This is a genomic window from Kushneria indalinina DSM 14324 (assembly GCF_003385845.1).
In the GTDB taxonomy this organism is placed as follows: domain Bacteria; phylum Pseudomonadota; class Gammaproteobacteria; order Pseudomonadales; family Halomonadaceae; genus Kushneria; species Kushneria indalinina.
In genome coordinates this window covers 230,686-275,280 of the sequence record NZ_QRDJ01000007.1, presented here as the reverse complement: position 1 = coordinate 275,280, position 44,595 = coordinate 230,686, and the positions used below count along the sequence as shown (strand labels likewise).

Below are 44,595 nucleotides of genomic sequence, written 5' to 3'. Positions count from 1 at the left end.
ATCGGCTCCACCGCCGGCAAGTGGCCCTACAAGGGCAGCCACGTGTACGGAGCGACCAAGGCGTTTGTCGAGCAGTTCAGCTACAACCTGCGCTGTGACCTGCACGGCACCGGCGTGCGCGTCACCGATATCGCCCCCGGCATGGCCGAGACCGAGTTCACCCTGGTGCGTACCAAAGGTGATCAGGCCGCCTCCGATCAGCTTTACGGCAACACCACGCCGATGTCGGCCGAGGACATCGCCGAGCAGATGTTTTACGTCGCCACGCTCCCGGCGCATCTCAACATCAACTTCCTCGAGATCCAGCCCGTGCGCCAGGTCTGGGCCGGCATGGCCGTGGATCGCGACGAGTAAGCGCTTTCGATTGTGTAACAACAACGCCGGCCCCTGGGCCGGCGTTGTTGTTGTCGCACGCGTGTCTCGAAAGAGCTTCAGGGGCGGCTGGAAGCAGGCTCGTAGCGGTCATCGATGATCTGGCCGTCCGAGAGCGTGGGCAGCGCGTCCTCGCGAGCGGGCGCCTCATCGTCGCTCATGCGCGTGACGCGAAAGCCGATCAGCGCGTAGAGGATGGCAATGCCCAAATTGATCAGGTTGAAAAAGGCAAAGGGCGCATAGCTCAGCGTCGCCACGCCCAGGGTTGCCGCCATGTAGGCGCCACAGCTGTTCCACGGAATCAGCGGTGAAGTGATCGTGCCGGAATCTTCCAGCGCCCGCGACAAATTGACCGGCTTGAGCCGGCGGCGCTGAAACTCAGCCTTGTAGATGCGCCCGGGCAGCACCACGGAAAGATACTGATCGCCGGTGACCACGTTGGTGGCAAGGCCGGTGGCCAGCGTCGAGAGAATCAGTGATGAGGTGCTGCGCGCCACGCGCAGCAGCCCGCTGACGGCGCGCTCCAGTAGCCCCAGGCGCTCGATGACCCCGCCAAAGGTCATGGCCGATAAAATCAGCCAGACCGTGGTCAACATGCTCGCCATGCCGCCGTTGGTTAAAAGCGCATCGATCGCCTCGTTGCCGGTGTGGGCGCTGTAGCCGTCATAAAGCGCAATCCAGCTGCCCTTTAAAAGCGCCATGGCATAACCCAGCGAGGGTGTGTCGGCCAGGCCCACCACCGCCTCGCGCTGAAAGATCAGCGCAAACACCACGCCCAGCAGGGCGCCGATGAAAATGGTCGGAAACGCCGGCATCTGCTTCCACGCCATCACCAGCAGCGCCAGCAGCGGCAGCAACAGCCAGGCGCTGATGGTGAAGTGATCGCTCAGGATCTGCTGGATGTCGGTGATGCGCTCGGGTGTGGCCGCCTGGTCGGGGCCGCCCAGACCCAGCAGCAAAAAGAGAATCAGCGCCAGGATCAGACTCGGCGTGGTGGTCCAGAGCATGTGGCGGATGTGGGCAAAAAGCTCCGCCTCGGCCGAAGCCGGCGCCAGATTGGTGGTGTCGGACAGCGGCGACATCTTGTCGCCGAAGTAGCCGCCGGAGATGATCGCACCGGCGGTGATCGCCGTGGATAGCCCCAGCCCGTTGGCAATGCCGATCAGTCCGATGCCGATGGTGCCGGCCACCGTCCAGGAGCTGCCTACCGAGACCGACACCAGCGCGCACAAAAGACAGGCGGTGGCATAGAAGTAGCGGGGCGAGAGAATCTCGAGGCCGTAGTGGATCATGGTCGGTACCACGCCACCCAGCGTCCAGGTGCCGATCATCGCGCCGACCGAGAGCAGAATCAAAATCGCGCCCAGTGACAGGTGAATGCCGTGGTTGATGCCTTCTTCGATGGCCGCCCATCGGTGGCCGTTTTTCAGCCCCACGACCGCGGCCAGCATGGCGCCCATGATGAGCGCAATCTGGGTCGGGCCGCTGGAGGCGTCGGCGCCAAACAGCGTCACGCTCAGCGCCAGCATGATGATAACGGCGACGATGGGGAAAAGTGCGTCCAGCATGCCGGGGGCACGGGGCGTGGTAGCGTCGCCCTCGTGTCGGAAAAGGAAAGCCATTGTCTGTCTCGCTGCTGCAACCCATAAAAAACAGCACCCTGTCGAGGGCTCGACGGGGTGCTGTTGTCGTAATGGGCGCGGATTATTCCAGAATCGCGACCGTTTGTCCGCGCTCAGGCGTCATCCGGGGCCGGCCCGTGCAGGATCCACAGGCGCGACAGCCCTGACGAGGCAGTCGATGGGGCGTTACTCCATCATCGGCAGCAGTGCGTTGATGCTCTCACGCGCGTCGCCGTAGTACATCCGGCTGTTGTCCTTGAAAAACAGCGGGTTTTCGATCCCCGAGTAGCCGGTGCCCTGGCCGCGCTTGCAGATAAAGACCTGTTTGGCCTCCCACACCTTGAGTACCGGCATGCCGGCGATGGGGCTGTTCGGGTCTTCCTGAGCGGCCGGATTGACGATGTCGTTGGAGCCGATGACGATCACCACGTCGGTGGTGGCGAAGTCGTCGTTGATCTCGTCCATCTCCAGCACGATATCGTAGGGCACGCGGGCCTCTGCCAGTAGTACGTTCATGTGGCCGGGCAGACGACCGGCGACCGGATGGATGCCAAAGCGCACCTCCTTGCCGGCATCACGCAGCTTGCGCACCAGATCGCTCACTGCGCTCTGCGCCTGGGCCACCGCCATGCCATAGCCCGGCACGATGATCACACTTTCGGCGTCATTGAGGGCGCTCGCCACGCCATTGGCATCGATCGATATCTGCTCGCCCTCGATCTCTGCTGCCGGCCCCTGCGTGCCGCCGAAGCCGCCCAGGATGACGTTGACGAAGTTACGGTTCATCGCCTTGCACATGATGTAGGAGAGAATCGCCCCGGAGGAGCCCACCAGCGCGCCGGTCACGATCAAAAGGTCATTGGACAGCGTAAAGCCGATGGCCGCCGCCGCCCAGCCGGAGTAGCTGTTGAGCATCGATACCACCACCGGCATGTCGGCGCCGCCGATGCCCATGATCAGGTGATAGCCGATGAAAAAGGCCAGAAGTGCCAGCAGCAGCAGCGTCCAGAAGCCGGCGCCATTGAGATAGAGAATGGCAAGCGCCAGCGAGAGCACCGCCGCGCCGGCATTGAGCAGATGGCCGCCGGGCAGCTGGCGCGGCTTGCCGTCCACCTTGCCGGCCAGCTTGCCAAAGGCAATCACGGAGCCGGTAAACGTCACCGCACCGATGAAAATTCCCAGCACCACTTCGACCTGCAGAAACATCAGCTCGTCCGGCGCCTTGGTCGCCACCAGCGCGGCAAAGGCGGAGAACTCCTGCATCATGCCGTCGGCGGCCCGTTCGGCCAGTACCCGGCGACGCTCCAGATCGGCGCTCCAGGCCACGAACACGGCCGCCAGGCCCACAAAGCTGTGCAGTGCCGCCACCAGCTGGGGCATCTCGGTCATCTCGACCCGACGCGCCAGCCGGGTACCGATCACGGCGCCGATGATGATCATCGGGATCATCAGCCAGTAGCCGCCGATACCGGGGCCTAAAGCGGTGAAAAAGACCGCCACCGCCATGCCGATAATGCCGTACCAGACGGCGCGCTTGGCTTTCTCCTGATTGCTCAGACCGCCCAGTGACAGAATAAACAGAACACTTGCCGCGATGGCCGCGGCGGATACGAACCCTTGACTCAACATGGTATTTCCCGGCCGCTCAGGATTTTTGGAACATGGCGAGCATCCGGCGTGTCACCAGAAAGCCACCCACGATATTGATGGTCGCGATCAGAACCGAAATCGCCGCCAGAATGCTCACGATCACGCTGCCGGAGCCGATCTGCAGCACCGCCCCCAGGATGATGATGCCGGAGATGGCATTGGTGACCGCCATCAGTGGCGTATGCAGCGAGTGGCTGACCTTCCAGATCACCTGAAAGCCGATAAAACATGCCAGCACAAAGACAATGAAGTGCTGCATGAACGAGGCCGGCGCCACCTGACCCAACAGCAGCATCAGCGCGCCGCCCACGGCCAGCAGGGTGACCTGGCGTTTGGTCTGCGACTTGAACGCGGCGGTCTCGGAAGCGCGTTTTTCCTCCGGGGTGGCTTCCTTCTCCTTCGGCTTCGGTTTGGCCGCACCGATCGCCCTTGTTTTGGGCGGCGGCGGCGGGAAGGTGATCTCGCTCTGATGAGTGACCGTCGCCCCGCGGATCACGTCGTCTTCCATGTTGTGCTGGATGACGCCGTCCTTGTCGGGCGTTAAATCGGTGAGCATGTGACGGATGTTGGTGGCGTACAAAAGCGAGGCCTGGGTCGCCATGCGCGAGGGATAATCGGTATAGCCGACCACCACCACGCCGTTGTCACTGACCACGCGCTCATCGGCGCGGGTCAGGTCGCAATTGCCACCCTTTTCGGCCGCCAGATCAATCACCACCGAGCCGGGCTTCATCAAGGCGACCATGTCCTCGAGCCACAGTTTGGGCGCCGGTCGGCCGGGGATCAGCGCGGTGGTGATGACGATGTCCACATCACTTGCCTGCTCGCGAAAGCACTCGAGCTGCTTTTCGCGAAACTCGGGGCTCGACGGCGAGGCGTAGCCGCCGCTTTCCGAGCCGTCCTGGGCGTTGTCGAAGTCAAGAAACAAGAACTCGGCGCCCATGGATTCGATCTGTTCGGAGACTTCCGGGCGCACGTCAAAGGCGCGCACGACCGCACCGAGACTGGTAGCGGTGCCGATGGCGGCAAGACCGGCCACGCCGGCGCCGATCACCAGCACCTTCGCCGGCGGCACCTTGCCTGCGGCGGTGACCTGGCCGGTAAAGAAGCGGCCGAAGTTGTTGCCGGCCTCGATGACCGCGCGATAGCCGGCGATGTTGGCCATCGACGACAGGGCGTCCATTTTTTGCGCTCGCGAGATACGCGGCACCATGTCCATGGCGATGACCGTGGCACCCGTGGCGCGGCATTTTTCCAGCATTGCCTCGTTCTGGGCCGGCCAGAAAAACGCGATCAGGGTCTGACCGTTACGCAGGCGTTCGGCTTCCTCGTCATTGGGTTCGCGAACCTTGATGACCACCTCGGCGTCACGCCAGAGCGCGGCGGCGCTGTCCACCACGGTGACGCCGGCCTCGCGATAGGTGTCATCGTTAAAGCCTGCCTCGGCTCCCGCGCCGGTTTCCACCAGACACTCATGCCCCAGCTTTTGCAGCTGCTTCGCGCTCTCGGGGGTCAGCGCGACCCGCGCCTCACCCCGAGCACTCTCCCTTGGTGCGCCTATCTTCACGCGTGTTCTCCCCTGATGATGAAAGACGGGCCGTTTGCCTTGTTGTCGGCACTTGTTGACAGCCCGGCCCCAGACAAGCAGAGCGCGCCGCAATGGCCGCTCCCCTGCTCAAACCCGGTAGGCTCTCACGCCGCTTTTGGAAAAGCCGTTCGACCTTTGGTTAATCAACGAAGGGCGGGTCGTCGAGTGAACAATCGACGTCGTTTCCACGGCAGGAATGAGGCGTTGACGGCACAGAAGGCCGGGTCAAGCCGACATCCGCCGCGTCCAGGGGGCAGAACGGCACAGGCCTGGAAGAGTGCTGAATGGAAAGAACGGCGGTAGGGCGGGGCCCGCCCGGACATCAATATCCGGACGGGCGGGGCAGCAAACACGAGCGGTGCGTTTACTCCAGGCAAATGCAGCCTTCAAGCCGGGCTTCGAGCTCTTCGAGAAACATCTCGCGCTCGCGGCCCTGGATGCCGCGGCGCTGACCCTTATGCCGAAGCGTTTCGCCGTGGCGAGGCAAGCCACTCCTGCGCCGTGCGCCACAGGCACATACCTGCAAAGTACAGCGAGGTCAGGCCGAGCCCCCACAGCGCCCAGGTGGCATGCCCAGCGCTCGACAGCAGCAGCAAGGTGGTGCAGACACACCAGACCAGGGTGACCGCGATGTTCAGCGGCATCAGAAAGCGCACCCGAAACGGATGGAGAAACTTCATCCGCGTTACGGTCAGCGCGGCAAGCACCACAATGGCGGCAAAGACGACAAAAGGCGGCAGATCGAGGATATAGAAATAGGCGGCAGCGATGTTCCAGGCGGCGGGAAAACCGACGAAGTAGTTGTCCCGGCTTTTCAGATTGACGTTGCAAAAGCAGAACATCGATGACAGCACGATGATGAACACCGACATCAGCGAGAGATACGGCGGCAGCTCGATAAAGGAGTAGATGAAAAGCGCAGGGATAAAGGCCCAGGTGAGGTAGTCGATGACCATGTCGAGGGTGGCGCCGTCTATTTGCGGCAGGGTGGCCTTGACATCGTACTTGCGCGCCAGGGTGCCATCGACGCTATCGATCATCATCGCCGTGCCCAGCCAGAGCAGACAGGCAACGGGGCGTTCGTCGATCAGCGCTAGCAGGGCCATCGTGCCGAACAGCACGCCACTGGCGGTAAGAATGTGAACGCTCCATGCCTTGCAGGGAGAAGCGCTTGAGGATGTGTGCGAAAAAAGCGATTGTGCCATCCTGGCCCCATGGGGAACGTGCCGTTCCCGTTGTGTTGGCTGTATCGAGCAGCGTCTGAGCGTCGCAATAACCCGGTATGGATTTACGGGTGACCATCGCGGTGTGGCCGTCCGCCGCGATGCCTCACATGTTGGTAGCTCTTGCAGGACAGCGCGAGGGCACGCCTTTCATTGCATTACAGACAATGATAGACGATATACCGATCGGGCAGGGGCGTCAGTGCGTGTGCTGCCGGTCGTTAGGTGGGGCGCGCCATCTGCAGGTGCTTACCGATCCCGATTTCGGCCGGTGCCTGCGGCGCTCGACATAACATGCGGTCGCAGGCACCGGGATGATCAACGGCGCCAGGGGCCTTGCGGGATCAGCGGTGTGGATGGCGAGTGCACTGCCCGGGCGTGGTGCGGGCAGTGCAAAGGATTATCAGGCAGCGCCCGAGAGACTGTTTCAGGCCCGATTACTCCAGATAGGTATAGCCTTCAAGCCCGGCTTCGAGCTCTTCGAGAAACATCTCGCGCTCGCGGCCGGAGACGTCGCTGCGCAGCAGCTGGCGCTGGAAACGGCCCTTGAGGCGGTCAGGATCAAAGTTCACGTAGCGCAACACGTTGGCGACGCTGTCGCCGACGATCGGGTCACCCAGCTTCCAGTTACCGCTGTCATCCAGGCTGACATCGATGGAGTCGGTATCACCAAAGAGGTTGTGCAGATCGCCCAGAATCTCCTGATAGGCACCGACCAGGAAAAGCCCCAGCAGCTTGTCGTCACCGGATTTCCACTCCGGCAGGGGCAGCGTGCTTTCCACCCCCTGGCCGTCGACATAGCGCTCGATACGCCCGTCGCTGTCGCAGGTGATGTCCTGAATCACGCCGCGCCGCGTCGGCGGCTGATCCAGATTCGACAGTGGCAGCACCGGGAAAATCTGATCGATGCCCCAGACGTCCGGCAGCGACTGAAACAGCGAGAAGTTGACGAACAGCTTGTCGGCGAGCTTTTCGTCCAGCTCATCAAGGATCTCGCGATGGGCGCGGTTGCGGCGGTCAAGCTTGGCGCGCAGACGCTTGCAGGCGGCCGTGTAGAGCGCCTCGCCCTCGGCGCGCACGCCGAGTGTGGCGCTGCCCAGCACGAAGCGGTCCTGAATATCGATCATCGCCTGATACAGATCGTGATAGTACTCGACCAGAAGACGCGGCTCGGCCGGTTCGGCCAGCCAGTCATAGGTCTGCCACAGCACGTCCAGATGGGTGTCGCCCTCGTGGTTGCCGCGCTCGGGCAGGGCCACTTCGTGGCGCTCCTCATCGATCACGTTGGTGATCAGCACCGCGTGATGGGCGGTGAGGGCACGACCGGACTCGGAGATAATGTCCGGGTGCGGGATGTCCATGCTCTGGCACAGCTGGGAGAAGGCGCCGACCACGTTGTTGGCGTACTCGGCCATCGAGTAGTTGGTCGAGCAGTAGCTGCGCGAGCGGGTGCCTTCATAGTCCACGCCCAGACCGCCGCCGACGTCCACCACGGCGACCGGCGCGCCGACATCGCGCAGGCTCTTGTAGAACTGGGTGCATTCGCGCAGCCCGCGCTGGATGTCGCGGATGTTGGCGATCTGCGAGCCCAGGTGGAAATGCACCAGCTGCAGTGACTCAAGGCGATCGTGCTCGCGCAGGTGATCCACCACGTGCTGGATCTGGCGCGCGGTCAGGCCGAACTTGGACTTGTCGCCGCCGGTGCTCTCCCAGTTGCCCTTGCCCACCGAGGAGAGCCGCGCGCGCACGCCGATGCGGGGCATGACGCCGAGGTTGTCGCCCTCTTCCAGAATCAACTCGAGCTCGGCCTGCTTTTCCACCACCAGAAAGACGCGATGGCCGAGCTTTTCACCCATCAGCGCCAGGCGAACGTATTCGCGGTCCTTGTAGCCGTTGCAGACGATGGTGGAGGTGGTCTCCGAGGAGAGCGCCAGCACCGCCAGCAGCTCCGGCTTGCTGCCGGCTTCCAGCCCCACACGCCCGCGGCCGCGCTCGGGCGTGGCCAGCAGCTCCTCGACCACGCGGCGCTGCTGATTGACCTTGATGGGGTACACGGCCGTGTAGCGACCCTGATAATCCAGCTCGTCGATGGCGCGATCAAAGGCCTGACACAGCTGCTCGACGCGGTCATGCAGGATATCGGTAAAGCGCACCAGCATGGGCAGGCGCAGACCGGCACCCTGCAGCTTCTCGACCAGCCCCTTCAGCGGCAGGGCCGGGCCGTCCTGACTGTCGGCATCGCCGAAGGGGCGCACCACGGCCTGCCCCTGATGGTTGACGTCAAAATAGCCGCTGCCCCACTGATCGATATTGTAGGTGCGGCGGGCCTCCGACTGGGCATGGACCTGGTCGGATACGGATGAAGAGTTGGACATGGGCAGGCTCCGGTCAGAATTGGCCGCAAACGACATTCTGAAAGTCGTCAAAACAGGGTCGTCATACACAAGAGAGGCAGTCCGTGCTGCCCGGCGCGCATTCTAGCGCCTTTGACCAGCCGGGGGCAGACTGCCCGGACAATTGTTGCCAGTGTAGACACCGAGCGCCGAAACACGAGCCCGAGCAATCAGGGCTCGTCAGCGCCGGGGCTCGCCAGCGCTCACGATACCGGCAGGCGCCGGCATCGACACGGTCACTGTCATCGTCATCGTCAGGGCAGCGGCGCCGGCGGGTGATCAACGCGCGCTTTCAGGATCTGGCGATACTGGGTCGGGTCCTTGGGGGTCAGGGCGTGCGCGGGCGGGTCGACATAGACCACCAGCAAACGCGACAGCCAGTAGCGCAGCGCGGTCAGCTCCAGCATCGTCGGCCAGACCCGGCGCTCCTCGTCGGTGAAGGGTCGCTCGGCGGCATACGCTTCGATGATGGCGTCGTAGCGTTCGGGGATCAGCGCGCCTTCGCTGTCACTGCACCAGTCGTTGATGACGATGGCCAGATCAAAGAGCAGATCGCCGGTGCAGCCGTTGTAGAAGTCGATCACGCCGCACAGGCGGTCGCCTTCATAAAGGGTGTTGTCACGAAAAAGATCGCCGTGCAGGGCGCCCTGGGGCAGCACGACCTTTCTCAGGCGGCAGTCCAGCGCATCGATGCAATCACGCATCAGGATCTGGTCATCGCGGCCCAGATAGCTCATGACCCGGGAGTGCACGGCGTGGACCCAGCGCAGATCGCGCGGGTTGGGCCGGCTGCCCTGAAACCCCTGCGAGATGCGATGTATCTGGCCCAGTACCTGACCGATGGCGGCGCACTGGGCGGGGCCGGGCTGCTCGGGATGCCGGCCGGCCAGACGCGGGAACAAAAGGGCCGGGCGGTCGGCCAGGCGCTGCAGGGCCACGCCGTTGCGATCGAAAAGTGGCCCCGGTACCGGCAGCTGATGCTGATCCAGCCAGGCCAGCAAATCGACGAAAAAGGGCAGCTCTTCCTGCTCGCCCTGTTCAAACAGGGTCAGTACCAGCACTTCCCGGTCGGTGGTGACAAAAAACGTGCTGTTTTCGGTGCCGCCTGTCACGCCCTCGACCGACAGCAGGGTGCCGACATCGTAGCGTTCTAGAAAATGAGCGACCTGTTCATCGCTTAAGGGGGTAAAAACCGCCATGTGGCTCCTGGCGCGCTGCGGAGGCGCTCATCGTGCTGGATAACAAAAGCCGCCACCGGTTTTCGGGATGACGGCAATGACATGTTCGAACGCTGGATACCAGATCGCACAGCGCCCCGGGCGTGGCCTGATATCGCGCAGCGCGGAGTCTATCACCGAAATGGCATATTCTGCCCAGCGCGTCTCACGCCAAAAGCGTGATCTAGCGCGCCGATTCCTGGGTCCAGGAGGGCGGTGTGATGTCGGCCTCACTGCTCAGGCGACGAAAGTTGCCGTCGCCATCGGTGTCCAGCAGGACCGTACGCTCACCACTTTCGATGATTTCGATGGCGTAGAGCCGGCCCTCGAGACGGTATTCGCGCACCACGCGATCGCCGTCGCGCTGGGTGGTGACCTCGCCTTCGGGCCCGGCCAGCGCCGTGGCAGCGAACATGGCAGACGTCAGCAGCGCCGTCAGCGCCAGGGTCGGCAGCATCCGTCCAGTGGTCATGAGGGTCTCCAGAGGGTGGGGCTTGAATGTTGCACAGTGTAAATCCCACGGCGGCAAATAGCAGCCATGCCGGTGGGTACCGCGCGCGCTTTCGCCGCTGACGTCGACGCACGGCTTGCGTATCATGACGCCATATTCGAGTCATTCGCTGGAGCTTCCATGGCCGCTGCCCCGATCGTCCTGGTGGACGGTTCTGCCTACCTGTACCGCGCCTTTCATGCCCTGCCGCCCCTGTCGACCTCGACCGGTGAGCCGACCGGCGCCGTTCGCGGCGTCGTCTCCATGCTCAAGAGCCTGATTCGCCAGTATCCCGAAAGCCCGATGGCGGTGGTCTTTGATGCCAAGGGCAAGACCTTTCGCGACGAGCTGTTTGAACAGTACAAGGCCCATCGCCCGCCCATGCCCGACGAGCTGCGCGCCCAGGTCGAGCCGCTGCACGAGTGCGTGCGCGCCCTCGGCCTGCCGCTTTTGTGCATCGAGGGGGTCGAGGCCGATGACGTGATCGGCACGCTGTCGCGCATGGCCACCGAGGCCGGGCGCGATGCGATCATCTCGACCGGCGACAAGGACATGGCGCAGCTGGTCAACGAGCACATCACCATGGTCAACACCATGAAAAACGAGACGCTCGATGTGGCCGGCGTCGAGGAAAAGTTCGGCATCCCACCGCATCTGATCATCGACTATCTGGCGTTGATGGGTGACAGCGTCGACAACATTCCCGGCGTGCCGGGTGTGGGGCAAAAGACCGCGCTGGCGCTTTTGACCGGCATGGGCGGCGGGCTCGACACCATCTACGGTGATCTCGAGCGGATCAAAACGCTGTCGTTTCGCGGTGCCAAAACCATGGCCAAAAAGCTCGAGGACAACCGCGAGCAGGCGTTTTTATCCTATAAGCTGGCCACCATTCGCACCGACTGCGAGCTGCCGGTCGGCCTGGACGGGCTGGACATTGCCCACCCGGATCGCGAAGCGCTGCTGTCGCTCTATCAGCGTCTGGAGTTCAAGAACTGGCTCAACGAGCTGCTCGACGGCGGCAGCACCGGCGAGCCCGCGCCCGATGTGCCCACAGGCGAGGGGGATCTGGATGGCGGCGAGTCCGGCGATGAGGCCTCCGCCATGGCCGGCGAGCAGCGCGACTACCGCGCCGTGCTGGGACAGGACGATTTCGATCGCTGGATCGAGCGGTTAAAACAGAGCCACACCTTCTGCTTTGATCTGGAAACCACCAGCCTCAACTACATGGACGCCGAGATCGTCGGCATCGGTCTGGGCATCACGCCGGGCGAGGCGGTCTATGTGCCGGTGGCGCATGACTATCTTGACGCTCCGGATCAGCTGGATCGAGACGCTGTGCTGGCCGCCCTCAAGCCGATTCTGGAAAACGCCTCGATTGCCAAGATTGGCCAGAATCTGAAGTACGACATCGAGGTGCTGGCGCGCTACGACATCGCCGTCAATGGGGCGCTGCTCGACACCATGCTCGAGTCCTACGTGCTCAACTCCACCGCCACGCGGCATGACATGGATTCGCTGGCGCAGGCCTATCTCGGGCACCGGACCATCTCGTTTGAAGAGATCGCCGGCAAGGGCGTCAAACAGCTGACCTTTAATCAGGTGGCGCTTGAGCAGGCCGTGGAATATGCCTGCGAAGACATCGATGTCACCCTGCGCCTGCACGCGCACCTGCGCCCGCGCCTCGAGCAGGAGGGGAGACTTGCCGAGGTGATCGACACGCTCGAGCTGCCGCTGGTGCCCGTGCTCACGCGCATGGAGCGCACCGGAGTGGCGGTGGATACGAAGGTGCTGGGCGAGCAGAGCCGAACGCTGGGCGAGCGCATCACCGAGCTTGAGCGCGATGCGTTCGAGCTGGCCGGACGCGAGTTCAACCTGGGCTCGCCCAAGCAGCTCGGCGAGATTCTGTTTGAAGAACAAAAAATCCCGGTGATCAAAAAAACGCCCAAGGGCGCGCCCTCGACCGCGGAGGCCGTGCTCGAGGAGCTGGCGCTGGACTACCCGCTGCCCAAGGTGATCATGGAGCATCGCGGGCTGTCCAAGCTCAAGTCGACCTACACCGACAAGCTGCCGCAGCTGATCAATGCCTCGACCGGGCGCATTCACACCAGCTATCACCAGGCGGTGACCGCCACCGGGCGGCTCTCATCCAGCGATCCCAACCTGCAAAACATCCCGATTCGAAGCGACATCGGCCGGCGCATTCGCACCGCCTTTGTCGCCACGCCCGGCTACCAGCTGGTGGCAGCGGACTATTCGCAGATCGAACTGCGCATCATGGCGCACCTTTCCGGTGATGAAAGCCTGCTCACGGCCTTTGCCGAGGATCGTGACATCCATACCGCCACCGCCGCCGAGGTCTTTGGCACCACAATTGACAGGGTCACCACTGATCAGCGCCGCAGCGCCAAGGCGATCAACTTCGGGCTGATTTATGGCATGAGTGCCTGGGGACTGGCCCGCCAGCTCAAGGTCGAGCAGCGTGATGCGAAAACCTGGATCGAGCGCTACTTCGACCGCTATCCAGGCGTTGCGCGCTACATGGAGCGCATTCGCGCCGAAGCGGCCGAGAACGGCTATGTCGAAACCGTCTTTGGCCGGCGGCTGTACGTGCCCGAGATCAACTCACGTAATCACGCCCGCCGACAGGGCGCCGAGCGTACCGCCATCAACGCGCCGATGCAGGGCACGGCCGCCGATATCATCAAGCGCGCCATGATCGATGTGGATGCCTGGCTGCGTGAGGGCGAGTTTGACGCCAAAATGGTCATGCAGGTCCACGATGAGCTGATCTTTGAGGTGCGCCGCGAGCAGGTCGAGGCGTTCAAGACCGAGGTGGTCAATCGCATGCAGGGCGCGGGACAGCTTGATGTGGCGCTGATCGTCGAGGCCGGCCACGGTGACAATTGGGAAGAGGCGCACTAGCTGTTTGGGGCGTTTGTCTCATGTGACGGCACCCGGCCACCTGATGAAAACAACGATGCCGGCCCATGGGCCGGCATCGTTGTTTTGACAGGCCTTTTGAGGCCATGTGGTCAAGATCATGTCTTTGAGATTAGGTGGCCCAGACCGCGCCCTGCGGGGCTGACCATTCGGCCTCAGCGTCCACCGATGCAGGGGAGGCGTTTTGCGTGCTCTGAAACTCCTGCATCAGCTGCTCCAGCGCCATGGTCTGTTCTTCCAGTGCCGTGGCGGCGCTGGCGACTTCCTCGACCAAAGCGGCATTTTGCTGGGTTACGCTATCCATGTCGGCCACGGCCTGATTAACATCGTTGATGCCGGCTGCCTGCTCTTTCGAGGCCATGGCGATTTCGCTGACCAGCCCGGTCACACGCTGAACCGAGGCCACTACCTCCTGCATGACCTCACCGGCTTCGCGAGCATGACGCGTGCCCTCGTCGATGCGCCCCACGGAATCCTTGATCAGATGGCCGATCTCGCTGGCGGCCGTCGCACTGCGAGAGGCCAGGCTGCGGACTTCGCCGGCCACCACGGCAAAGCCGCGTCCCTGCTCGCCGGCGCGGGCAGCCTCGACAGAGGCATTGAGCGCCAGCAGGTTGGTCTGAAAGGCAATGCCGTCGATCATGTTGACGATATCGGCCATCTTTTTGGAGCTCTGGCTGATCTCTTCCATCGATGAGATGACGCGAGTGACCCGGTTGCCGCCGTTTTCGGCCACGCTTGAAGCTTCTCCTGCCAGTCGGCTTGCTTCACTGGCGCTGTCGGCATTTTGACTGACAGTCGAGGAGAGCTCTTCCATGGCCGAGGCCGTTTCTTCCAGTGCAGCGGCCTGCGATTCGGTGCGCCTTGAGAGGTCCATGTTGCCGGCCGAGATCTCGCGCGTTCTACCGCCGATGGTCTCTGATACGAGGCTGACGTTCTCGAAAAGCTGGTTGAGGCGCGTGGCGTAGCGGTTGACGGCGCCGCGCAGGGCACCAATCTCGTCGTGGCGGGTGATGATCAGTGCCTCGCGCTGACCGCCGCCTTCACTCATTCGCTCGATCTGACGGGTCGTCTCGGCAATCTGGGCGAGCAGCATTCGGCTGCCCAGCCAGGCAAGCCACAGCAACAGCGCCACGACCGGCAAAATAAAGAACAGCAGATCCTGAATCAGGGTGCTGGCCAGCCGGGTCACGGTGGTCATCGGGGTGACAAGCGCCACGGTCCAGCCGGTACCCACCATGCTAAAGCGTTTGACGATGGCCTGATCCTGAAGGGTGGGGTCCTCGATGCGGGCTTCTTCATCACTATCCTGTTGGGTCACCGCTGCAAGCCATGGCAAACGCGTGGTCAGACCCGACAGCGATTCCAGCCCGCCCGAGAAGTCGCTGCCCGGGAAGTACATGACATTGCCGTCGCGGTCCAGCACGAAGGCGTAGCCGCCGGTGGCCTGGCCATGGGCCTTCATGTAGTCGGCAAGTCCCGAGAGGCTGACATCGGTGGTGGCGACGCCGGCAAACCGGCCATCTCGCTGATAGGGCACGCTGCAGGTGACCATCGGCGCCTGTGTGATCGGGTCCAGATAGGCCGCCGACCAGACGCATTGACCGGCCGGTGCGTTGACGGCGGCGCGATACCAGGGCTCGTCCTGATAGGCGGCGCTTTCGGGGGAATTGTACTCATCGGTGTAGGAGAGCCGGCCATCGTTACCGCGACCCCAGAAAAAGCTTCGTTTATCGATGCCCGGCGTGAAGGCGCCGGGCTCTGGCCACAGCCCGCCCCCCGCAATGGCGCGATTGCCATTGGCATTGATGACTTCCGTCAGCGCTTTTAGATAAAGCGCCGGATCCAGTGGCAGGGTCGCGGCCATGCCGGCAACACTGGCGGTCAGGCTCTCTACTTGGCCCATCTGCCCTTGAAGACCGTTAACGATGGACTGACCGGTCTGGTTGATCAGTGTGTCGCTGGCCTCGATCAAACGCGGCTTGCCCCTGAGCGTCATGACGCCGTAAATGGACAGGCCGATCAGCAGCATCAGCAGTATGCTGCCAAGTGTTATCTTTCCTGAAATGGTGCGCGGCATCATCTTGTTCCGTGTCGTTTGCCTTTCAGGGCTATCGGCACCAGAGCGGAATTAATGAAGGTGGGCGTGGGTGATTTTCATCCAAATACCAGGAGCACTGACAGATCATGAAAGGCATTTATGGATGGCTGCTGGCGGCCACGCTTGCCGGGTGTGCCGGCAATGCGGCGCAGGAGCGTACACCGGTGCAACACGACGGGGCGCTGGATCAGGCCAGTCTGAGCTTTGACGGGCATCGGGTCAGTGGTACGGGCGGCTGCAATCGAGTGTTTGGCCCGGCCCGTGTTGAACAGGGCCGGCTGATCGTCGGGAATCTGGCCTCAACCCGCATGGCGTGCCCGGACAATGAGACAGGGGACCAGGCGCTGATCGACTTTCTGGAGAGCCGTCCGCGCCTGATCCAGGGGGACAATGACGAGTGGCGTCTTGAGGGCGAGTCGCAGCAGATGGCGATCGAGCGGGTGCCCATGCAGTAGGGGCAGGCACCCGGGGCGGTCAGCCCATGGGCGCTTCGCTGTCGCTTGCGTCGACGTCGAGCATGTGGCTCAGGTCGAGCTGGATGTAGGTCTCATCAAACTGCGCCTCACGATAGAGGCGCTCGTAGTCGAGAATTTCCAGCATGCGGCGCTGTTTTTTGACCATCCCCTCACGGGCCAGCTCGCCGAGCATGCGGCTGACATGCACGCTGGTCAGGCCCAGAAGGCTGGCCATGAGCTTCTGGTTCATGGGGAATTCAAAGCGATGGCCCATATCGGGGCTGGTGTGCTTCAACCGCAGATACATCTCGATGATGAAATGGGCGATCTTCATGCGCGCACTGCAGTGCATCAGACTCGCCACGCGCTCGGTCATCAGCGCCTGATCGCGTGAGGCGGTGGCGAAAAAGGCCGCCGACAGCGAGCGTGACTGCTGACAGGCGTCCAGAATGTGGCGATAGGGGAAAGCGCAGACGGTGCCATCGGTCATCATGCGCACGTCGGTCAGATGGCGTCCGAAGGTGAAATCACGCAGCCCGATAATGTCGCCGGGGGTAAAGATCTCGACCACCTTCATCTCGCCCATCAGCGAAATCTTGTAGGCATAGGCCCAGCCGCTTTGCAGCGTGTAGAGCGTTTGCGTGCGCTCGCGGAAATGCCACAGGCTCTCGTGGCGCCTGACGGTTCTGGCATCCTTCTCGAGATGCGCCAGTATCTCTTTTTCGTGTTCGCTGAGTGAAATCAGATTGCTGAAGTTTTCAACGATACAGCCATGACTCATCGTCATCTCCTGCTGTGTCGGTCCCTGTTGCGAGTGGATCGCCTCGGGCGGGGATACGGGCAATCGTTCAGGGCTGGCTCGGTTATTGTCATGAGCCTGTTTCACTATTAGCGTGTATTTATTAGATTTTTTTATGTCAGAGCGTAGATTGAGCATGGCGCATGTGGTCCATGTTCACCACCTCTGACAGGGCAATGGCGACGAAATGATCATCCGTGCGTAGTTTGTGCGCCTTCGGGCGGGGACAATCGCTGCGCGCTCTGCCAGACTGGCCTGTCACCGTGTTGGCGTGGCACATTCGTCAGGCGACAGCATGCTGTCTATCCCGATGTGGGACATCAGGACGCGTAGCAGCGCTGCTAACGTGTCGTAGTTCAATGACTGCTGGAGTAGTAAAAGGCAATGACCAGACAACAGATTGGTGTCATGGGAATGGCAGTAATGGGGCGCAATCTGGCGCTCAACATCGAAAGCCGCGGCTATACGGTGTCGATCTATAACCGTTCCTCTGAGAAAACCGACGAAGTGCTGGCTGACAATCCCGACAGCAAGCTGGTCCCGTTCTATGAGATCGAGACGTTTGTGGCCTCGCTGGAAAAGCCGCGCCGCATCCTGCTGATGGTGGCCGCCGGTGAAGCCACGGACAAGACCATCGAGTCTTTGAAGCCGTATCTGGACCAGGGCGATATCCTGATCGATGGGGGCAATACCTACTATCCGGATACCATTCGTCGTAACCGCGAGCTCTCCGAGGCGGGTCTGAACTTCATCGGCACCGGCGTTTCCGGTGGCGAGGAGGGCGCCCTCAAGGGCCCCTCGATCATGCCCAGCGGCCAGCGCGACGCCTATGACATGGTCGCCCCGATCCTTGAAAAGATCGCCGCGCGCGCCGAAGACGGCGAGCCGTGCGTCAACTATGTCGGTCCCGACGGTGCCGGTCACTACGTCAAGATGGTGCACAACGGCATCGAATACGGTGACATGCAGCTCATCAGCGAAGCCTACGCCATCCTCAAGGACGGCCTGGGGCTGTCCAACGACGAGCTGGCCGATGTCTTCGCCGAGTGGAACAAGGGCGAGCTTGACAGCTATCTGATCGACATCACCGCGCGTATCTTCAAAAAGCGTGACGAGGATGGCGAGTACGTGGTCGACACGATTCTCGACTCTGCAGGGCAAAAGGGCACCGGCAAGTGGACCAGCAAGAGCGCGCTGGATCTGGGCGTGCCGCTGCCGCTGATCACCGAGTCCGTTTTCGCCCGCTTTATCTCCTCTCTCAAGGAAGAGCGCGTGGCGGCCTCGAAAGTGCTCAAGGGCCCGGCTGAGACGCCCTTTGAAGGTGACCGCGCCGAGTTTATCGAAAAGGTCCGCCAGGCGCTTTATTTCAGCAAGATCGCCTCCTACGCCCAGGGCTTTGCCCAGATGCGTTCGGCAAGCGATCATCACGACTGGAATCTCGACTACGGCTCGGTCGCCAAGCTCTTCCGCGCCGGCTGCATCATCCGCGCTCGTTTCCTGCAAAAGATCACCGATGCCTACCAGGAAACGCCGGATCTGGCGAACCTGTTCATGGCGCCGTACTTCTCCGACATCGCCGAGCGCTACCAGCAGTCGCTGCGTGACGTGATCAGCCATGCGGTCCAGAACGGCATTCCGGTACCGACCTTCTCGTCTGCGGTGGCCTACTACGACAGCTACCGCGCCGAGAAGCTGCCGGCCAACCTGGTGCAGGCCCAGCGTGACTTCTTCGGAGCCCACACCTACAAGCGTCTTGATCGCGACGGCGTGTTCCACACCGAGTGGCTCGACAAGTAAGCCCCGCGACGCCCTGGTGTCTCAAAACCCCGCGCCTGTCGCGGGGTTTTTTATGCCTTCGGGGGCTGATCGGTGCGACCAAACGCCATCAGCGCCTCGATCAGCGCCATGCCGGCGCCGGGCAGCTCGGCGGCGTTGCGCACCACCACGCTGCGCTCGCGCGTCGCCCAGGGCGCATCGATATGGATCAGGGCCAGCGTCATGAGCCGGCGATGGCGCAGTGCGGCGGATTCCGGAATCACGCCGACCCCGACGCCTGCGGCCACCAGACGACAGATCGCTTCGAACCCTGAGACCTGAACGCGCAGCTTCAGCTCGGCGCCGACGCTCTCGAACCGGCGAGTCAGAAACTGCATGAGGCTGCTGGTATCCGGCAGCCCGACGTGGAAGTCCTCCACCAGATCTTCCAGCACGACATTCTGGCGCTGCGCCAGCGGATGATCCGGGGCGGTGATCAGTACCAGCCGGTCGGTGCTGAAGTGATAGCGCTCGAGACCCGCGGTGCTGATGGGGCCGGCCACGATGCCCATGTCGGCGCTGCCCTGCTCCACGCCGCGTACCACTTCATGGTTGAGACGCTCGCGCAGGTCAATGGTCAGCCGTGGTCGCTCGGCCAGAAACTCGCCCAGCACGGCCGGCATCAGCTCGGTGACGGCGGTGGTGTTGGCCAGAATGCGCAGATGGCCGGCGCGGTCGTCGTCGCCTGCCATGTCGTGGGTGAGATGATCAAGCTGGCGCAGTACGCGCCGGGCGTGGGTCAAAAGGCGCTGACCCGACGCGGTCAGTGCCATGCCGCGCGAGCTCCGATAGAAAAGCCGCTTGCCCAGTTGCGCCTCAAGCTGCTGGATGCGCGCGCTGGCCGCCGCCGTGGAAAGACATGCGTGGCGGGCACCCTGAGTAAGGCTGGGTGCCTCGGCCACATGCACGAAAAGGCGCAGATCGGTCAGGTCAAGGGACATGGGCTCCTGCCGGAGAAGGGCCGGACGCGCCGGCATGGCGTTCGCCTGAGCCTAACGCAGGGTCCGGCAAAGGCCAATTCTCCCTGCGGCCAAAAGCAGGCAGGCTTCAAGGTATCCACAGCGAGGAGTCCGCCATGACGAACGCCGCCGATGTTCCCACTCCCGGGCCGCTTGAAGGCATTCGGGTCGTCAGCCTGGAGCATGCCATCGCCGCGCCGTTCTGCTCGCGCCAGCTGGCGGATCTGGGCGCGGAGGTGATCAAGATCGAGCGCCCCGGCACGGGCGATTTCGCCCGCGGCTACGACAGTCGCACCCGCGGGCTGGCCTCGCACTTTGTCTGGACCAATCGCGCCAAGAAAAGCCTGACACTCGATGTGAAGGCTGCCGAGGGCGCCGGCGTTCTGTTTGAGCTGTTAAGTGATGCCGACGTGCTGATCCAGAACCTGGGCCCGGGGGCGAGTGCACGCCTGGGACTGTCGTTCGAGGCGCTTCGTGAGCGCTTCCCGCGTCTGATTGTCTGCGACATCTCGGGCTATGGCAGCGACGGCCCCTATACCAACAAAAAGGCCTACGACCTGCTGATCCAGAGCGAATCGGGGCTGTTGTCACAGACCGGCACGAAGGACACGCCGGTCAAGGCGGGCGTGTCGATGGCGGATATCGCCGCCGGCATGTACGCCTACAGCAATATTCTCGCCGCGCTTTTGGCCCGCGGTCGCAGCGGACAGGGCAGCCATATCGATGTCTCGATGCTCGAGGCCACCGTGGAGTGGATGGGCTATCCGCTCTATTACGCCTTCGAGGGGGCCGAGCCGCCGCCGCGCGCCGGCGCGTCGCATTCGACCATCTACCCTTACGGCCCCTTTCCCGCCGGGGACGGTCAGTCGGTGATGCTGGGACTGCAAAACGAGCGGGAATGGCAGACGTTTTGTACCGGGGTGCTGGAGCGCCCGGCGCTGATCGATGACGTGCGCTTTGCCACCAATGCCGATCGCAGCGAGGCGCGTCAGGCGCTGGATGGCGTCATTGATGAGGTGTTTTCGACCCTGTCGGCCGATGACATCGTGGCGCGGCTCGACCAGGCCGGAATCGCCAACGCCCACGTCAATGAGATGGCCGATGTCTGGGCCCATCCGCAGCTGGCCGCGCGTAACCGATGGCGCGAGGTGGACTCGCCCGTCGGGCCGCTGCCGGCGCTGCTGCCGCCCGGCCAGGGTCGGGCCTTCGACACCGTCATGGGGCCATACCGGCGCTGGGCGAACATACCCGCGAGATTCTGGTCTCACTCGGTCATGACGAGACAACCATCAAGGGCTGGCGCGAGAAGGGAGTGGTGTAAATGGCGACGACATCGATCAATGCGGCAGAGCGCATCAGAACGGCGCGATCGGCCCTGTTTGTGCCTGCGACCCGGTTTGATCGTATCGGCAAGGCGCTGGCCAGCGAGGCCGATCTGGTGATCGTCGACCTCGAGGACGCCGTGGCGCCGGAAGACAAGGTACTGGCGCGTGAGTGCCTGGAGCAGTTCGTGGAAGAGTCGCCGGATGTCGCCCTGTGCGTTCGCATCAACGCCCCCGACAGCGAGCACTTCGACACCGATCTGGATCTCTGCGCTCGGCTGCCGGGCGTGGCAGCCATCATGGTGCCCAAGGCCGAGGCCGCCACGCGGCTCAAGCAGGCCGCGGCGCTGGACCGCCCCCTGTGGCCGCTGATCGAAAGCGCCGCGGGCCTTGAGTGGATCGACGAGATTGCCGCCGTGGACGGCGTGGAGCGCTTGAGCTTTGGCGCGCTGGATCTGGCGCTTGATCTGGATCTGGAAAGCGCCACCCCCGGCGCCGAGGCGATACTCGATCAGGCCCGCTATCAGCTGGTGCTTCACTCCAGGCTGGCCGGGCTGGCCCCGCCCATGGCCGGCGTGTCACCCGTGCTTGATGATGACGATGCTCTTTACACCACCGCACAGCGCGCCCGCCAGATGGGTTTTGGCGGCATGCTCTGCATTCACCCTCGCCAGCTGGCTCCGGTACTTCAGGCGTTCATGCCCGACGCCGAACAGCTCGAGTGGGCGCGCAGGGTGCTTGAAGGCGCGCAAACACAGGGCGGCGCCTTTCGCGTGGACGGTCAGATGGTCGATGCCCCGGTCATCGAGCGCGCCCGACGTCTGCTGGCGCGCGGCGGTCAGGGCGGTGGCCATCCATGATCCACGGAGAGGCAATGCCTGAGCGGCTTTCAGCCGTTCGAAATGGCAGCGCTACCTGTTTGGACTAACGCCAGGGCGTGACGAGGCCTTTGTGCGCAACAGGCCCATCGTGGTCAAAAGGGTAATCATGGTGCCCAGCAACAGTGCCCACGTCGGGTTGCTGCTGGCATCCAAAAGGTACCCTGACCATGTGCCTGCCAGCATAAAAAGTGAGGCCAGTGAAAAGGTAATGCCGACCATGTCGGGATATCGCTTTCCGGCAAAGCGTTTCTGTCGGGCGCAGAGATTGGCCACATTGCAGTAGGCGGCCGCGAGATAGAGACAAAAATTCAGCATCATATAGACGGACAGCATCGGCATCGACACATCATTGCCATACATCCGCACCATGCCCAGCATCATGAGTTCGTCGACGGTCACAACGAACATGGCCAGCGTCACATGATGGCGATAGCGAAAGCGATGTTTCAGGGCATAAAACAAGAGTGGCCCGATCATCGAGCCCAGTCCCCCCAAAATCCCCACCATGGCAACGATTTCCCCCTTGTTGTCGGCCTCGGCTGCCAGCCACGGTGGCATGTAGTAGAGAAACAGTCCCATGGAGAGATAGATCAGCGGCGTTGTCACGGGGGCGCTGGCCGAAAGGCAAAATATCCGGCCACGAAAATATCGGATGCCTTCGATCAGATCGAGGCGTGAAGCGTGATTGCTTCCGGGGTCATATCGATTTTGATTGGACAGAAAAAGCGTGTCGCGCTTCATGGCTGCCCAGCGAAAAAGAAACGACGCCAGTGTCATGATCAGATTGATGACCAGCACGGCATAAAGGGAATAATCGATCAGCAGGCTTCCCAGCGGCCGGCCAATGACCAATGTGGCCAGGGTCAAAAGGCTAAGGGAAAACGCGTTGAAACTGACGGCGGTTCTGTCCGATTCAAGCGATAGGGCGCCGGCATAGGTGCCATTGGCGATGCTGGTGATGACCGGGATAACGGACGTCAATATAACGTAGGTGATCAACACGACCGGTGTTGACAGTGACCCGTCATAAAGCAGGAGCAGCGCCACCAGCGTAATGATCATGTCGTAGACTTCGCAGATCAACAGTACCCGGTAGGGGGAGTAGTGACCCAGCAGTCGTGCCATGACATAAGCAGAGGCATTGATGGCCCTGGAAAACGTGGTGTATAGCGCAATCCATACCGGGGACAGCATGCCCACCGCGACCAGTGTTGGCACAGAGCCCTCGACCACGGAAGAGCCGGCGTAGGACAACATCAATCCCGATAGCATCAGCATGTGGGGTTGGCGCAAAAGCCCTGACGGCGCCGGTCGGAATGTATTACGGATGCGCCTTGCCCTCACGCCAGTAGCCCATGGCAGACACCTGTCGTTTTGGCACCGCCAGTTCATCCACCAGATAGCGGCGAATGTTCAAACATACCCGGGATTCGGATGCGATCCAGGCATAAAAGCTGTCGTCCGACTCAGGAGCAGACACGTCCCACAGAATCTCTTCATCGATATCGATAGCCAGCGCTGAACTGGTGGCAGAGGGGGAAGATGACTGCTTCAGCGCAAGAGTGCGCACCGCCCGGGAAAGGCGCTCGCCGTGACAGCACCGGGTCTCTTCCCTGGGCAGCCAGACGGCATCGATCCACTGCGGGATGCAGCGACAGTCCGCTTTCAGGGGCACCTCGAGCAGCGCCTGCACTCTGGGTTTGGGCGCATTGGCAAAACGCGCGTCAAGCTCCTCGATGATCCCCATGACGGCGGGCAAGGCGGTTTCATCCGCGACCAGCAGAAGATGCTCGATACTGGCGGGCGGTCGCCACTCGCAGCCGATGGCCTTGCCGGTGTAGTGGATGCAGGGCGCATTGATCGAGAGGGCATCCCCCGGGCGGGCCCTGCTCGCCCAGCGTGAGGCCGGACCGGTATCGCCGTGCAGCACAAACTCGATATCCAGCTCCTTTTGTTCCGGGCGGACTGCGCGAATCGTATAGGTGCGCATGGGCGGGCGCGCCTCCGGCGCCATGTTCTTGTAGGCGCTGTACCAGTCCTCGCCGTCGGCAAATCGGGCCGCCATGCTGGCGCTGTCTTCATCGGACGGTGGAAAAAAGAGCTTCACTCGCTGATCCGGCGCAAACGTCGTGGCCATATCCAGATCGTTTGCCGTAAACGTAAGGTTCACCATGGACGGCGAGATCTGCTCGCGGCGCTTGAGCGTCATGTCAAAAAGCTGATAGGGCGTCGTTGCTGGCATGGGATGGATCCCTGAATGTAAAGGCTATCTGGCGTTAAAGAGAATAATAATATTTCTCATTTTGTTGCAAGGCGCCATTCATGCTGCCGGTCAGGAGGACGCGCCGAACCTCATTTTCTGAACCGGTTTAACAATTCATTTCAAAACAAGGCTCAGCAAAAGCAACGAAGGCAGAAAGGAAAGGTGCGATAACGCCGCTGGCGCATGCGATGGCAATTGCCAAAGGTTGATAATGAGAATTATTATCTTTCGCAACAACCGCAAAATGATCACAAGATGACCGTTGTGGCGCAGCGCATCTTTCTCGAGCCAGGGGAGCCGTCTTTCCAATGTTGTCGATCAAGTACTTCAAAGGATCCGTAAAATGTCTGGCCCGCGCGCCGCTGCTTGCGGGTGTCGTGGTGAGCGTATGGACAGCTGATGCGCTGGCCCGGCCCGTGCAGGAAAGCGATCAGCCCCCGGATACGATGGTCATCACCGGGGAGAACCTGTCGGATGTCGACGGTCCGACACAGGGGTATACGGCGCAGGCCAGCGATGCCGGCACCAAAACCGCCACACCGCTGGCCGAAACCGCGCGCACGATCAACGTGGTGACGCGCCAGCAGCTCGACGACCAGGGCATTACCAATATCAACGATGCGCTGCTCTATACGCCGGGTGCCTTTACCGGGCTGGCGGGTGCGTCCAAACGTTCGGACGTGGTCTCGCTGCGCGGCTTCCACGGTGGTGATGTGGACAACACCTTCCTCGATGGGCTGCGGCTGCAGTCGGACCCCGGCGCCTACTCGGCGATGCAGATCGACCCGTTCTTTCTGGAGCGCGTCGACGTGGTCAAGGGGCCGGCGTCCGCACTGTATGGCCGAACCATGCCGGGCGGCATGGTGTCGCTGACCACCAAAAAACCGCAGCCGGAGCAGCAGGGGCTCTTCCGGCTTTATGGCGGCAGCTTCGACACCTACGGGGCCGGTATCGACGTGACCGGCCCCTTGAGTGATCCGAGCCTGGGGGCCTATCGCTTCACGGCGCTGGGAAGTCGCTCCGACACCCAGTTCGATGTTGCCAAACGCGAGCGCTATGCGCTCATGCCGCAGCTGACGCTCTACCCGGACGAAGATACCGATCTCACCCTGCAGGCCTACCTGCAGCATGACCCGGCCGGCGACTATCACGGTGCGGTGCCCTATGATCTGAGCGCCAGCGGCGCGCGCTTTGGCGGCACGGTTGATTCTTCCTGGTCGGACGCTGACCCGGCCAACGACGTGTTCAGGCGCAACCAGCGCATCTTCTCCTATCAGCTGCAGCACCGCTTTAGCGATAATCTGACGTTCAACTCGCGCGCTCGCTATACCAACATGGATGTGGAAGTGGGGCAGGTCTATCAGGCCGGGTTCAACGGCAACGGTGCGGCGCTGGCGCGATATTACTCCGGCGCGGATGAAGACCTGCAGGCCTTCTCGACGGACAACAATCTGCAGTACGAGCTCATGACGGGAGAGGTAGAGCACACGCTGCTGGCTGGCGTTGACTTTCAGCGCCGTAAAAATGACGTGAGGTTCAGCAGCGCCGGCGCCAGATCGCTTGATCCCTTTCGTCCGGATGACTCGGGCAACTCTCTGACGGATGCGCCGAGCAGGGATAGCGATGACACTCGCAGAGTGCAGCAGGGCGGGGTCTACCTGCAGGATCAGATGCGCTGGGACCGCTGGCACCTGACGCTCGGCGGACGTCAGGATTTTCTGGATCGCGAATATCACTCCCATCTTAGTGGCGCCACCGACAGCCGCAGCGACAAGGCGTTTTCGGGCAGTGCGTCGCTGCTGTATCGCTTCGATTCAGGCATCGCGCCCTACTACGCCTATAGCGAGGCTTTCAATCCCAGCGCTGACTCCTCGGTGGATGGCGCCGTACCGGACCCGGTGAAAAGTCAGCAGCATGAAATCGGCATCAAGTATCAGCCGCCCGGGACGCGCGATCTCTATCAGCTCGCCTTTTATGACCTGACCCAACAAAACGTCCAGCAGCGCACCAGCGTCAGCCCGGTAGCCTATATCAGTGCCGGCGACATCCGCTCGCGCGGCGTTGAGCTGTCCGCCAACGCAGCGCTCACCGATCGGCTCAACATGATCGCCGGCTACAGCTACAACGATATTGAATATCGCGACAGCATCAGTCAGGACGGCGTCAATATCGACGCCGGCAAGACCCCGGTGCTCTCGCCCGAACAGACGGCATCGCTCTGGATGCAGTACGACTTTACGCACGGCATTCGCGGCGGCGTTGGTGGTCGCTACGTCAAGGGCAGCTACGCCGATGCTCAAAACACGCGCAAAACCGGTGACTACACGCTGGCCGATGCCTTCGTAAGCGTTGATCTGGGCGAGGTCTCCAACGAGCTGGATGGCGCCACGCTCAAGCTGAATGCCACCAATTTGTTTGACAAAAAATATGTCACGGGCTGCTTCAACGAGAGTTACTGCTATTTCGGCGATGAGCGACAGGTCACCGCAACGCTGGATTACCGTTTCTAGGAGACAAGGACCGGCCACTAGCGCCTGCTGAAGATGAAAGTGCCATACTGGGTGGCTGTGTTATCCACACCCGATGAGCCCTTTCATGACCCGATTTATTGTCCTTGTGCTGACGGCCGTACTGGCCGCCGGTGCACTCTCTGCCGCCGCGACGGCAACGCCGTTTGAATCACGTTTTCTGCGCGCCTCCGCCTCGGATGCCCTGCCGGACACGGTGGCGCGTTCGCTGGGTGAGGAGTCCGAGGCGCTTAATACGCTGTTTCTCGCCTGGGCGGACGATCAGACGCTGGTGTTCAACGGCGCGCTGGCGCTTTCGCGTCACGGCGATACCGCCCGCGAGGTGCTGACCGAATACGGCTTCGAGCCCGGCTTCCAACAGATCCTTTCCCGCTTTGGCCCCGACGCCGTACTGCCGGTAGCCTGGTTCCATGACAACGAGGTGCCGACTCTGACCGCGCGCCACTGGGCGACGCAGCGCTACCGCGAGGCGCGCGGGGCGATTGCCGGCTGGTGGAGCGACGACGAAGCCGACAGTGACGCCACCGATTCAACGACGGATGAAGCGCGCGGCCTGACGCCGTATCAGCGCGGTCTTTATGGCGTCGCCTTTTTACAGGCGGAGGGCTACGGCTTTCTCGATCAGTTCGTGGTGGATGAGCAAAGCCGGGTGCACTGGCTGCAGGGCGAGCGACTGGTCGCGGGCGTGGGGGATTTCTTTACCGGCGGCCTGCGCGATCTGGAGCGCACCGTGCAGGGCCCGGCCTCCGTGGGGCCGGCCGATATCGCCTGGGCGGGCGTCGATGTCGTGATGATGGCGGGTGCCATCAAGTGGCTGCGCGCCGGTCGCGCGATGCGGGCCGGGGCGCTTGAGAGCCGGGCGGTAGCGGGCGCCAGCGGCGAGCTTAGAAGCTCACGGGCGCTGGTACCGGCCGGCCTTCGCTTCACCCGGCTGTCGCGGCCGGCAAAGCTGGCCGCCGTCGGCGCCACGACCTGGATCGTGGTGCGTCACCCGTCGTTGATTAACGGTCTGGGCGCCAACCTGGCGCAGTGGCTCGGCTGGCCGGTGAAGCTGGGGCAGTTTCTGCTGTGGTTTGTGATCGCGCTGCCGTTTCTATGGCTGATTAATCTGGCCTGGCGCTGGCTGATTCGCCCGCTTTTATGGGTTTTGCTCACCGCGAGCCGCAGGGGCGGGCGACGCGATGCCCGGGGTCGAGATGTGTCACCGACGTCTGCCGAGTAGATGACCCGCCGTCCGGCCGTCAATTTGCAGCACACCGGGGCCGGGCGCCCCGGTGTGCGTTGGCGTCAAACCATCAGGATTTTCTGCCGCCGTCTTTCGACACCACCGGGGATTTCTGCTGTTTCAGCGAATCCATGAAGGTGTCATCCAGACCCAGATGCGCCCTGACCAGCTCGGGTGGGGTCAGCGCCAGCCACTGGTTCAGCGAAATGTCGGCGTAGTGATCGCTTTTGAACAGTTCCAGAAAGCGCATCGTGGTGTCGCCGGTATTTTCGATGTAGTGGCCCATGGCAAACGGGATGTAGCCGACATCGCCTTCATGAACGTCATAGGTACGCGCCTCGCCGGCACCGGCAAACACGCCCATGCGACCGGTGCCGCTCAAGTAGTACTGCCACTCGTCGTTGTTGGGATGCCAGTGCAGTTCGCGCAGTCCGCCCGGCTCCAGCTCGACCAGCGCCGCGGCGATGGTTTTCGACACCTTGAAAGTGGAGGAATCGGTGATACGCACCGTGCCGCCGGGTGTCTTGATCGGTTCCTGCTTGAGCATCCGGTGGCTGAAGGGCTCGGGCACCTCATCGGCGCCCTTTGGCCTGACGCTGTCCAGCGAGCCCGGTGTCTGGTTGGCGAAGATGTACTCCTCGCTCGGGTCAGGGGTGTCGCCAAGATGGGAGGGATCGATGCCGAAGTTCTTGGCCAGCACCTCCCTGGGAATGTGCTTGAACCAGTCGCTGAGCAAAAAGGTCGAGTTTTCATCAAAGCCGCCGTCGTCAAAGGCGAGCAGAAACTCGCAGCCATCCGGCCCCAGCCCCTGGATCGAGTGCGGGATGCCCGGCGGGAAGTACCACAGATCACCGGTTTCGACGTCATCGACGAAGTAGTTGCCCTCGGCGTCCACCGCCGTGATGCGCGCCTTGCCGTAGGTCATGTAGGCCCACTCGGCTTCCTTGTGCCAGTGCAGCTCGCGAATGCCGCCTTCGTTGAGGCGCATGTCGACCCCGGCGATGGTGGTGGAGACCGGCAGTTCGCGCTTGGTGACCTGGCGGGTCCAGCCGCCGCTTTCCTGGCGCACGTGGGCATCACCAAAGGGGAAGCGCAGGTTGGGCAGGGTGCCGCTGTCGGTGTCCGGCGGGTTCATCAGGGTGGGGTTGTCACGATCGATGGTCGTGTTGCGAGGGCCGGGGTCGTCACCGCCGACACCGTCGCGTCGCTGCGGTTTGGGAACGGTCTGGGCATAGGCGCCGGAGGCGACCGCCACGGTGCTGAACATGCCGGCAGCTACAAAGCTGCGTCGCGTCAGATGCTTCATCGTGAAATCCTGTCCTTTGAACCAGAGGAAAACAGACCGGTCATGCGTGATGGCCGGGTCTACGCTGCACCGTCTTTCCGAACACTGTTCTGAAAGGCTTCCACTACACTTAAGCCATGCTTAAAGTCTTTGCAAATTTTAAATTTGGGTTAAGTGTTTGGTTTTGTTTCAGCGGGTAAGCCGTGGCCTGGTGGGGCGCGTGACAGGGCGGGGTCATTGATGGTGCCGGCTGAGTGGCAGGCGTATGATGCACAGCGCCGAGGGGCTCACTTCGACCGGATGACGTGCCCAGCCGTGCGTCGCTTGAGAATCGAAAGGAACAGGAAAAACAAGTCATGACCGTGATTCGCCAGAATGACCTGATCGACAGCGTCACCGATGCGCTGCAGTACATCTCCTATTACCACCCGAAGGATTTCATTGACGCCATGCATCAGGCATATCAGCGCGAGGAAAATCCCGCGGCGCGTGATGCCATCGCCCAGATCCTGATCAACTCGCGCATGTGCGCCACCGGCCATCGTCCCATCTGTCAGGACACCGGGATTGTCACCGTGTTCGTCAATGTGGGCATGCAGGTGCAGTGGGACGCCGACATGAGCCTGGATGACATGATCAACGAGGGCGTGCGTCGGGCCTATAACCACCCGGACAACATCCTGCGCGCCTCGATTCTGGAAGACCCGGACGGCGCGCGTCGCAACACGAAGGACAACACGCCGGCGATCATCCACCACCGGCTGGTGCCGGGCGATCAGGTCGAGATTCACGTGGCCGCCAAGGGCGGCGGCAGCGAGGCGAAATCGAAGTTTGCCATGCTCAATCCGTCCGACAGCGTGGTGGACTGGGTGCTCGAGCAGATCCCGAAGATGGGTGCCGGCTGGTGCCCGCCGGGCATGCTGGGCATCGGCATTGGCGGCACCGCCGAGCAGGCGATGAAAATGGCCAAGGAGTCGCTGCTCGACCCGATTGACATTCAGGACCTGCAGGCGCGCGGGGCGTCCAACCGGCCCGAAGAGCTGCGTCTGGAGCTGTTTGACAAGGTCAATCGTCTCGGCATCGGCGCCCAGGGGCTGGGCGGGCTGACCACGGTGCTCGACATCAAGGTCAAGGACTGCCCGACCCATGCGGCCAACAAGCCGGTGGCGATCATTCCCAACTGTGCGGCCACCCGTCACGTGCACTTTCATCTTGATGGCAGCGGCCCGGCGAGTCTGCCGGTACCGCAAATCGATGACTGGCCGGAAATTGCCTGGGAAGCGGGCGAGGGCGTCAAGCGCGTCAATCTCGATGCCATCACGCCGGGAGAGGTCGCCACCTGGTCGCCGGGCGACACGCTGTTGCTCTCCGGCAAGCTGTTGACCGGACGCGATGCGGCGCACAAGCGCATGGTCGACATGATCTCGAAGGGCGAGCCGCTGCCGGTCGATCTCAAGGGCCGCTTTATCTACTACGTCGGCCCCGTTGATCCGATGGAAGGGGAGGTCGTGGGACCGGCCGGCCCGACCACCGCCACGCGCATGGACAAGTTCACCCGTACCATCTTGGAAGAGACCGGTCTTCTGGGCATGGTGGGCAAGTCCGAGCGCGGGCCGAGCGCGATCGAGGCGATTCGCGACAATGGCGCGGCCTATCTGATGGCCGTCGGCGGTGCGGCCTACCTGGTCGCCCAGGCGATCAAGGGCTCGAAGGTGCTGGCCTTTGAGGATCTCGGCATGGAGGCGATCTACGAGTTTGACGTCAAGGACATGCCGGTCACGGTGGCGGTGGATACCCGCGGCGACAGCGTCCATACGCTGGGCCCGGCCAAATGGCAGGAAATCATCGCCCGACGCTGATCCGGAGGGTCATGCCGGCCTGTCGCGCCGCCCCTGTCCGGGGCGGCGCTGTCGTATCAAAGCGCATGACCGGCAGCAGACGGCTGCCTGGCAGACTTAACGTGTCCGGGTGGTGATGGTCTAATGACGGCCTTTCCCCCTTATCCTTCAAGCGAGGCAGTCATGGCCGGTCATCACGGCAACAATCAGGACCCCGGTGCCGCACTGGGGTTCATGGGACGACTCAGCGGCGCCATGGTCGCCCCGGTCGCGATCTATATGCTGCTGTGGCAGGTCGGAATGCGGCTGGTCAACGAGTACGCCGTCACCGGGCAACAGGCGACAAGAATCAGCATTTTGTCGGTGGCCATCCCGGCGCTGGGCGTGCTGGCCTCGATCTTCATTGCCGGTCGTCGCTCCGGCGCCCTGATCGGCGGGGCGGTCATGATGCTTTTCTTTTTATACCTCTACGTCTCTTCGGCAGCGACGCTTGAGTGGGGGCCGCCGCTTCTGACCCTTCTGGGGGTCGGCATCGCCGCTGTGGTGGGTCGCTGGTGCCCGACGCTGGGCGAGGAGCTTTTCGACGCCCTGCAACGCTGACAGGCGATCGGTCTGTGCCGCTGTGTCATTATCCTCTGGTCTATAGACTTAGGTCTGATTCCGGGGGGTGTCCCCTCCTGTAAGATGCCTCGGGCCGTAACGCTCGTTATCGGCAGGGGTTCGTTCAAGGGGATATAACAATGGATGGTTGGACACAGACAATGACGGCCGGCCCTCTGCTGGGGATTGCCGCGGCAGCCATCGCGGCGCTGCTGGTGCTGGTCATACGTTTCAAGCTGCATGCCTTTCTGGCCCTGATTCTGGTGAGTCTGATCACGGCCTTTGCCACCGGCATTCCGGTCAATCAGATCGTGCCGACGCTGGTCAACAACTTCGGCAAGACCCTGGGGGCGGTGGCGCTGCTGGTGGGCCTTGGCGCCATGCTGGGCCGGCTGGTCGAAAACTCCGGCGGCGCCCGGGTGCTGGCCGATCGCATGATTGAACTGTTCGGCGAAAAACGCGCGCCGCTGGCGCTCGGGATGGCCTCGCTTTTAATGGGCTTTCCGATCTTTTTTGACGCCGGTTTGATCGTGATGCTGCCGATCGTCTTCGCCGTGGCGCGTCGCCTGGGCGGGCCGATCCTTTTGTACGCCATCCCCACGGCAGCGGCGTTTTCCGTCATGCACGTGTTTGTGCCACCACACCCCGGCCCGGTCACGGCGTCAGAGCTTTATGGCGCCAATCTGGGCCTTTTGATGCTGGCCGGTCTCGTGGTCATCCTGCCCATGTGGTATCTCTCCGGTTATCTTTGGGGCAAGTTCTGCGCCAAACATTACAGCTTTCAGCTGGCCGAGAGTTTCTTTGGCGGTGTCGACGATGACGAGATCAAAAATCCGCCGACGGTAGGCACCGTGATTGGCATGCTGCTGCTGCCGCTGGTACTGATTTTCATGAACACCGGGCTGGATTTTCTGCGCGCGGCAGGCATGGCCGACCCCGACCAGACCTGGTTTCAGATCCTGTCGACGCTGGGCAGCACGCCGATTGCGCTTTTGATCTCGGTGCTGGTGGCCACTATCGTGCTGGGCACGCGCCGCGGTGAAAACGGCAGTGCGATCGAAAAGATTCTCGAAAGCTCGCTGGGCCCGATCTGTTCGGTGGTGCTGATTACCGGCGCCGGCGGCATGTTCGGTGGTGTCCTGCGCGCCTCGGGCATTGGCGATGCGCTGGCGGATTCGCTGGGTGATCTGGGCCTGCCGGTGATTTTGGCTGCCTACGTGGTAGCCGTCGTCATGCGTCTGGCCCAGGGCTCGGCGACCGTCGCACTGGTGACGGCGGCCGGTCTTATGGCGCCCGCCGTGGCGACAGGTGATTACAGCACCATGCAGGTCATCGCGGTGACGCTGGCAACGGCCGCAGGCTCGGTTTTTGCCGGTCACGTCAACGACTCCGGCTTCTGGCTGGTCGGGCGTTTGCTGGGCATGGACGTGCGCACCACGCTCAAGACCTGGACCGTTCAGCAGACCATCGAGTCGGTGGTCGGTTTCGTTCTTGCCTATATCATGTTCATTATTTTTTAAAGGAAGTTTCCATGGCGGTTAACCCGTTCGACATCAAGGGAAAACTGGCGCTGATTACCGGCTCCTCACGGGGTCTGGGCTATGCGCTGGCCCAGGGGCTTGCCGAGCAGGGCGCCCGCGTCATTATTCACGGGCGCAGTGAAGACACGGTCAATCAGGCCGTGCGTGCCATTGCGGAGGCCACCGGCGCCGAGGCGTTCGGTGTGACCTTTGATGTCACCCGCAGTGACGACGTCAAAACGGCGCTGACCGAGCTGATCGAGACCCACGGCGTGCCGGAGATTCTGGTCAATAACGCCGGCCTTCAGCGCCGCGCCCCGTTTACCGAATTTGAACCGTCAGACTGGGACGCGGTACTGGCGACCAATCTCTCCAGCGCCTTTTATGTCTCCAACGCGCTGGCCCGCCACATGTCCGAGCGCGGCCACGGCAAGATCATCAATATCGGCTCGGTCCAGTCGATGCTGGCGCGTCAGACCATCGTGCCCTATTCGGCGTCCAAGGGCGGTGTGGTGATGCTGACCAAGGGCATGGCGGCGGATCTGGCGCGCTTTAACATCCAGGTCAACTGCATCTCGCCGGGCTATTTCAAGACCGACATGAACACCGCGCTGTGGCAGGACGAAGCCTTTAACAGCTGGGTTGAGAACCGCACGCCGGCCCAGCGCTGGGGCAACGTTCAGGAGCTGGTCGGCACGCTGTTGTATCTGTGCTCGGACGCCTCGAGCTTTGTCTCGGGGCAGAACATCTTTGTGGATGGCGGCATGACCTCGGTGGTCTGAGCCCTTTCGACAGGGGCCCACGGGCCCTTGTGCTGTTTTTGTATTCCCATTTTGTGCCTGCAACGGAGCATGACGATGAAAGCACTGGTCATTCATGGCAAACAGGATCTGCGCGAGCAGGAGTGGGCTACCCCCGAGCCGCAGGATGGTCAGGTGCGGGTTCGCATCGCCTGGGGCGGCATCTGTGGCTCCGATCTGCACTACTATCACGAAGGGGCCAACGGCGCCTTTGTCGTGCGCGAGCCGCTGATTCCGGGGCACGAACTCTCCGGCACCGTCGATCTCGACCCCTCCGGCGAGCTTTCCCCGGGTACGCCGGTGACCTTCCATCCGGCCACTTTCGGCGAGAGCCAGCCGGGCCTTGAGGAGCTGCCGCACCTGTGGCCGAAGGGCGCCTATCTGGGCTCGGCGTCCACGACACCTCATACCCAGGGCGGCATGAGTGAATACCTGGTGGTCACGCGCGGCATGATTCGCGTACTGCCCGAAGGGCTCTCGCTCAAGCGCGCCGCGCTGACCGAGCCGCTGGCCGTGGCCCTGCACGGCATTAATGTGGCCGGCGGTGTGGAAGGCAAGCGGGTGCTGGTGTGCGGCTCGGGTCCGATTGGGCTTTTGACCGCGGCGGCAGCACTTGCCAAGGGTGCCCGTGAAGTCACCGCCACCGACGTCTTTGAAGGCCCGCTCGAGCGCGCCCGCGGACTCGGCGTGCATCACACCATTCGCATCGGCGAGCAGACCCCCGACGCTGAAGCCTTTGACGTGGCGCTGGAATGCTCCGGCGTGCCGGCCTCGATCGATACCGCCATTCGCGCCGTGCGTCGGGCAGGCATCATTGCTCAGATCGGCATGATGGGCGCCGGCGCCCAGCCGCTGGAACTGGCCATGCTGATCTCCAAGGAAATCCAGCTGCGCGGCTGCTTCCGGTTCAATCAGGAAGTGGACGAGGCCATCGAGCTGCTGGCCCGCGATGAGCGCTTTGATCAGGTCATCACCCATGAAGTGCCGGCCGACCAGGCCATCGATGCCTTTGCCACGGCGAAGGACGCTCAGGTGTCCGGGAAGGTGCTGGTACGTCTCTGGCCGCAGGATTGAGCCACACTTGTTGAAACAAACCCTGCAGGAGACTGGTGAGATGCATATTGTCTTTACCGATTGCGATCACGACAGCATTGATATCGAGCGTGAATGTGTCGAGGCCGAAGGCGGCCGTCTGACGCTGTGTCAGGACGTCACGCCCGAGGGCATTATCGCAAACGCTCGCGACGCGCAGGGGCTGATCGTGCAGTACGGGCAGATTACCGAGGAGGTGCTGGCGGCCCTGCCCGGGCTGCGTGTGGTATCGCGCAACGGCGTCGGGATGGATACCGTGGATATCGAAGCGGCCACTCGCCATGGCGTGGCGGTGTGCAACGTGCCGGACTACGGCACCGAGGCGGTCTCGGATCACGCCATCGCCCTGGCCCTGACAGTACAGCGGGATATCACCGGGCTGGATCGTCGTCTGCGTCAGGGCGAGCCGGGGCTGGGGGCGGCAAAACCCATCTTTCAGCTGCGTGGCCGACGATTCGGCGTGGTCGGGGCCGGTGCCATCGGCATGGCCACGGCGCGCAAGGCCGCAGGGCTGGGCTTTGAGGTCGTACTCTGTGACCCGCGGCTGACCCCGGGGGAGACCACGTCCGAGGGCTGGGCGGTGGTGTCCTTCGATGAGCTGCTGGCCTCATCACAGGTGGTGTCGCTGCATCTGCCGCTGACCGAACAGACGCATCACCTGATCGATGCAGACGCGCTGGCTGCCATGCGCGAGGATGCCATCCTGATCAACACGGCCCGCGGCGGTGTGGTCGATACCGCGGCGCTGGTCGAGGCGCTGTCACAGGGTCGTCTGATGGGCGCTGGACTTGACGTGCTCGAAGAGGAGCCGCTGGCCATCGATCATCCGCTGACCCGATTCGATCGCGTCATCCTCACCCCGCACGCCGCGTTTTATACCGAAGAGTCCTACGTCGAGCTCAAGGCACGTTCGGCGCAAAACGCCGTGGATGTGCTCGCCGGCAGGCGGCCGCGCAACATTATTAATCCTGAGGTACTGGCTCAACCCTGACGTACTGGATCGATAGCGCGCCTTTCAATCCTGTATCCGTCCAGCGGAGAAGCGCCCGGCGCTTTTCCGCTTTTTTATATGCCTCGTCAATGTATACCTCTCGCCGATTTATACCTCCCACCAATGACATCGATAGCTTGCCAGATGCGCAATCCTTGCCATGCTGTTAGCCGGCTATTTACATGGCGATCGGGTGAGTCGGTTGCCATTTCATTGAGGAGGGTACGTCATGGACTATCGCAATCTGGGTCGCACCGGACTCAAGGTCTCGCCGCTGTGTCTGGGGACCATGACCTACGGCACGCCGCGGTGGCGCGACTGGGTCCTTGATGACCGGCAGAGCCGGCCCTTTATCGAGCAGGCGCTTAATGCCGGCATCAACTTTTTTGATACCGCCGACATGTACTCTGACGGCGCCTCCGAGGAGGTCGTGGGTCGGGCGGTGAAGAATTTTGCCCGCCGTGAGGAGGTGGTGCTGGCCACCAAGGTGTATAACCCGACCGGCAACAAAACGCCCAACGAGCAGGGGCTGTCGCGCAAGCACATCCATCACGCCATCGATGCCTCGCTCACGCGACTGGGCATGGATTACGTCGATCTCTATCAGACCCATCGCTGGGACTACGATACCCCCATCGAGGAGACCATGGAGGCGCTGCACGAGGTCGTGAAATCCGGCAAGGCGCGCTATATCGGGGCGTCGAGCATGCACGCCTGGCAGTTTGCCAAAGCCCAGCACGTGGCAGAGAAAAACGGCTGGACAAAGTTTTCCACCATGCAGCCGATGGTCAATCTCATTTATCGCGAGGAAGAGCGCGAGATGATTCCGCAGTGTATCGATCAGGGCGTGGGCGTGATCCCCTGGAGTCCGCTGGCGCGCGGTGTTCTGGCCGGCAGCAAGGCCGTGGGCGGTGAAGGGCAGACCACCCGCGCCAAAAGCGATGAGCAGATGCGGGCCTGGAAGCTGGGTCTCGAGCGCGATACACCCGTGATCGAGGCGCTGCATGAGGTGGCCGGTGCACGCAACGTGTCACCGGCGCAGATTGCGCTGGCCTGGCTTCTGCAAAAACCGGGTATTACGGCGCCGATCGTGGGCGCCAGCAAGTCCCACCACATGGACCAGGCCCTGGGGGCGCTCGAGATCACGCTGAGCGAGGCCGAAGTCGAGCAGCTCGAGGCGCCCTACGTGCCCCATGAGGTGGTCGGGTTCGTGTAAAAAACGCTCGCACTGGTATGTTGTGCTGATCGAAAAGCCCCGGCATCTGCCGGGGCTTTTGCGTGAAAGCCATGCTGAATCAATAAAATACGCGAAAGGGTTTGGCAGGGACCGCGGTGATCCCTAGACTTTTTCCGGTTCAAAGGACCGAGACAGATCGCTCGATCCTTGATCATTAAAATATTGAACAACACCCGCGCACTGCTCGGGGCAGCCATCAGGGAGAGAGGATGGAAAACTGGAGTCAGACCATGTCGGCAGGGCCATTGCTGGGTATTGCCGCTGCCGCAATAACAGTGCTTCTGCTCATGGTGATCAAGTTCAGGGTGCATGCCTTTGTCACCCTGATTCTCGTTAGTCTGTTAACTGCCTTTGCCGCCGGTATTCCCACCGATCAGATTGTGCCGACACTGGTCAACAATTTTGGCAGCACGCTGGGCTCGGTGGCACTGCTGATCGGGCTGGGGGCGATGCTGGGCAAGCTGGTGGAGTCTTCCGGCGGGGCGAAGGTGCTGGCCGATCGCATGATCGCGATCTTTGGCGAAAAGCGCGCGCCCTTTGCCCTTGGCGTGGCGTCACTGCTGATGGGCTTTCCGATTTTCATGGATGCCGGTCTGATCGTGATGCTGCCGGTCATCTTTGCCATTGCCAAACGTCTCAATGGCCCGATTATTCCCTTTGCACTGCCGGCCGCGGCGGCCTTTTCGGTCATGCACGTGTTCGTGCCGCCCCATCCCGGACCGGTGGCCGCCTCCGAGCTGTATGGCGCCAACCTGGGTCTGGTGATGCTGACCGGGGTGCTGATCGCCTTTCCGCTGTGGTATCTGTCGGGCTATCTCTGGAGCCGATTTGCGGCCTCGCGCATTACGCTTGAGCAGGTGGCCGGCGGCATGTTCGGCGACAGCGATGAAGAGGAGGTCACCAATCCGCCCTCGATCGGTGCGGTGCTTGCCATGCTGCTGCTGCCGATGGCACTGATCTTCATGAATACCGGGCTGGATTTCCTGCGTGCGGCCGGCATGGCGGACAGCGATGCTGGCTGGTACAAGCTCTGCTCGGCGCTGGGCGAGACCCCGATTGCGCTGCTGATCTCGGTGCTGGTGGCACTTTGGGTACTGGGCGGTCGCCGCGGGAAGTCGGGCACGGCCCTTGAGAAGGTGCTGGACTCCGCGCTGGGGCCGATCTGCTCGGTGGTGCTGATCACCGGCGCCGGTGGCATGTTTGGCGGTGTACTGCGCGCTTCGGGCATTGGTGATGCGCTGTCGGGTTCGCTCGAAAATCTGGGGCTGTCGGTCATCATGGCCACCTATGTGGTGGCGGTCCTGATGCGTGTGGCCCAGGGCTCGGCCACGGTGGCGCTGGTGACTGCGGCAGGTCTGATGGCACCCGCCGTGGAAGCCGGGGATTTCTCGACCATGCAGGTGGTGGCCATTACGCTGGCCACGGCTGCCGGCTCGGTGTTTGCCAGCCACGTCAACGACTCGGGCTTCTGGCTGGTCGGACGACTGATGGGCATGGATGTGAAAACCACGCTCAAGGTCTGGACGACGCAGCAGACGCTGGAGTCCGTACTGGGCTTTGCGCTGGCATGGGTTGTCTTTATGCTGTTCTAGTGCGTTTTGATGCCGTTCTGGTACGCCCGGAACGGATCAAAAAAACGACGCCTTCGGGCGTCGTTTTTTTATGGCGTCAAACCGGAATCCTAGCGGCGGGTATTGCCCGGCACATGGTCCGTAGAGGTGCTGCTGCCCGAGCGCGGTTCGCTGTCACTGCTATCCGAGGAGTGCTGATTGCGATCGCTTGAATCATTGCCATCGGAAGCATGCTTGTCAGCGGCTTCCTGGGCCTTTTCGCTGGCACGATCCATCTGCTCGGAGCCCATCTCGCTGGCACGGTCGACCAGCTGGTCGCGGGTGTCGCCCATGGCGCGCTGTTCGGCCCGCGAGGCGGGGAGAAGCGAGCCCAACAGGGCGCCAGCCGCCAGGCCCAGTGCGCCGGTCGCGACCGGGTTGTCATGGGCCAGATCGCTCAGCCATGAGCCGGTGTCACGCGCCCTTGAGGAAGCATCGTGAAGGCGATCGCTGGAACCCTGTTTCATGCGTTGCATCCTGTCTCCAGCACCGCTTTTCATGTTGTGCGCCCGCTCGCCGGCGCCGCCTTTAATGCTGCGCGCTCGATCACCGGCGCCGTGCAGGGCGTCGCTGGCACGCTGGCGCAGACCACCATCGCTGCCGCTGGAGGACTGCCCCTGACGGTGCTGATCGATGGAAGCGCCTTCGCTGTAAAGGGGCTCATCAAAGAGCGGTTCGTCATAAAGCTCATCATATTCGTGGGTCTGCGGCTCCGTTTCGGCGGCCGCATGACGAGCGCGTTTCTGGCGCTTGTCATTAAACCGGGTCGGCACGTCACCACGACCGGAACCCGACGAATTGCTGGAGTAGATCAGCCAGCCAATGCCCACACCGATCAGCGCCGCCGGCATCGGGTTGTCACGAACCGAACGCCCCAGGTTGGAGAAGTAATCTTTGGCGGAATCGCTTTTCACGTATTCCATGGCGCTGTGCATCATGTGATCGGAGGAGAAGCGCTCCTGAAAATCGCTGAGCGTGTCATCAAGGTGAGAGCGGGTCTTGTTGATGTCGGCCTCGATCTCTTCGGGACTGCGAGTGTCCTGCTGATCCTGGTCCTGGTTCTGATCCTGGTCGCTCATCGTGTGGTTTCCTCTTCCTTGTTGGTGCTGGCATGTTCCTTGAGCATGGATTGATCACGCTGCAGGCTGTCGACCGTGCGATCCGGTGTCATGGCCTGAGTGCTCAGGGTATCGCGCGCCTTTTTCATCATGCTCATGCCAATCAGGGCGACGACGGCGCCTACGATCAGGGCCGAAAGCCAGGGGGCGAGCACGTGGCTCAGACCCAGTACGGCCGCTGCCAGAAGGATCAAAAGCCCCGCGTTAAGGACGGCACCGGCCACCACGATGGAGGCGACGGCTGCGCCGGCGCGCTTGATGTTCTGCTGCATCTCGGCCTTGCCAAGCGCAATTTCCTGGCGGACCAGCGAGGTAACATCATTAAGCAGCGAGGAGAGCATTCCCACCATGCCGCGCGGTTCGTCACCGCCTTCTTCGGCGTGGCGACGCTCTTCGATGCTGGGGTCCTTGTGACCTGAAGGTTGTGTCATGCTCAAACTCTCCCTGTTGATCCGAGCAATACAAGATGGTGTTTCTGTCGGGCTGGTGTTTCGAAAGCCTGATCAGCGATTGGAGCTTTTCAGAAAACGCGACAGCAAAAAGCCGCCCGCGACCATGCCACCAATGAACAGTGCCGGTTCACGACGAGAGAAGTCCTGTGCCTGTTTCAGCAGGGATTCGCTGTTTTCATCACGCAGGCGATCGGCAAATGTGTCGGTCTTGTCTGCCAGGCGGTAGGTATAGTCGGCCAGCGATACCTGATCCTGATCCTTGAACTGCATGGCCATGCTGCGCACGGCTTCCGAGAAGTTCGAGACATAGTCGGCGACAAATCCCTTTTGGCTGTCAGCGCGGCGCAGAGCTTCGTCACGTGCCTGATCGGCCGTTTCCCTTGCCTTTTGCTGCGCCTGTTCCTTGTTCTGCTGTGCCTTGTCGCTTCCCTGTGTTCCGCCAGTACCCGTATTGCTTTGCTGGCGGTTATCGCCATGCATGAAACGTTCATCCGTGTCGTTCATGATGTGCACCCTGAAGCCAAGAAATTTAACCTGAGTCAATAAGGTGGTAATGCACGCAACATCTCACTGTCCGTGTCAGTACCTACACTGAAACAGTAGATTGGAAGCGCCAAACGTCAAGCGAACGGAGGGATTATAAATTCGGGAAGTGACTGGATATTTGTTATCAATCGCTTAAAGATAACTCAGATTAAAAAAGCGTCGGGCAGGTTTGTAAACGGCAACTTCCTCGCCACCATGCGGTCAGTGGCGAAAAAGGCGGGCAATATTTGTCAGATAGAGGCGAGGTAAAAATCGTTGGAATCCAGGAGAAGATACGCTGATAAGGTGTGATAAAGCCCTGTCAGGAAACAGGGCCTTTCTGCCAGATCACTACGCTCTCAAGCAGTGTGCTGACCACCTTGTCACTGTCATCGGCCAGCTCGAAAAGCGTCTGTTTCAGCAGCCAGTCCGTGATCACGCCCTTGAGACAGGAAAGCAGCATGGACGCTGCCATGTCGGGCGTCAGATCGTTGCGCAGGGCAATCTCCCCGCTGGCGACCCCACGCCGGAAGGTCTGGCTGATCATGTCGCGACACTCCTGCATATGCAGGTCAAGCTGATCATTGACCCAGGAAAATTCGCCGATGAATTCATTGCGTGACGAGGTCAGCAGCAAAATGCGCTGAAGGCGGCTGTCGCGTGACAGCGATTCAAGGTCCTGCACCAGCGTCAGACGCAAAATGGACACGGGCGCGTGAGCGCGCTGCTCGCACTGCGCCAGATGCGCTGCCAGGCGCTCGGTCATCTGACGCTTGCGCTCCAGAAGGGCGGCCAGGATGCTGGTCTTGCCCTCCGGGAAATGCCAGTTCAGCGCACCACGGGTCACACCGGCACGTGTGGCAATATCGTTGTGCGTGGTACGGCTAAGCCCCTTTTCGATAAAAAGGTGCTCGGCGGCGTTCATCAGCGACTGGCGGGTCAGTTCCGCTTCTTCCTTGGTCTTTCTCATGGACGTCGTCTCGACGTTAAACCTGTCATAAAAGGGCATTGCCGCGCGGACAGGGCGTTTCACGCAGGCGAGCGCACAATAATGCATACATGCGCGATTGTATATTTACAGCCAGGGATCATGAATAAGTCATTGGTCTTCTACGTCGATTTCAGCGTTCCGGCATGGTGAAAAGCCATTGTGTCGCGTCGGGCGATGGCATCACCGGGTTGATGGCCTGAAATTCGTTACCTACCTTATAAACTCCTGACAGCACGTAATAAGGCCCATGGCAACGCATCATGGCGCCACCGAACATGAACCATCGATCCAATACCCATAAAACGTGATCCGGTGTCCGCGATCCCGGCTACTGAAGTGATCACGATCATGCAAGACCGTACAAGACTAACGATGAGGACCTGACTCATGGCACCTGTTATCCGTCATTCGACGGGCGTAGGGTTCTGTACGCCCGGCGCCCAGGCTGAAACCGCCGAACAGCCCACTGCCGCTTCCGGCAAACATTCTTCCGAGACCCGCCGCATCACTCTGACCGTCAACGGCCGGCAGCACGATCTGCAGGTGGCGCCCAACGCCGTACTGCTGGACGTGCTGCGCGAGCAGCTGAATCTGTTCGGCACCAAGAAGGGCTGTGATCACGGCCAGTGCGGCGCCTGCACCGTTCATGTCAACGGGCGCAGCGTCAACAGCTGCCTGATGCTGGCCTGCATGCAGGAAGGCGCCGAGATTGTCACCATCGAAGGACTGGCCGAAAGCGCCGGCTTCGAGCTGGGGCATCATCCGGTACAGGACGCCTTTCTGGCCCACGATGCCTACCAGTGTGGCTACTGCACGGCCGGCCAGATGATGACCGCCGCCGCCATCATCAACGATGACAGCATCGATGGCGATGAAGTGTCGCTGCGCGAGGCCATGAGCGGCAACATCTGCCGCTGTGGTGCCTACAAGAACATTCTCGATGCGGTACAAAGTGCCCGCGGCCAGATGCGGGGAGGGGAATAACATGAGAGCGTTCGAACTTGAAAGCGTCGAGGCCATCGATCAGGCCGTCAGCCATCGCCGTGTTCACGATGGCGAGGCCTTTATTGCCGGCGGCACCACGCTGCTGGATCTGGTCAAGCTCGATGTCATGCAGCCCGAGAAGGTGGTGGATGTCACTCGCCTGCCGCTCAAGCGCATCGAGACACTCGAGGATGGCCGTCTGAAGATTGGCGCGCTGGTCTCCAACACCGAGCTTGCCAAACACGAGATCGTGCTGCGCGACTATCCGGTACTCAGCGAGGCGCTGCTGTCGGGGGCCTCGACCGGCCTTCGCAACATGGCCTCGACCGGTGGCAACGTCATGCAGCGCACCCGCTGCCCCTACTTCCGTGATCCGGACATGCCGTGCAACAAGCGCGAGCCGGGCACGGGCTGTTCGGCGCTTGACGGCATCAACCGCAATCACGCCGTGCTGGGCACCAGCGAGCACTGCATCGCCACGCATCCCTCCGACATGTGTGTCGGCATGGTGGCCGCCGGCGCCACCCTGGTGCTGGAAGGCCCTGACGGCCAGCGCGAAGTCGCCTTTGAGGACTATCACCTGCTGCCGGGCGACCACCCCGAGCGCGAGCACGACCTGAAGCCGGGCGAGCTGATCACCCACGTGATTCTGGATACCCCGCGTGGCGGCGGCCAGCACTATCTCAAGCTGCGCGATCGCGCCTCCTACGAGTTTGCGCTCGCCTCCTGTGCGGCCATCGTCAGCCTGGACGGCGACAACGTCAGCGAGGTGCGCGTCGCACTCGGCGGTGTGGCGACCAAACCCTGGCGCGCTACAGCTGCCGAAGAGGCGCTCAAGGGCCAGCCGGCCACCCAGGAGAATTTCGAGCGTGCCGCCGACGCCGCCTTCACTGATGCAGTGGCCTATAGCCATAACGGCTACAAGATCACGCTGGGCAAGCAGGCCATTGCGCGTGCGCTCAGGGATGCCACCGCCCGCGCACGTGCCTGATCAGGGAGAGATCACATGACCACCGATACCGGAAAGACCCGCGAATACAACCTGAGCGCCGAAAAGCCGCGCATTGACGGCACCCTCAAGCTGACCGGCGGGGCCGACTACGCCGCCGACCGTAACCTGCCGAACCAGACCTATGGTTATCCGGTCACCAGTACGATTACCAGCGGCAAGCTGGTGTCGCTGGAGCTGGACGAGGCGCTGGCGATGCCGGGCGTGCTGGATATCTTCCATCACGACAACTTCGACCAGCTCAGTCGCTCGCCCAACAGCTTCGCCGACGAGAACCTGACCAGCGAACCGCGTCTGCCGTTCGAAGACAACGAGATTCACTATCAGGGACAGTACATTGCGCTGGTGGTGGCCGACACCCTGAATCACGCCCGCGCAGCGGCGATGAAGGTCAAGGCCAACTATGAGCGCAGTGATGAGTTCCTGACCGATATCAAGGCGCTGGATCGCGGCGAAGGCGAGCTGCCCGGCGAAGAGCAGCCGGGTGACGCCTCCTCGATTGGCGATGCCGACTCGGCGTTCGAATCGGCCAGCGTCAAACTCGATCATCGTTACTCGATCGCCCAGGAAAACCACAGCGTGATGGAAATGCACGCTTCGGTGGCGCAGTGGGAAAACGACATGCTGACCATCTATGAGTCCTCTCAGGGCGTGGTCTTTCAGCGCAACGCGCTGTCGAAAATATTTGGTATACCGCCCG

Annotated in this window: 36 protein-coding genes (1 of these 36 only partly in view); 19 read left to right on the top strand and 17 right to left on the bottom strand. The window is 62.0% G+C overall.

Translation table 11 applies throughout. From position 1 onward, the window contains the following. A partial coding sequence (locus C8D72_RS07815) for an SDR family NAD(P)-dependent oxidoreductase (RefSeq protein ID WP_115853855.1) occupies positions 1–354 on the top strand: 354 nt, incomplete at its 5' end. A 77-nt stretch (positions 355–431) separates the two neighbouring features. On the opposite strand, the gene nhaC is transcribed toward C8D72_RS07815, so the two are convergent. From nhaC to C8D72_RS07780, 7 genes are all read right to left on the bottom strand, one after another. Next, a complete protein-coding gene (gene nhaC, locus C8D72_RS07810) occupies positions 432–1,994 on the bottom strand; it encodes a Na+/H+ antiporter NhaC (protein ID WP_115853854.1) in 1,563 nt (520 codons plus the stop codon). Between the two features lie 186 nt (positions 1,995–2,180). Then, positions 2,181–3,623 (bottom strand): NAD(P)(+) transhydrogenase (Re/Si-specific) subunit beta, encoded by a 1,443-nt coding sequence (locus C8D72_RS07805; RefSeq protein WP_115853853.1) that lies wholly within the window; start codon positions 3,621–3,623, stop codon positions 2,181–2,183. A gap of 16 nt (positions 3,624–3,639) precedes the next feature. Next, complete coding sequence (locus tag C8D72_RS07800) at positions 3,640–5,211, bottom strand: Re/Si-specific NAD(P)(+) transhydrogenase subunit alpha (protein ID WP_115853852.1); 1,572 nt, start codon at positions 5,209–5,211, stop codon at positions 3,640–3,642. 476 nt (positions 5,212–5,687) lie between these two features. Then, on the bottom strand, positions 5,688–6,437 hold the full coding sequence (gene pcsA, locus C8D72_RS07795) for a phosphatidylcholine synthase (RefSeq protein WP_115853851.1): 750 nt from the start codon (positions 6,435–6,437) through the stop codon (positions 5,688–5,690). Positions 6,438–6,892: 455 nt separating this feature from the next. Then, a complete protein-coding gene (gene speA, locus C8D72_RS07790) occupies positions 6,893–8,830 on the bottom strand; it encodes a biosynthetic arginine decarboxylase (protein ID WP_115853850.1) in 1,938 nt (645 codons plus the stop codon). A 272-nt stretch (positions 8,831–9,102) separates the two neighbouring features. After that, complete coding sequence (locus C8D72_RS07785; RefSeq protein WP_115853849.1) at positions 9,103–10,047, bottom strand: homoserine kinase; 945 nt, start codon at positions 10,045–10,047, stop codon at positions 9,103–9,105. 202 nt (positions 10,048–10,249) lie between these two features. Beyond that, the gene (locus C8D72_RS07780; protein WP_170140541.1) at positions 10,250–10,537 is read right to left on the bottom strand and encodes a DUF2782 domain-containing protein; all 288 of its coding nucleotides are present in this window, start codon (positions 10,535–10,537) and stop codon (positions 10,250–10,252) included. Positions 10,538–10,696: 159 nt separating this feature from the next. Between C8D72_RS07780 and polA the strand changes: the two genes are divergently transcribed. Next, on the top strand, positions 10,697–13,477 hold the full coding sequence (polA, locus tag C8D72_RS07775) for a DNA polymerase I (protein ID WP_115853847.1): 2,781 nt from the start codon (positions 10,697–10,699) through the stop codon (positions 13,475–13,477). Positions 13,478–13,607: 130 nt separating this feature from the next. Here the strand turns inward: polA and C8D72_RS17735 are convergent, their stop codons facing one another. After that, complete coding sequence (locus C8D72_RS17735; protein WP_115853846.1) at positions 13,608–15,575, bottom strand: methyl-accepting chemotaxis protein; 1,968 nt, start codon at positions 15,573–15,575, stop codon at positions 13,608–13,610. A gap of 107 nt (positions 15,576–15,682) precedes the next feature. On the opposite strand from C8D72_RS17735, the gene C8D72_RS07765 reads away from it, so the two are divergent. Then, the gene (locus tag C8D72_RS07765; RefSeq protein WP_115853845.1) at positions 15,683–16,051 is read left to right on the top strand and encodes an META domain-containing protein; all 369 of its coding nucleotides are present in this window, start codon (positions 15,683–15,685) and stop codon (positions 16,049–16,051) included. 19 nt (positions 16,052–16,070) lie between these two features. On the opposite strand, the gene C8D72_RS07760 is transcribed toward C8D72_RS07765, so the two are convergent. Beyond that, positions 16,071–16,832, bottom strand: coding sequence for a Crp/Fnr family transcriptional regulator (locus tag C8D72_RS07760; protein WP_170140540.1), 762 nt, complete (start codon positions 16,830–16,832; stop codon positions 16,071–16,073). 402 nt (positions 16,833–17,234) lie between these two features. On the opposite strand from C8D72_RS07760, the gene gndA reads away from it, so the two are divergent. Beyond that, positions 17,235–18,647, top strand: coding sequence for an NADP-dependent phosphogluconate dehydrogenase (gene gndA / locus C8D72_RS07755; protein ID WP_115853843.1), 1,413 nt, complete (start codon positions 17,235–17,237; stop codon positions 18,645–18,647). A 50-nt stretch (positions 18,648–18,697) separates the two neighbouring features. On the opposite strand, the gene C8D72_RS07750 is transcribed toward gndA, so the two are convergent. Continuing rightward, entirely contained in the window at positions 18,698–19,606 is a 909-nt protein-coding gene (locus C8D72_RS07750; protein WP_115854459.1) for a LysR substrate-binding domain-containing protein, read from the bottom strand. Between the two features lie 134 nt (positions 19,607–19,740). Between C8D72_RS07750 and C8D72_RS07745 the strand changes: the two genes are divergently transcribed. Both C8D72_RS07745 and C8D72_RS07740 read left to right on the top strand, forming a co-directional pair. Beyond that, entirely contained in the window at positions 19,741–21,066 is a 1,326-nt protein-coding gene (locus C8D72_RS07745) for a CaiB/BaiF CoA transferase family protein (protein ID WP_245955196.1), read from the top strand. Continuing rightward, positions 21,006–21,806 carry an HpcH/HpaI aldolase/citrate lyase family protein gene (locus C8D72_RS07740; protein WP_245955230.1) on the top strand — a complete coding sequence of 267 codons (801 nt, stop codon included), beginning with the start codon at positions 21,006–21,008 and terminating at the stop codon, positions 21,804–21,806. Before C8D72_RS07745 ends, C8D72_RS07740 begins: the two co-directional genes overlap by 61 nt. A gap of 51 nt (positions 21,807–21,857) precedes the next feature. On the opposite strand, the gene C8D72_RS07735 is transcribed toward C8D72_RS07740, so the two are convergent. After that, positions 21,858–23,105, bottom strand: a complete 1,248-nt coding sequence (locus C8D72_RS07735; RefSeq protein WP_115853841.1) for an MFS transporter — start codon at positions 23,103–23,105, stop codon at positions 21,858–21,860. Between the two features lie 43 nt (positions 23,106–23,148). Further along, positions 23,149–24,069, bottom strand: a complete 921-nt coding sequence (locus C8D72_RS07730; RefSeq protein WP_115853840.1) for a siderophore-interacting protein — start codon at positions 24,067–24,069, stop codon at positions 23,149–23,151. Positions 24,070–24,470: 401 nt separating this feature from the next. Here C8D72_RS07730 and C8D72_RS07725 point away from each other — a divergent pair, with 401 nt between their 5' ends. Both C8D72_RS07725 and C8D72_RS07720 read left to right on the top strand, forming a co-directional pair. Next, positions 24,471–26,600 (top strand): TonB-dependent siderophore receptor, encoded by a 2,130-nt coding sequence (locus tag C8D72_RS07725; protein WP_170140539.1) that lies wholly within the window; start codon positions 24,471–24,473, stop codon positions 26,598–26,600. 85 nt (positions 26,601–26,685) lie between these two features. Continuing rightward, positions 26,686–27,840, top strand: coding sequence for a hypothetical protein (locus C8D72_RS07720; protein ID WP_245955195.1), 1,155 nt, complete (start codon positions 26,686–26,688; stop codon positions 27,838–27,840). Positions 27,841–27,913: 73 nt separating this feature from the next. On the opposite strand, the gene C8D72_RS07715 is transcribed toward C8D72_RS07720, so the two are convergent. Then, positions 27,914–29,149 (bottom strand): oxalate decarboxylase family bicupin, encoded by a 1,236-nt coding sequence (locus C8D72_RS07715; RefSeq protein ID WP_115853838.1) that lies wholly within the window; start codon positions 29,147–29,149, stop codon positions 27,914–27,916. Between the two features lie 335 nt (positions 29,150–29,484). On the opposite strand from C8D72_RS07715, the gene C8D72_RS07710 reads away from it, so the two are divergent. The 8 genes from C8D72_RS07710 to C8D72_RS07675 all read left to right on the top strand — a co-directional run bounded on the left by C8D72_RS07710 (position 29,485) and on the right by C8D72_RS07675 (position 38,798). Further along, positions 29,485–30,987: a fumarate hydratase gene (locus C8D72_RS07710; RefSeq protein WP_115853837.1), complete on the top strand. Its 1,503-nt coding sequence runs from the start codon at positions 29,485–29,487 to the stop codon at positions 30,985–30,987. A 162-nt stretch (positions 30,988–31,149) separates the two neighbouring features. After that, positions 31,150–31,566: a hypothetical protein gene (locus C8D72_RS07705; RefSeq protein WP_115853836.1), complete on the top strand. Its 417-nt coding sequence runs from the start codon at positions 31,150–31,152 to the stop codon at positions 31,564–31,566. Positions 31,567–31,727: 161 nt separating this feature from the next. Continuing rightward, the gene (locus C8D72_RS07700; protein ID WP_211308807.1) at positions 31,728–33,086 is read left to right on the top strand and encodes a GntP family permease; all 1,359 of its coding nucleotides are present in this window, start codon (positions 31,728–31,730) and stop codon (positions 33,084–33,086) included. 11 nt (positions 33,087–33,097) lie between these two features. Further along, entirely contained in the window at positions 33,098–33,868 is a 771-nt protein-coding gene (locus C8D72_RS07695) for a glucose 1-dehydrogenase (RefSeq protein WP_115853834.1), read from the top strand. Positions 33,869–33,943: 75 nt separating this feature from the next. Further along, the gene (locus tag C8D72_RS07690) at positions 33,944–34,960 is read left to right on the top strand and encodes an L-idonate 5-dehydrogenase (protein WP_115853833.1); all 1,017 of its coding nucleotides are present in this window, start codon (positions 33,944–33,946) and stop codon (positions 34,958–34,960) included. A gap of 7 nt (positions 34,961–34,967) precedes the next feature. Then, the gene (locus C8D72_RS07685; protein WP_211308806.1) at positions 34,968–35,969 is read left to right on the top strand and encodes a C-terminal binding protein; all 1,002 of its coding nucleotides are present in this window, start codon (positions 34,968–34,970) and stop codon (positions 35,967–35,969) included. 229 nt (positions 35,970–36,198) lie between these two features. Then, positions 36,199–37,185, top strand: a complete 987-nt coding sequence (locus C8D72_RS07680; RefSeq protein ID WP_115853831.1) for an aldo/keto reductase — start codon at positions 36,199–36,201, stop codon at positions 37,183–37,185. 230 nt (positions 37,186–37,415) lie between these two features. Continuing rightward, positions 37,416–38,798 carry a GntP family permease gene (locus C8D72_RS07675; protein WP_115853830.1) on the top strand — a complete coding sequence of 461 codons (1,383 nt, stop codon included), beginning with the start codon at positions 37,416–37,418 and terminating at the stop codon, positions 38,796–38,798. An 89-nt stretch (positions 38,799–38,887) separates the two neighbouring features. Here the strand turns inward: C8D72_RS07675 and C8D72_RS07670 are convergent, their stop codons facing one another. The 4 genes from C8D72_RS07670 to C8D72_RS07655 form a co-directional block, all read right to left on the bottom strand. Beyond that, on the bottom strand, positions 38,888–39,895 hold the full coding sequence (locus C8D72_RS07670) for a DUF3618 domain-containing protein (protein WP_115853829.1): 1,008 nt from the start codon (positions 39,893–39,895) through the stop codon (positions 38,888–38,890). Further along, positions 39,892–40,365, bottom strand: a complete 474-nt coding sequence (locus C8D72_RS07665) for a phage holin family protein (protein ID WP_245955194.1) — start codon at positions 40,363–40,365, stop codon at positions 39,892–39,894. Before C8D72_RS07665 ends, C8D72_RS07670 begins: the two co-directional genes overlap by 4 nt. A 72-nt stretch (positions 40,366–40,437) precedes the next feature. After that, entirely contained in the window at positions 40,438–40,890 is a 453-nt protein-coding gene (locus C8D72_RS07660; RefSeq protein WP_115853828.1) for a hypothetical protein, read from the bottom strand. 343 nt (positions 40,891–41,233) lie between these two features. Beyond that, the gene (locus C8D72_RS07655; protein ID WP_211308805.1) at positions 41,234–41,881 is read right to left on the bottom strand and encodes a TetR family transcriptional regulator; all 648 of its coding nucleotides are present in this window, start codon (positions 41,879–41,881) and stop codon (positions 41,234–41,236) included. A 408-nt stretch (positions 41,882–42,289) separates the two neighbouring features. Between C8D72_RS07655 and C8D72_RS07650 the strand changes: the two genes are divergently transcribed. The 3 genes in view from C8D72_RS07650 to C8D72_RS07640 are tightly spaced (at most 15 nt apart) and all read left to right on the top strand, a layout consistent with a single transcriptional unit that may run on beyond the window. Then, positions 42,290–42,886, top strand: a complete 597-nt coding sequence (locus C8D72_RS07650; RefSeq protein WP_115853826.1) for a (2Fe-2S)-binding protein — start codon at positions 42,290–42,292, stop codon at positions 42,884–42,886. A gap of 1 nt (position 42,887) precedes the next feature. Next, positions 42,888–43,877, top strand: coding sequence for an FAD binding domain-containing protein (locus tag C8D72_RS07645; protein WP_115853825.1), 990 nt, complete (start codon positions 42,888–42,890; stop codon positions 43,875–43,877). Between the two features lie 15 nt (positions 43,878–43,892). Next, a protein-coding gene (locus C8D72_RS07640) for a xanthine dehydrogenase family protein molybdopterin-binding subunit (RefSeq protein WP_115853824.1) crosses the window boundary here: on the top strand, positions 43,893–44,595 show its 5' end (the start). 1,532 nt of this gene lie beyond the right edge of the window; the window shows 703 of its 2,235 coding nt (coding positions 1–703); its start codon is at positions 43,893–43,895; the stop codon falls past the right edge of the window.

What these genes read in the sequence shown, in the direction of transcription:
- C8D72_RS07665 (WP_245955194.1), bottom strand. Translation starts at nt 40,365, where the DNA reads ATGACACAACCTTCAGGTCACAAGGACCCCAGCATCGAAGAGCGTCGC.
- C8D72_RS07780 (WP_170140541.1), bottom strand. Translation starts at nt 10,537, where the DNA reads ATGACCACTGGACGGATGCTGCCGACCCTGGCGCTGACGGCGCTGCTG.
- C8D72_RS07715 (WP_115853838.1), bottom strand. Translation starts at nt 29,149, where the DNA reads ATGAAGCATCTGACGCGACGCAGCTTTGTAGCTGCCGGCATGTTCAGC.
- C8D72_RS07745 (WP_245955196.1), top strand. Translation starts at nt 19,741, where the DNA reads ATGACGAACGCCGCCGATGTTCCCACTCCCGGGCCGCTTGAAGGCATT.
- C8D72_RS07785 (WP_115853849.1), bottom strand. Translation starts at nt 10,047, where the DNA reads ATGGCGGTTTTTACCCCCTTAAGCGATGAACAGGTCGCTCATTTTCTA.
- speA (WP_115853850.1), bottom strand. Translation starts at nt 8,830, where the DNA reads ATGTCCAACTCTTCATCCGTATCCGACCAGGTCCATGCCCAGTCGGAG.
- C8D72_RS07690 (WP_115853833.1), top strand. Translation starts at nt 33,944, where the DNA reads ATGAAAGCACTGGTCATTCATGGCAAACAGGATCTGCGCGAGCAGGAG.
- C8D72_RS17735 (WP_115853846.1), bottom strand. Translation starts at nt 15,575, where the DNA reads ATGCCGCGCACCATTTCAGGAAAGATAACACTTGGCAGCATACTGCTG.
- C8D72_RS07660 (WP_115853828.1), bottom strand. Translation starts at nt 40,890, where the DNA reads ATGAACGACACGGATGAACGTTTCATGCATGGCGATAACCGCCAGCAA.
- C8D72_RS07730 (WP_115853840.1), bottom strand. Translation starts at nt 24,069, where the DNA reads ATGCCAGCAACGACGCCCTATCAGCTTTTTGACATGACGCTCAAGCGC.
- C8D72_RS07680 (WP_115853831.1), top strand. Translation starts at nt 36,199, where the DNA reads ATGGACTATCGCAATCTGGGTCGCACCGGACTCAAGGTCTCGCCGCTG.
- C8D72_RS07675 (WP_115853830.1), top strand. Translation starts at nt 37,416, where the DNA reads ATGGAAAACTGGAGTCAGACCATGTCGGCAGGGCCATTGCTGGGTATT.
- C8D72_RS07655 (WP_211308805.1), bottom strand. Translation starts at nt 41,881, where the DNA reads ATGAGAAAGACCAAGGAAGAAGCGGAACTGACCCGCCAGTCGCTGATG.
- C8D72_RS07735 (WP_115853841.1), bottom strand. Translation starts at nt 23,105, where the DNA reads ATGCTGATGCTATCGGGATTGATGTTGTCCTACGCCGGCTCTTCCGTG.
- C8D72_RS07645 (WP_115853825.1), top strand. Translation starts at nt 42,888, where the DNA reads ATGAGAGCGTTCGAACTTGAAAGCGTCGAGGCCATCGATCAGGCCGTC.
- C8D72_RS07765 (WP_115853845.1), top strand. Translation starts at nt 15,683, where the DNA reads ATGAAAGGCATTTATGGATGGCTGCTGGCGGCCACGCTTGCCGGGTGT.
- C8D72_RS07710 (WP_115853837.1), top strand. Translation starts at nt 29,485, where the DNA reads ATGACCGTGATTCGCCAGAATGACCTGATCGACAGCGTCACCGATGCG.
- nhaC (WP_115853854.1), bottom strand. Translation starts at nt 1,994, where the DNA reads ATGGCTTTCCTTTTCCGACACGAGGGCGACGCTACCACGCCCCGTGCC.
- C8D72_RS07750 (WP_115854459.1), bottom strand. Translation starts at nt 19,606, where the DNA reads ATGTCCCTTGACCTGACCGATCTGCGCCTTTTCGTGCATGTGGCCGAG.
- C8D72_RS07700 (WP_211308807.1), top strand. Translation starts at nt 31,728, where the DNA reads ATGACGGCCGGCCCTCTGCTGGGGATTGCCGCGGCAGCCATCGCGGCG.
- C8D72_RS07805 (WP_115853853.1), bottom strand. Translation starts at nt 3,623, where the DNA reads ATGTTGAGTCAAGGGTTCGTATCCGCCGCGGCCATCGCGGCAAGTGTT.
- gndA (WP_115853843.1), top strand. Translation starts at nt 17,235, where the DNA reads ATGACCAGACAACAGATTGGTGTCATGGGAATGGCAGTAATGGGGCGC.
- C8D72_RS07650 (WP_115853826.1), top strand. Translation starts at nt 42,290, where the DNA reads ATGGCACCTGTTATCCGTCATTCGACGGGCGTAGGGTTCTGTACGCCC.
- polA (WP_115853847.1), top strand. Translation starts at nt 10,697, where the DNA reads ATGGCCGCTGCCCCGATCGTCCTGGTGGACGGTTCTGCCTACCTGTAC.
- C8D72_RS07695 (WP_115853834.1), top strand. Translation starts at nt 33,098, where the DNA reads ATGGCGGTTAACCCGTTCGACATCAAGGGAAAACTGGCGCTGATTACC.
- pcsA (WP_115853851.1), bottom strand. Translation starts at nt 6,437, where the DNA reads ATGGCACAATCGCTTTTTTCGCACACATCCTCAAGCGCTTCTCCCTGC.
- C8D72_RS07670 (WP_115853829.1), bottom strand. Translation starts at nt 39,895, where the DNA reads ATGAGCGACCAGGATCAGAACCAGGACCAGGATCAGCAGGACACTCGC.
- C8D72_RS07720 (WP_245955195.1), top strand. Translation starts at nt 26,686, where the DNA reads ATGACCCGATTTATTGTCCTTGTGCTGACGGCCGTACTGGCCGCCGGT.
- C8D72_RS07705 (WP_115853836.1), top strand. Translation starts at nt 31,150, where the DNA reads ATGGCCGGTCATCACGGCAACAATCAGGACCCCGGTGCCGCACTGGGG.
- C8D72_RS07760 (WP_170140540.1), bottom strand. Translation starts at nt 16,832, where the DNA reads ATGAGTCATGGCTGTATCGTTGAAAACTTCAGCAATCTGATTTCACTC.